At 70.4% G+C, this 57,671-nt stretch carries 47 protein-coding genes and 4 pseudogenes (1 of these 51 running past the window's edge); 33 read left to right on the forward strand and 18 right to left on the reverse strand.

Annotated features, from left to right (window positions below):
• Positions 1–100: 100 nt before the first annotated feature.
• Together QMK30_RS04515 and QMK30_RS04520 are read right to left on the reverse strand one after the other, a co-directional pair.
• On the reverse strand, positions 101–1,480 hold the full coding sequence (locus tag QMK30_RS04515) for an aspartate aminotransferase family protein (protein WP_283515814.1): 1,380 nt from the start codon (positions 1,478–1,480) through the stop codon (positions 101–103).
• A complete protein-coding gene (locus QMK30_RS04520; protein WP_283515815.1) occupies positions 1,465–1,971 on the reverse strand; it encodes an Lrp/AsnC family transcriptional regulator in 507 nt (168 codons plus the stop codon). The genes QMK30_RS04515 and QMK30_RS04520 overlap by 16 nt, the downstream gene beginning before the upstream one ends.
• 163 nt (positions 1,972–2,134) lie before the next feature.
• Between QMK30_RS04520 and QMK30_RS04525 the strand changes: the two genes are divergently transcribed.
• The 3 genes from QMK30_RS04525 to QMK30_RS04535 all read left to right on the forward strand — a co-directional run bounded on the left by QMK30_RS04525 (position 2,135) and on the right by QMK30_RS04535 (position 5,654).
• Positions 2,135–3,574 (forward strand): gamma-aminobutyraldehyde dehydrogenase, encoded by a 1,440-nt coding sequence (locus QMK30_RS04525; protein WP_283515816.1) that lies wholly within the window; start codon positions 2,135–2,137, stop codon positions 3,572–3,574.
• A 136-nt stretch (positions 3,575–3,710) separates the two neighbouring features.
• Positions 3,711–4,874: an ABC transporter substrate-binding protein gene (locus tag QMK30_RS04530; protein ID WP_283515885.1), complete on the forward strand. Its 1,164-nt coding sequence runs from the start codon at positions 3,711–3,713 to the stop codon at positions 4,872–4,874.
• A gap of 237 nt (positions 4,875–5,111) precedes the next feature.
• A complete protein-coding gene (locus QMK30_RS04535) occupies positions 5,112–5,654 on the forward strand; it encodes a hypothetical protein (protein WP_283515817.1) in 543 nt (180 codons plus the stop codon).
• 44 nt (positions 5,655–5,698) lie between these two features.
• Here the strand turns inward: QMK30_RS04535 and QMK30_RS04540 are convergent.
• The 3 genes and pseudogenes from QMK30_RS04540 to QMK30_RS04550 form a co-directional block, all read right to left on the reverse strand.
• A pseudogene (locus QMK30_RS04540) lies at positions 5,699–6,289 on the reverse strand (serine hydrolase domain-containing protein); the annotation flags it as partial.
• A gap of 85 nt (positions 6,290–6,374) precedes the next feature.
• Positions 6,375–7,479: pseudogene (locus QMK30_RS04545) on the reverse strand (sensor histidine kinase); the annotation flags it as partial.
• A complete protein-coding gene (locus QMK30_RS04550; protein ID WP_283515886.1) occupies positions 7,479–7,862 on the reverse strand; it encodes a winged helix-turn-helix transcriptional regulator in 384 nt (127 codons plus the stop codon). The pseudogene QMK30_RS04545 and the gene QMK30_RS04550, both read right to left, overlap by 1 nt.
• Before the next feature lie 120 nt (positions 7,863–7,982).
• Here QMK30_RS04550 and QMK30_RS04555 point away from each other — a divergent pair, with 120 nt between their 5' ends.
• Positions 7,983–8,636, forward strand: a complete 654-nt coding sequence (locus tag QMK30_RS04555; protein ID WP_502963058.1) for an NADPH-dependent F420 reductase — start codon at positions 7,983–7,985, stop codon at positions 8,634–8,636.
• 156 nt (positions 8,637–8,792) lie between these two features.
• On the opposite strand, the pseudogene QMK30_RS04560 reads toward QMK30_RS04555, so the two are convergent.
• Together QMK30_RS04560 and QMK30_RS04565 are read right to left on the reverse strand one after the other, a co-directional pair.
• Positions 8,793–8,894: pseudogene (locus tag QMK30_RS04560) on the reverse strand (glycerophosphodiester phosphodiesterase family protein); the annotation flags it as partial.
• A gap of 47 nt (positions 8,895–8,941) precedes the next feature.
• Positions 8,942–9,973: an adenosine deaminase gene (locus QMK30_RS04565; RefSeq protein WP_283515819.1), complete on the reverse strand. Its 1,032-nt coding sequence runs from the start codon at positions 9,971–9,973 to the stop codon at positions 8,942–8,944.
• A gap of 127 nt (positions 9,974–10,100) precedes the next feature.
• On the opposite strand from QMK30_RS04565, the gene QMK30_RS04570 reads away from it, so the two are divergent.
• The 8 genes from QMK30_RS04570 (at position 10,101) to QMK30_RS04605 (ending at position 19,166) form a co-directional block, all read left to right on the forward strand.
• Entirely contained in the window at positions 10,101–10,832 is a 732-nt protein-coding gene (locus tag QMK30_RS04570; RefSeq protein WP_283515820.1) for a DUF4190 domain-containing protein, read from the forward strand.
• 304 nt (positions 10,833–11,136) lie between these two features.
• Complete coding sequence (locus QMK30_RS04575; RefSeq protein ID WP_283515821.1) at positions 11,137–12,651, forward strand: gamma-aminobutyraldehyde dehydrogenase; 1,515 nt, start codon at positions 11,137–11,139, stop codon at positions 12,649–12,651.
• 69 nt (positions 12,652–12,720) lie between these two features.
• Complete coding sequence (locus QMK30_RS04580; protein ID WP_283515822.1) at positions 12,721–13,968, forward strand: polyamine ABC transporter substrate-binding protein; 1,248 nt, start codon at positions 12,721–12,723, stop codon at positions 13,966–13,968.
• Between the two features lie 236 nt (positions 13,969–14,204).
• The gene (locus tag QMK30_RS04585) at positions 14,205–15,359 is read left to right on the forward strand and encodes an ABC transporter ATP-binding protein (protein ID WP_283515823.1); all 1,155 of its coding nucleotides are present in this window, start codon (positions 14,205–14,207) and stop codon (positions 15,357–15,359) included.
• Positions 15,356–16,285, forward strand: a complete 930-nt coding sequence (locus tag QMK30_RS04590; protein WP_283515824.1) for an ABC transporter permease — start codon at positions 15,356–15,358, stop codon at positions 16,283–16,285. Before QMK30_RS04585 ends, QMK30_RS04590 begins: the two co-directional genes overlap by 4 nt.
• Positions 16,286–16,341: 56 nt before the next feature.
• The gene (locus QMK30_RS04595) at positions 16,342–17,082 is read left to right on the forward strand and encodes an ABC transporter permease (RefSeq protein WP_283515888.1); all 741 of its coding nucleotides are present in this window, start codon (positions 16,342–16,344) and stop codon (positions 17,080–17,082) included.
• A gap of 22 nt (positions 17,083–17,104) precedes the next feature.
• Positions 17,105–18,538 (forward strand): NAD(P)/FAD-dependent oxidoreductase, encoded by a 1,434-nt coding sequence (locus tag QMK30_RS04600; protein WP_283515825.1) that lies wholly within the window; start codon positions 17,105–17,107, stop codon positions 18,536–18,538.
• 169 nt (positions 18,539–18,707) lie between these two features.
• The gene (locus QMK30_RS04605; protein WP_283515826.1) at positions 18,708–19,166 is read left to right on the forward strand and encodes a hypothetical protein; all 459 of its coding nucleotides are present in this window, start codon (positions 18,708–18,710) and stop codon (positions 19,164–19,166) included.
• Here QMK30_RS04605 and QMK30_RS04610 read toward each other — a convergent pair.
• Together QMK30_RS04610 and gabT are read right to left on the reverse strand one after the other, a co-directional pair.
• A complete protein-coding gene (locus tag QMK30_RS04610) occupies positions 19,093–19,650 on the reverse strand; it encodes a phosphatase PAP2 family protein (protein WP_349362041.1) in 558 nt (185 codons plus the stop codon). The genes QMK30_RS04605 and QMK30_RS04610 overlap by 74 nt on opposite strands.
• Positions 19,651–20,033: 383 nt before the next feature.
• Entirely contained in the window at positions 20,034–21,365 is a 1,332-nt protein-coding gene (gene gabT, locus QMK30_RS04615; RefSeq protein ID WP_283515829.1) for a 4-aminobutyrate--2-oxoglutarate transaminase, read from the reverse strand.
• Positions 21,366–21,636: 271 nt separating this feature from the next.
• Here gabT and QMK30_RS04620 point away from each other — a divergent pair, with 271 nt between their 5' ends.
• The 4 genes from QMK30_RS04620 (at position 21,637) to QMK30_RS04635 (ending at position 29,360) form a co-directional block, all read left to right on the forward strand.
• Positions 21,637–23,748 carry a type IV secretory system conjugative DNA transfer family protein gene (locus QMK30_RS04620; RefSeq protein ID WP_283515830.1) on the forward strand — a complete coding sequence of 704 codons (2,112 nt, stop codon included), beginning with the start codon at positions 21,637–21,639 and terminating at the stop codon, positions 23,746–23,748.
• A 114-nt stretch (positions 23,749–23,862) separates the two neighbouring features.
• Positions 23,863–25,479, forward strand: a complete 1,617-nt coding sequence (locus QMK30_RS04625) for a PucR family transcriptional regulator (RefSeq protein WP_283515831.1) — start codon at positions 23,863–23,865, stop codon at positions 25,477–25,479.
• Positions 25,480–25,805: 326 nt separating this feature from the next.
• Positions 25,806–27,251, forward strand: a complete 1,446-nt coding sequence (locus QMK30_RS04630) for an aldehyde dehydrogenase family protein (protein ID WP_283515832.1) — start codon at positions 25,806–25,808, stop codon at positions 27,249–27,251.
• Between the two features lie 162 nt (positions 27,252–27,413).
• Positions 27,414–29,360, forward strand: coding sequence for an acyl-CoA dehydrogenase family protein (locus QMK30_RS04635; protein ID WP_283515833.1), 1,947 nt, complete (start codon positions 27,414–27,416; stop codon positions 29,358–29,360).
• A 44-nt stretch (positions 29,361–29,404) separates the two neighbouring features.
• Here the strand turns inward: QMK30_RS04635 and QMK30_RS04640 are convergent, their stop codons facing one another.
• A complete protein-coding gene (locus QMK30_RS04640) occupies positions 29,405–29,689 on the reverse strand; it encodes a putative quinol monooxygenase (RefSeq protein ID WP_283515834.1) in 285 nt (94 codons plus the stop codon).
• Between the two features lie 220 nt (positions 29,690–29,909).
• Here QMK30_RS04640 and QMK30_RS04645 point away from each other — a divergent pair, with 220 nt between their 5' ends.
• From QMK30_RS04645 to QMK30_RS04675, 7 genes are all read left to right on the forward strand, one after another.
• On the forward strand, positions 29,910–30,665 hold the full coding sequence (locus tag QMK30_RS04645) for a hypothetical protein (protein WP_283515835.1): 756 nt from the start codon (positions 29,910–29,912) through the stop codon (positions 30,663–30,665).
• Positions 30,666–30,718: 53 nt separating this feature from the next.
• Positions 30,719–31,981: a 1-deoxy-D-xylulose-5-phosphate reductoisomerase gene (gene dxr / locus QMK30_RS04650; RefSeq protein ID WP_283515836.1), complete on the forward strand. Its 1,263-nt coding sequence runs from the start codon at positions 30,719–30,721 to the stop codon at positions 31,979–31,981.
• Positions 31,978–33,279, forward strand: coding sequence for a M50 family metallopeptidase (locus tag QMK30_RS04655; RefSeq protein ID WP_283515837.1), 1,302 nt, complete (start codon positions 31,978–31,980; stop codon positions 33,277–33,279). The genes dxr and QMK30_RS04655 overlap by 4 nt, the downstream gene beginning before the upstream one ends.
• 128 nt (positions 33,280–33,407) lie before the next feature.
• On the forward strand, positions 33,408–34,565 hold the full coding sequence (gene ispG / locus QMK30_RS04660) for a flavodoxin-dependent (E)-4-hydroxy-3-methylbut-2-enyl-diphosphate synthase (protein WP_283515838.1): 1,158 nt from the start codon (positions 33,408–33,410) through the stop codon (positions 34,563–34,565).
• A 128-nt stretch (positions 34,566–34,693) separates the two neighbouring features.
• A complete protein-coding gene (locus QMK30_RS04665; RefSeq protein ID WP_283515839.1) occupies positions 34,694–35,536 on the forward strand; it encodes a GNAT family N-acetyltransferase in 843 nt (280 codons plus the stop codon).
• Positions 35,537–35,562: 26 nt separating this feature from the next.
• Positions 35,563–36,132: a GNAT family N-acetyltransferase gene (locus QMK30_RS04670; protein ID WP_283515840.1), complete on the forward strand. Its 570-nt coding sequence runs from the start codon at positions 35,563–35,565 to the stop codon at positions 36,130–36,132.
• A 69-nt stretch (positions 36,133–36,201) separates the two neighbouring features.
• Positions 36,202–37,896 (forward strand): proline--tRNA ligase, encoded by a 1,695-nt coding sequence (locus tag QMK30_RS04675; protein ID WP_283515841.1) that lies wholly within the window; start codon positions 36,202–36,204, stop codon positions 37,894–37,896.
• A 216-nt stretch (positions 37,897–38,112) separates the two neighbouring features.
• On the opposite strand, the gene QMK30_RS04680 is transcribed toward QMK30_RS04675, so the two are convergent.
• The 3 genes and pseudogenes from QMK30_RS04680 to QMK30_RS04690 all read right to left on the reverse strand — a co-directional run bounded on the left by QMK30_RS04680 (position 38,113) and on the right by QMK30_RS04690 (position 40,106).
• Positions 38,113–39,009 carry an aminoglycoside phosphotransferase family protein gene (locus tag QMK30_RS04680; protein ID WP_283515842.1) on the reverse strand — a complete coding sequence of 299 codons (897 nt, stop codon included), beginning with the start codon at positions 39,007–39,009 and terminating at the stop codon, positions 38,113–38,115.
• A 71-nt stretch (positions 39,010–39,080) separates the two neighbouring features.
• Positions 39,081–39,537 (reverse strand): annotated as a pseudogene (locus QMK30_RS04685) (ferritin-like domain-containing protein).
• Positions 39,534–40,106 (reverse strand): hypothetical protein, encoded by a 573-nt coding sequence (locus QMK30_RS04690; RefSeq protein ID WP_283515843.1) that lies wholly within the window; start codon positions 40,104–40,106, stop codon positions 39,534–39,536. Before QMK30_RS04690 ends, QMK30_RS04685 begins: the two are co-directional and overlap by 4 nt.
• A 154-nt stretch (positions 40,107–40,260) precedes the next feature.
• Here QMK30_RS04690 and rimP point away from each other — a divergent pair, with 154 nt between their 5' ends.
• The 9 genes from rimP (at position 40,261) to QMK30_RS04735 (ending at position 52,239) form a co-directional block, all read left to right on the forward strand.
• Positions 40,261–40,776, forward strand: coding sequence for a ribosome maturation factor RimP (gene rimP, locus QMK30_RS04695; RefSeq protein ID WP_283515844.1), 516 nt, complete (start codon positions 40,261–40,263; stop codon positions 40,774–40,776).
• 2 nt (positions 40,777–40,778) lie between these two features.
• Complete coding sequence (nusA, locus tag QMK30_RS04700) at positions 40,779–41,771, forward strand: transcription termination factor NusA (RefSeq protein ID WP_283515845.1); 993 nt, start codon at positions 40,779–40,781, stop codon at positions 41,769–41,771.
• A gap of 75 nt (positions 41,772–41,846) precedes the next feature.
• A complete protein-coding gene (locus QMK30_RS04705) occupies positions 41,847–42,125 on the forward strand; it encodes a YlxR family protein (RefSeq protein WP_283515846.1) in 279 nt (92 codons plus the stop codon).
• 156 nt (positions 42,126–42,281) lie between these two features.
• On the forward strand, positions 42,282–45,413 hold the full coding sequence (infB, locus tag QMK30_RS04710; RefSeq protein ID WP_283515847.1) for a translation initiation factor IF-2: 3,132 nt from the start codon (positions 42,282–42,284) through the stop codon (positions 45,411–45,413).
• A 152-nt stretch (positions 45,414–45,565) separates the two neighbouring features.
• On the forward strand, positions 45,566–45,859 hold the full coding sequence (locus QMK30_RS04715) for a DUF503 domain-containing protein (RefSeq protein WP_283515848.1): 294 nt from the start codon (positions 45,566–45,568) through the stop codon (positions 45,857–45,859).
• A gap of 27 nt (positions 45,860–45,886) precedes the next feature.
• Complete coding sequence (gene rbfA, locus QMK30_RS04720) at positions 45,887–46,339, forward strand: 30S ribosome-binding factor RbfA (RefSeq protein WP_283515849.1); 453 nt, start codon at positions 45,887–45,889, stop codon at positions 46,337–46,339.
• The gene (gene truB / locus QMK30_RS04725; protein WP_283515850.1) at positions 46,336–47,235 is read left to right on the forward strand and encodes a tRNA pseudouridine(55) synthase TruB; all 900 of its coding nucleotides are present in this window, start codon (positions 46,336–46,338) and stop codon (positions 47,233–47,235) included. The genes rbfA and truB overlap by 4 nt, the downstream gene beginning before the upstream one ends.
• A gap of 230 nt (positions 47,236–47,465) precedes the next feature.
• Positions 47,466–51,245: a trypsin-like peptidase domain-containing protein gene (locus QMK30_RS04730; protein ID WP_283515851.1), complete on the forward strand. Its 3,780-nt coding sequence runs from the start codon at positions 47,466–47,468 to the stop codon at positions 51,243–51,245.
• A 43-nt stretch (positions 51,246–51,288) separates the two neighbouring features.
• Positions 51,289–52,239 (forward strand): bifunctional riboflavin kinase/FAD synthetase, encoded by a 951-nt coding sequence (locus tag QMK30_RS04735; protein WP_283515852.1) that lies wholly within the window; start codon positions 51,289–51,291, stop codon positions 52,237–52,239.
• A gap of 30 nt (positions 52,240–52,269) precedes the next feature.
• Here the strand turns inward: QMK30_RS04735 and QMK30_RS04740 are convergent, their stop codons facing one another.
• Positions 52,270–52,677 carry a VOC family protein gene (locus QMK30_RS04740; protein ID WP_283515853.1) on the reverse strand — a complete coding sequence of 136 codons (408 nt, stop codon included), beginning with the start codon at positions 52,675–52,677 and terminating at the stop codon, positions 52,270–52,272.
• Between the two features lie 80 nt (positions 52,678–52,757).
• Here QMK30_RS04740 and QMK30_RS04745 point away from each other — a divergent pair, with 80 nt between their 5' ends.
• The gene (locus QMK30_RS04745) at positions 52,758–53,351 is read left to right on the forward strand and encodes a TetR/AcrR family transcriptional regulator (protein WP_283515855.1); all 594 of its coding nucleotides are present in this window, start codon (positions 52,758–52,760) and stop codon (positions 53,349–53,351) included.
• 74 nt (positions 53,352–53,425) lie between these two features.
• Here QMK30_RS04745 and QMK30_RS04750 read toward each other — a convergent pair whose 3' ends face one another.
• From QMK30_RS04750 to QMK30_RS04765, 4 genes are all read right to left on the reverse strand, one after another.
• Complete coding sequence (locus tag QMK30_RS04750; RefSeq protein WP_283515856.1) at positions 53,426–54,424, reverse strand: ABC transporter ATP-binding protein; 999 nt, start codon at positions 54,422–54,424, stop codon at positions 53,426–53,428.
• A gap of 274 nt (positions 54,425–54,698) precedes the next feature.
• Complete coding sequence (locus tag QMK30_RS04755; protein WP_502963059.1) at positions 54,699–55,700, reverse strand: ABC transporter ATP-binding protein; 1,002 nt, start codon at positions 55,698–55,700, stop codon at positions 54,699–54,701.
• Positions 55,697–56,635, reverse strand: a complete 939-nt coding sequence (locus tag QMK30_RS04760; RefSeq protein ID WP_283515859.1) for an ABC transporter permease — start codon at positions 56,633–56,635, stop codon at positions 55,697–55,699. Before QMK30_RS04760 ends, QMK30_RS04755 begins: the two co-directional genes overlap by 4 nt.
• Positions 56,632–57,671, reverse strand: partial view of an ABC transporter permease gene (locus QMK30_RS04765; RefSeq protein ID WP_283515860.1) — the 3' portion only. It continues 31 nt past the right edge of the window; only the last 1,040 of its 1,071 coding nucleotides appear in the window; its start codon lies beyond the right edge, outside the window; the stop codon is at positions 56,632–56,634. Before QMK30_RS04765 ends, QMK30_RS04760 begins: the two co-directional genes overlap by 4 nt.

Consider the following 57,671-nt stretch of genomic DNA (forward strand, 5'->3'; position numbering starts at 1 on the left):
TAGGGATTCGGACCATGGCTGTGTGGCAAGCGCGCGGCCCGGACACCCCCGTTCTCACTCGAACGGGCGTATCCGGGCCGCGACAGGACGGACCTTACGATCAGAGCTTGGTCCAGGCCTCCGTCAGCACCTGGCGCAGGATGCCCTCGATCTCGTCGAACGTCTCCTGCGTGGAGATGAGCGGCGGGGCGAGCTGGACGACCGGGTCCCCGCGGTCGTCGGCTCGGCAGTACAGGCCGTTCTCGTACAAGGCCTTGGAGAGGAAGCCGTAGAGCACGCGCTCCGTCTCCTCGTCGGTGAAGGTCTCCTTGGTGACCTTGTCCTTCACCAGCTCGATGCCGTAGAAGAAGCCGTTGCCGCGGACGTCGCCGACTATCGGCAGGTCGTGCAGCTTCTTGAGCGTCGTGAAGAACGCGTCCTCGTTGTCGAGGACGTGCTGGCTGAGGCCCTCGCGCTCGAAGATGTCGAGGTTCGCGTTGGCGACGGCCGAGGAGACCGGGTGGCCGCCGAAGGTGTAGCCGTGCAGGAAGGTGTTGCCACCCTGGTAGAACGGCTCGGCGAGCTTGTCGGAGATGATGCAGGCGCCGATCGGGGAGTAACCCGACGTCATGCCCTTGGCGCAGGTGATCATGTCCGGTACGTAGTCGAACTTGTCGCACGCGAACATCGTGCCGAGGCGGCCGAAGGCGCAGATGACCTCGTCCGAGACAAGCAGCACATTGTACTTGTCGCAGATCTCGCGGACCCGCTGGAAGTACCCGGGCGGCGGCGGGAAACAGCCGCCCGCGTTCTGTACGGGCTCCAGGAAGACGGCCGCGACCGTCTCGGGGCCCTCGAAGAGGATCTCCTGCTCGATCTGGTCGGCGGCCCAGCGGCCGAAGGCCACCGGGTCGTCGCCGTGGATCGAGGCGCGGTAGATGTTGGTGTTCGGCACCTTGTGGGCGCCGGGCACCAGCGGCTCGAACGGCGCCTTGAGGGCCGGCAGGCCGGTGATCGACAGGGCGCCCTGCGGGGTGCCGTGGTAGGCGACGGCGCGGGAGATGACCTTGTACTTGGTCGGCTCGCCGGTGAGCTTGAAGTACTGCTTCGCCAGCTTCCACGCGGTCTCGACGGCCTCGCCGCCACCCGTGGTGAAGAAGACCTTGTTCAGGTCGCCCGGCGCGTAGTCCGCGAGCCGCTCGGCCAGCTTGACGGCCTGCGGGTGTGCGTACGACCAGATCGGGAAGAAGGCCAGCTCCTGCGCCTGCTTGTACGCCGCCTCGGCGAGCTCGTGACGGCCGTGGCCCGCGTTGACCACGAACAGGCCGGAGAGGCCGTCGAGGTAGCGCTTGCCCTGGTCGTCGAAGATGTAGGTGCCCTCACCACGCACGATGGTGGGCACGGGTGCGTTCTCGTAGTCCGACATGCGGGTGAAGTGCATCCACAGGTGGTCGTACGCGGTTTTGGAGAGGTCCTGGCTCACGACTATCGGGTTCCCCACATATAGGTCTGCTTCTTCAGCTTGAGGTAGACGAAGCTCTCGGTGGAGCGCACACCGGGGAGCGTGCGAATCCGTTTGTTGATCACTTCGAGCAAGTGGTCGTCGTCCTCGCAGACGACCTCCACCATGAGGTCGAAGGAGCCCGCGGTCATCACCACGTACTCGCACTCGGCCATGGCCGTCAGTGCCTCGGCGACAGGGTCGAGGTCGCCCTCGACATTGATGCCGACCATCGCCTGACGCCGGAAACCCACGGTGAGCGGGTCGGTGACGGCGACGATCTGCATCACGCCCTGGTCCTGCAGCTTCTGCACGCGCTGGCGCACGGCCGCCTCGGAGAGACCGACCGCCTTGCCTATCGCGGCGTACGGACGGCGTCCGTCCTCCTGGAGCTGCTGGATGATCGCCAGGGAGACGGCATCCACCGTAGGGGAGGTGCCGTGCCCGTTCCTGGAGTCTGCGCTTCGACTGGCCACGGCTTCACTGTGCACGACGTCTCGTCTGTCCCGCAACCCCAAACCGATGAAATTCGTTGTTCGGGAGCCCAGATCTCGCGAAATCCGAAGTTCTTGCCAGTCGGGTATGTCGAAAGCGTTACCTCAGCGACTAGGGTGGGTGTCTCATCCATTGGACGTCCGAGAGGGAGGGGTGGCAGTGACCACCGAACTGCGTCGCCTGCGCAATTACATCGACGGAGAGTTCCGGGACGCCGCTGACGGGCGGACCATCGAGGTGGTCAACCCGGCTACCGGAGATGCGTACGCCTCCTCGCCGCTGTCCGGCCAGGACGACGTCGACGCGGCCATGGCCGCCGCCGCGGCCGCCTTCCCGGGCTGGCGCGACAGCACGCCCGCGGAGCGCCAGCGGGCGCTGCTCAAGATCGCGGACGCCTTCGAGGAGCGCGCCGAGGACCTGATCGCGGCCGAGTCGGAGAACTGCGGCAAGCCGATCGGGCTCACCCGTACCGAAGAGCTCCCGCCGATGGTGGACCAGATCCGCTTCTTCGCGGGCGCGGCCCGGATGCTCGAAGGCCGCTCGGCCGGCGAGTACATGGAGGGTCTGACCTCCATCGTGCGGCGCGAGCCGGTCGGTGTCTGCGCGCAGGTCGCACCGTGGAACTACCCGATGATGATGGCCGTGTGGAAGTTCGCACCGGCGCTCGCCGCGGGCAACACGGTCGTCCTGAAACCGTCGGACACCACGCCCGCATCGACCGTCCTGATGGCCGAGATCATCGGCGCGATCGTCCCCAAGGGCGTCTTCAACGTCGTCTGCGGCGACCGTGACACGGGCCGCGCGATGGTCGAGCACAAGACCCCCGCGATGGCCTCGATCACCGGTTCCGTACGGGCCGGCATGCAGGTCGCGGAGTCCGCCGCCAAGGACCTCAAGCGCGTTCACCTGGAGCTGGGCGGCAAGGCGCCGGTCGTCGTCTTCGAGGACACCGACATCGCCAAGGCCGTCGAGGACATCTCGGTCGCGGGCTTCTTCAACGCGGGCCAGGACTGTACGGCCGCGACGCGTGTGCTCGTCCAGGAGTCGATCCACGACGAGTTCGTGACGGCGCTGGCGAAGGCCGCCGCGGATACCAAGACCGGGCAGCCGGACGACGAGGACGTGCTGTACGGCCCGCTCAACAACGCCAACCAGCTGAAGCAGGTCAGCGGCTTCATCGAGCGGCTGCCCGCCCACGCCAAGGTCGAGGCGGGTGGCCACCAGGTCGGCGAAAAGGGCTACTTCTACGCCCCGACCGTCGTCTCCGGCCTCAAGCAGGACGACGAGATCATCCAGAACGAGATCTTCGGTCCGGTCATCACCGTCCAGTCCTTCACGGACGAGGCGCAGGCTCTGGAGTGGGCCAACGGCGTCGAGTTCGCCCTCGCCTCCTCGGTGTGGACCAAGGACCACGGCCGCGCGATGCGGATGTCCAAGAACCTCGACTTCGGTTGCGTGTGGATCAACACCCACATCCCGCTGGTCGCCGAGATGCCGCACGGCGGATTCAAGAAGTCGGGGTACGGCAAGGACCTGTCGGCGTACGGCTTCGAGGACTACACGCGCATCAAGCACGTGATGACCTCGCTCGACGGCTGAGACCCGAGAGCCGAGCGCTGATCTCAACACCGTCCGGTCAGGACGCTGTTCGACGGGGGCGGGCAATAGACAGACTGTCTATTGCCCGCCCCCGCTCCGTGGGACCAGGGTGGGCACCATGGGTGATCTTGGTCATGTGTCGCGTCGTACGCTGCTCCGCGGATTCGGTACGGCAGGCGCGCTGGCCGCGCTCGTCGGATGCGGGGTGCCCGCCGCCTATGTGAAACCGGGCGACCGGGCCGGACGTGACATCTCGGGCCGGGACAAGAGCCTGCACTTCGCCAACTGGCCCCTCTACATCGACACCGACGACGAGGACGAGTCGCGGCGCCCCACCCTCGACAGCTTCGCGAAGCGCACCGGGATCTCCGTCAGGTACACCGAGGAGATCAACGACAACGACGAGTTCTTCGGGAAGATCGGCCCCGCGCTGATGAATCACCAGGAGACCGGTCGCGACCTGATCGTCATGAGCGACTGGATGGCCGCCAGGTTCGTACGCCTCGGGTGGGTGCAGGAGATGGACCGGGCCGGGCAGCCCAACATCGCCAAGTACCTCGATCCGCAGCTGCGCACCCCCGCCTTCGACGAGGGGCGGCTGCACTCCGTCCCGTGGCAGTCCGGGATCACCGGCATCGCGTACAACCGCAAGAAGCTCGGCCACGAGATCCGGCACACCTCCGAACTGTGGGCCGACGAGCTGCGTGGCAAGGTGACGCTCTTCTCCGGGCTCGACGAGAGCTTCGCGCTCCTCATGCAGGGCAACGGCGTGGACGTGACCCGCTGGGGCGCGGACGACTTCCACCGGATGTGCGAGCAGGTGGAGAAGCAGGTGCGGCGGGGGCACATCAGGCGCTTCACCGGCAACGACTACATCAAGGACCTGGCGAGCGGTGACGTACTGGCCTGCCAGGCGTACTCGGGCGACGTCATCCAGCTCCAGGCAGACAACCCCGACATCGAGTTCGTGGTGCCCGACGAGGGCGCGGAGCTCTGGGCGGAGAGCCTGATGATCCCCAACCTCGCCCGCCACAAGCGCAACGCCGAGAAGCTCATCGACCACTACTACGAGCCGGCGGTCGCCGCCGAGCTGGCGACCTGGGTCAATTACGTCTGCCCGGTGCCGGCCGCGCGTGACATCCTCGCCTCCTCCAAGGACGAGGAGACCGCCGCGCTCGCCGAGGACCCGCTGATCTTCCCCGACGACGCGATGCGGAAGCGGCTCGTCATCGCGCGCGACATCACGTCCGAGGAGCGGCTGGAGTTCGCGAAGAGGTGGAACTCGATCGTGGGCCTGTAACGACCTCGGGGGCAATGGAGTGTGGATCGGCGAGCGGCGTCCTGCGGCTTCGCGTCCTAGGCGGAGGAGGGAGGCGACGCGGAGCGTCGTCGACCGACGACAACGCCGGAGGCGGAGTCGCGGGGCGTCGGGAGCCCGCGCACTATTGCCCCCGAGGTCGTAAGGGGCCGGGACGGGGTGGAGCGGTTCTGTGGGGGCGGTGTAAAGAGTAGGTAAATACGGGCGTACGCTGCGGAGATGAGCGAGGCCAGCGTCCTCTTGCGGCGCATTCGGGTGTGGTTGATCTTCTTCATTGTCTGTCTGGTGCTGAGCGGGCTGACCGCCTTCCCGCTCGTCACCGAACTCCACTGGCTCGAAAGCCTGCTGAAGTCCTCCGGCTCCCCGGTGCCCGAGCACTTCCCGGCACTGATGGAGTGGGTCGAGCGGGTACGGGCCGGGCTGGACGCCACAGAGGCGAAGTACCCCTTCGTCCTGTATGGGACGGACTGGCTGGCCTTCGCGCACCTCGTCATCGCGGTCGCCTTCTACGGCCCTTACCGCGACCCCGTACGCAACATCTGGGTCATCGAGTTCGGCATGATCGCTTGCGTCGGCACCATTCCGCTGGCGCTCATCTGCGGGCCGATCCGCGGGATTCCCTTCTGGTGGTCCGTGATCGACATGTCGTTCGGTGTCCTCGGGGTGATTCCGCTGATGATCGTGCGGCGCAGGATCAAGCTCCTTGAGGCGCTGACCGCGCCGGTCTTCCCTCGCCCGCAGATGCCGGCCCTGACGGGCTGACGGACTGATGGGCCGACGGGTCGATGGGTCGACGGGGCGACCCGTCAGTCTCGGTTGAGGAAGGTGGCCTGCACGATGCGCTCGGCCACCGGCTTCATCCCCTCGGCCTTCGCGTCCGTCGCGTTGACCGAGTAGACGAGGGTCCGGGACTGGTCGGGGGTCGCGGCGATGAGGGTGTTGTAGCCGAAGCGGCCGCCCGAGTTGAGCCACAGCACCTGGCCCGTGCCCTTGTCCTCGTAGCGCTCCAGCCCCGCGCTCATGGTCGCGTCCGGCACGCCCGCGGGGACCGTGAACATCTCCTTGAGCTGCGGCTGGGGCACGACCTCGCCGCGGAACAGCGCGAACAGCAGCCGCTCCAGATCCGCGGTCGTGGAGATCATGTCGCCAGCGGCCCAGCGGTCGGCCTGGTTCCACACGGTGGCATCGCGCAGCACGGTCGAGCCGTCCGCCTGCTTGAGGATCTGGTAACCCCGGTTGTGCGGGCCGTGGATGCGCGGGTCGGTGCCGGGGAACGTGGTGTGGCGCATGCCGAGGGGCTTGAAGATGCGGCGGGTGGCCTCGCGCTCGTACGTCGCACCGGTGCCCCTCTCGGTGAGCATGCCGAGGATCGTGTAGTTGATGTTCAGGTACTCCTGCACCACCAGCGAAGCCGCGATTTCCGCGTTGGACAGCCCCCGGGCCAGATGCGGCAGCGTCTCGCGTTCGCGGGCCGTCAGCGTGTCCAGGCGGGCCGAGGGCGGTGCCGGTGCCGGGCGCGGATGCCGATATCAGGCCGTGGCCGCCCGAAGTCACACTGTGCCCCCGCCGCGTCCGTTGTCGGTGACGGTGATCTCCAAGGTGTTCGGTCCGTAAGTGAGTTGTACGTCGGCCCTGCTCGCGGCGGCGTGCTTGACCACATTCGTCAGCGCCTCCTGAACCACCCGGTAGACGGTCGCCTCGATGTCGAGGGGCAGCGGGCGTACCCGGCCGGTCGTCCCGTAATCGACATGCAGGCCGCTGCGCCTCAACCGCCCTACGAGCATCGCCTGTTCGGCGATGTCGGGCTGCGGCTCGCGCGGGGCGCCGCCGGGCGCACCGTCCTCGCGCAGTACACCCAGCATCCGGCGCAGCTGCGTCATCGCGTCCCTGCCGGTCTCCGAGATGGCGTCGAACGCGGCCTCCGCGCGCGCGGGCGCGGTGCGCACGGCGACCGGCCCGGCCTCCGCCCGGACAATCATGATGCTGACGGCATGCGACAGGATGTCGTGCATCTCCCGTGCGATGCGGGCCCGTTCGCGGCCGGTCGCCTGCTCCGCCTCGATCCGGTTCGCCCGCTCCAACTGCGCTGCCCGGTCCACCAGGGCCGCCAGGTAGGCCTGCCGGGTATGGGCGAGGCGCCCGAACGTGTAGGCCGCGACGAAGACGAACAGGGAGAAGAGCAGCCCCCTTGCCTCCCCGGTGTTGAGCGCGACGGAGGGGACGATCGCGGCGAAGGTCAGCACGGTCACGGCCATCCGCTTGCGCGGCGGCGACAGCGCCGCGACCGTGTAGACGGCGATCAGACCGGCGTACGGGAGGGGCTGGCCGGGCCCGTCCAGCGTCAGTTTGTTCAGGGCCGAGATCGTCAGGACGCTCAGCAGAACACGGGCGCCCGGTGGCGCCAGATCAGCGGCAGCACCGCCGAGGTCGTCATGCCGTACGACAACCAGGTCACGTCGGGCAGCCCGGGGGCGCGCGGTACGACGAACGGCATGGCCACCGCCGCCTGTACGAGCACGGTGATGCCGATGTCCACGGCCCAGGGGCCCGAGCCGCGCAGCCGCTCGCCGAGCTCACGTATCCGCATCAGCCTGTGGCCTGTGTCTCCGCACGGTCCTGCGCCGCCAGGACCTCGTCGCCGTACTGCTGCGACCAGACGCCGACCGCCTCGATGGGACCCAGCAACGACCGGCCCAACTCGGTGAGTTCATAGTCGACACGCGTCGGCGCCGACGCCGCTTTCCGGCGCAGCAGCCCGTTGAACTCCAGCCGTCGAAGCGTCTCGGTGAGCACCTTGGTGCGGATGCCGCCGATGCGCTCCTTCAACTCGCCGTGGCGCAGCGGGCCGTCACGCAGTGCCCACAGCGTCACCGAACTCCAGGTGTTCGCGAGCAGGTCGAAGCCGAGCCTGGCCCGGCAGTCCGCGAGGAAATCGACCTGCTGCGGACCTGGCCGGTCCGCTGGTTCCATGGCCACGAAGGCCCCCCCTTTTACCGCGTCCGTGGGCACCGGATGGTGCCTGCCGGACTTTCTAGTGTCGTTCTCATCAACCCAAGCAGATCTCATCAACCCAAGCAGAGGAGTGCCGCGATGCGGATCGGAATTCTGGGAGCGGGCAGCATGGCGGATGCCCTGGGCACCCGTTGGGCAGGTGCCGGCCACGACGTGATGGTGGGCGCGCGGGACGCCGCGAAGGCCGGAGCGCTCGCGGAGCGGATCGGCGCGGGGGCGAAATCCGGGAGCCTGAGAGACGCGGCCGACTTCGGTGGCGTGGTGCTGCTGGCACTGCCGACGGCGAGTGTGCCCGAAGCACTGGCGGCGGCGGGCGCGGCCGAAGGGGCGCTGCGCGGAAAGCCACTGATCGACTGCACCAATCCGCTGGCGCCGGGCACCCTGACGCCAGCGCCCCTCGGTGGGGCGTCGACGGCCGAGTACATCGCGAACGGCACGGGGGCCGGAGTCGTCAAGGCGTTCAATCTGTGCGCCGCGGAGGTCTGGCGGATGCCGTCACCCGTGTTCGGCGGCCGACCGCTCGCCGTACCGCTGTGCGGCGACGAGGAGGACGCGCTTGCCGTTGTACGCCGACTGGTCGATGACCTGGGCTGTACGCCGGTCGACGGGGGCGGCCTGGCGAAGGCCGGGCTCCTTGAGGGGACCGCGGTGTTCGTGATCGGGCTGTGGTTCGGCGGCGTGGACGCGCAGGCGATCGTGCCGCCGCTGGAGAGCGCGTTCGGGGCGGGCTGACGGGCGGTGGCCCGGCCCGGGGCGGCCTTCCGATTGACGGCCCGGGCGAGGGGAAGCCCACCCAGGGCGGCCCGTCATGCGGCGGCCCATCGCGCGGCCGGCCCATCGCGCGGCCGGCCCATCGCGCGGCCGGTCCCTCGCGCGGCCTGCCCCTCGCGCGTCCGCGCCCCGCTCCACCGCCGAGCGGAGCGAGGCGAGGGTGTTCTCGCGGAAGCGGTACGGGTCTCCGCGGTGCCCTACGGCGGTGACAGTGAGCATGGGGCCATTGTCATCATCTGTGATCAATTGGCGGTGATCATTCGTCGTCAGGAACGGCGAGCGAGCCAGTCCGTCGTGTACGTGTCGATCTCGCCCGCGATCCGCGCTTTGCCCGCCTCGTCGAGGAAGGAGGCCTGGACGGCGTTCTTGGCGAGGTCCGCGACGCCGCGCTCGTCGAGGTCCAGCAGATGGGCCGCCACCCCGTACTCGCTGTTCAGATCGGTGCCGAACATCGGCGGGTCGTCGCTGTTGATGGTGACCAGCACCCCGGCCTCGACCATCTGCCGCAGCGGGTGCTCGTCCATCGTGGCGACGGCGCGCGTCGCGATGTTGGAGGTGGGGCACACCTCCAGCGCGATGCGGTGCTCGGCGAGATGGGCCAGCAGGCGGGCGTCCTGGACCGAGCTGGTGCCGTGGCCGATGCGCTCGGCGCGCAGATCGGTCAGCGCGTCCCAGACGGTCTCGGGCCCTGTCGTCTCACCGGCGTGCGGGACGGAATGCAGACCGGCTGCGATCGCCCGGTCGAAGTACGGCTTGAACTGCGGACGCGGTACGCCGATCTCCGGACCGCCGAGGCCGAACGACACCAGGCCGTCGGGGCGCAGGTCCACGGCCAGCCTGGCGGTCTCCGCCGCCGCTTCAAGACCGGCCTCGCCGGGGATGTCGAAGCACCAGCGCAGGACGGTGCCCAGCTCGGCCTCCGCGGCCTTGCGGGCGTCCTCGATCGCCTCCATGAAGGCAACCTCGTTGATGCCGCGTCGGGTCGAGCTGAAGGGTGTGAGGGTCAGCTCGGCGTACCGGATGTTCTGCCGTGCCATGTCACGGGCGATCTCGAACGTCAGCAGCCGGACGTCCTCCGGGGTGCGGATCAGATCCACGACGGAGAGATAGACGTCGACGAAGTGCGCGAAGTCGGTGAACGTGAAGTAGTCCGCGAGCGCCTCGGGGTCGGTGGGGACCTTCGAGTCCGGGTGGCGGGCGGCCAGTTCGGCGACGATGCGGGGGGAGGCGGATCCGACGTGGTGCACGTGCAATTCGGCCTTGGGCAGCCCCGCGATGAAGGGGTGCAGGTCGGTCATCGGGTCCTCCGGGGTGCGGGTGGCGTGGGCCCCGGCGCGGCGATGCGGGGTCGGGGATCATCGTAGGCGGGGCAGTCCGGCCGGGAACGCAGGCCTTAGCATGACAGGACCACGATGGGGGACGCAGATGTCAGACAACGCAGACAACGCACAACAGCCCTCGGGCCCGCCGCCCGAGCAGCCCAGGGATCCGTGGGCGCCGCCGGAGCACAAGGTGCCGCTGGACAAGCCGCAGCCCACGACGCCTCCGACGTACGGTCCGCCGCAGGTCCACGACCAGCAGACGGTCACGTCGATGCCGATATCGGGTGGTGACACAGGACCGACCGCGGCGCCGGGCGGCCCGTACGACCCGGGGGCCGTGCCCCCGCCGCCCGCCGCCCCGAACGGCCAGTACGGCTACCCGTCGTACCCGTCCGCAGGCCCGAGCACGCCGCCGCCCTACGGCCAGTCGGCCGCGCCGTCCTACGGCTACCCCGGCTACCCTTCGGCGCCGCAGAGCGGCTGGACCGGAATGCAGGCACAGCCGCAGAACGGCATGGGCACCACCGCGATGGTGCTCGGCATCCTCGCCGTGTGCCTCTTCTGCGTATACGGCGTGCTGAGCATCATCCTCGGCGTCCTCGCCCTGATCTTCGGCATCCTCGGCCGCAAGCGGGTCGAGCGCGGCGAGGCGACCAACAGCGGCATGGCGCTCGCCGGGATCATCCTGGGCGGCATCGGAATCGCCATCGGCGCGGTTGTGGTGGCCTTCGTCGTCTGGGGCATCACCATGGCGGTCGAGGACAGCAACAACGACGACGGCTACTCCTCCTCCGCCCCTTACTCCCCCTCCCAGGTCGTGGACGCGAGGCGCTAGTCCGTTTCACGGCCGCGCGGCCCGTCCGCTCCTTGATCCAGCCCGTCACCTGGTGTTTCCCTCCCGGTGGCGGGCTGGAGCCGTCTGCACGCCCCATGACACGCCGGTCCCCCATCCGCCACGGACACTCCGTACGGTATTTGCCTGGCGACGCGACACATGGTCGACCGATTCCGTCGCGTAACCAAAAGGCAACAACGGAATCACTTGTTGACGGTGGACTGCTCTGTCAGGATCGGCACTCAAATCGAGCTGGAGCTACGCCGACACCCGCTGGGCGGGGAGGGCGGCGGAGGAGAGCGTCATGGGCAACCGCATCCAGGTGCAGGACCGATTCGCGGCCGGCGCGCAGTACATCGCCGGTCAGCTGCGGGCCGGCACCTCGGGCCGTACGCACGCCGTCGCGAACCCCGCGACCGGCGAAGAGATCTATCAGTACGAGCTGGCGGGGGCGGCCGACGTCGACGCCGCGGTGGCCGCCGCGCTCGCCGCGTTCCCCGGCTGGGCGGGGGCCACTCCGGCCACCCGGTCCGAGGCGATGCACCGGTTCGCGCTGGTGCTGGACGAGCAGGCGGAGGACTTCGCGTACGTCGAATCGCTCCAGTGCGGCAAGCCGATCAAGCTGTCCACCGAGTTCGACGTGCCGGGCAGCGTCGACAACACGGCCTTCTTCGCGGGCGCCGCCCGCCACCTGGAGGGCAAGTCGGCCGGCGAGTACTCCGGGGACCACACCTCGTACGTACGCCGGGAGCCGATCGGGGTCGTCGGCTCCATCGCACCCTGGAACTATCCGCTCCAGATGGCGGCCTGGAAGATCCTGCCCGCCATCGCCGCGGGCAACACGATCGTCCTCAAGCCCGCCGAGATCACCCCGCTGACCTCGCTGATGTTCGCGCAGGCCGCGAAGGTTGCGGGCATCCCGGACGGCGTCATCAACATCGTCTCCGGCGCGGGCAAGGACGCGGGCGAGCACCTCGTCGGCCACCCCGACGTGGTGATGACCTCCTTCACCGGCTCCACCACGGTCGGCAAGCGCGTCGCGGAGATCGCCACCTCCACCGTCAAGCGCCTCCACCTCGAACTCGGCGGCAAGGCCCCCTTCGTGGTCTTCGACGACGCCGACCTGCGGGCGGCGGTCCACGGCGCGGTCGCCGGCTCACTCATCAACACCGGTCAGGACTGCACGGCCGCCACCCGCGCGTACGTCCAGCGCCCGCTCTACGACGCCTTCGTCAGCGGCGTCGCCGAGCTGATGGAGACCGTCAGGCTCGGCGACCCCTTCGACCCGTCGACCGACCTCGGCCCGCTGATCAGCCACGCCCAGCGCGACCGGGTCGCGGGCATGGTCGAGCGGGCACGCGCGTACGCACGCGTGGTCACCGGTGGCGAAGCGCCGGGAGGCGACCTGGCCAAGGGCGCGTACTACCGGCCGACGCTGATCGCCGACGCCGCCCAGGACAGCGAGATCGTCCAGGAGGAGATCTTCGGCCCGGTCCTGGTCGTGCTGCCCTTCGACACCGACGACGAGGGCATCGCGCTGGCCAACGACACCCCGTACGGCCTCGCGGCGTCCGCCTGGACCCACGACCTGTTCCGCGCGAACCGCGCCACCCGCGAGATCAAAGCGGGCTGCGTGTGGGTCAACGACCACATCCCGATCCTCAGCGAGATGCCGCACGGCGGCTACAAGGCCAGCGGCTTCGGCAAGGACATGTCGGCGTACTCCTTCGAGGAGTACACACAGGTGAAGCACGTGATGTTCGACAACACCGCGGTGGCCGAGAAGGACTGGCACCGCACCGTCTTCGGGGACCGATAAATACTAATATGCGGCTACCGCCGTGCGGCGCCTGACCAGCGGCCGAACAACCCGAAAGGGCATTCGCGCATGGAGCAGTACGAGCCCGACCTCCTCTCCCCGGCCCAAGTGGCCGCCGTGCGACGCAGCACGACCAGCGGCCGGGGCGCCCTCACCCGCCGCTCCCTGCTGCGCGCCTCCAGTGCCGGCGCACTCGTGGTCGGCGGTCTGGGCGTGCTGGGCGCCTGTGGCATCCCGCCCGCGAAACGCGAGGGCGAAGCAGCGGTGTCGGACGACGACTCGGCCAAGGAGAAGCGGATCACCTTCTCCAACTGGACCGAGTACATGGACGTCAGCGAGGACAGCAAGAGCCGCCCCACGCTGGAGGCCTTCACCAAGCGCACCGGCATCAAGGTCAAGTACACCGAGGACATCAACGACAACGTCGAGTTCTTCGGCAAGATCAAACCGCAGCTCGCGGCCGGTCAGGACACCGGGCGCGACCTCATCTGCGTCACCGACTGGCTGGCCGCCCGGTTCATCCGGCTCGGCTGGGCGCAGAAGCTCGACCCGGCGCACCTGCCGCACGCCTACGCCAACCTCTCCGCCCAGTTCCGCTCGCCGGACTGGGACCCGGGCCGCTCGTACTCGTACCCTTGGACCGGCATCTCGACGGTCGTCGCCTACAACTCCAAGGCGACGAACGGGCGCAAGATCGAATCCGTCGGGCAACTGCTCGACGATCCGGCGCTCAAGGGCCGGGTCGGATTCCTCTCCGAGATGCGTGACTCCGTCGGGATGGCACTCCTCGACCTGGGCAAGGACCCGGGGAATTTCACCGACGACGACTACGACGCGGCGATCGCCCGGATGCAGAAGGCCGTCGACAAGAAGCAGATCCGCCGCTTCACCGGCAACGACTACACCTCGGACCTCGACAAGGGCGACCTCGCAGCCTGCCTCGCCTGGGCCGGCGACATCATCCAGCTGCAGGCCGGCAACCCGGACATCAAGTACGTGATCCCCGAGGCCGGATACATCACCTCCAGCGACAACCTGCTGGTCCCGGCCAAGGCACGGCACAAGGCCAACGCGGAAAAGCTCATCGACTACTACTACGAGCCGCCCGTCGCCGCCCAGCTCGCCGCGTACATCAACTACGTGTGCCCGGTCGACGGCGTGCGCGAGGAGCTGGCGAAGATCGACGAGTCGATGGCCGCCAACACGTTGATCCTCCCCGACAAGGCGATGGCCGCGAAGTCCCACGCCTTCCGCTCGCTCACCAGCGAGGAAGAGACGGCGTACGAAGAGAAGTTCGCCAAGCTCATCGGCGCCTAGGAGGTGTGGTTCGGGTCAGGCTGGGCTCGCGGGGCTTGGCACCGCGCCTCGCCGCGTTGTCGCGGTCGACGACGCTCCTTACCCAAGCTCTCGGCTTCGCCCGAGCAGGGGAGGCCCCATCCGACTCCCTCCTCAGCCTTGCGACGCAGCACCAAGCCCCGCTCCCTGATCCAGCCCGCCCCGAACGCACCCCCGCGCCCGCCCGCCCCCCTCTCACGACCCTGGGACCACACCCCATGACGCAGAAGACAGCAGAAGGCGGCGACGTCCGCCTCTCCGGGATCAGCAAGACCTACGGCTCCTTCACGGCCGTGCATCCCCTCGAACTGACCGTCCCGCAGGGCTCCTTCTTCGCCCTGCTCGGCGCCTCGGGCTGCGGCAAGACGACCACCCTGCGGATGATCGCGGGCCTTGAGGAACCGACGACCGGCACCGTTTTCCTCGGCGACAAGGACGTCACCGACCTCCAGCCGTACAAGCGCCCGGTCAACACCGTCTTCCAGAGCTACGCGCTCTTCCCGCACCTCGACGTCAGCGAGAACATCGCCTTCGGGCTGCGCCGGCGCGGCATCAAGTCCGTGAAGAAGCAGGTCGACGACATGCTCGGCCTCGTCGAACTCGGCCCGTTCGCCAAGCGCAAGCCGCATCAGCTCTCCGGCGGCCAGCAGCAGCGCGTCGCCGTGGCCCGCGCGCTCATCAACCACCCTCAGGTGCTGCTCCTCGACGAGCCGCTCGGCGCCCTCGACCTCAAGCTGCGCCGCCAGATGCAGCTGGAGCTCAAGCGCATCCAGACAGAGGTCGGCATCACCTTCGTCCATGTCACCCACGACCAGGAGGAGGCCATGACCATGGCCGACCAGGTCGCGGTGATGAACGGCGGTCGCGTCGAGCAGCTCGGCGCACCCGCCGACCTCTACGAGAACCCGAGGACGACGTTCGTCGCCAACTTCCTCGGCACGTCCAACCTCATCGAGGCCGAGGTCGTCGAGACCGCGGGCGACACCGTAGTGGTCACCTGCGGCGGCTCCAAGCTGCGGCTGCCCGACGAGCGATGTTCGGCGGGCACCCGCAGCGGCGGAAAGCTGCTCGTCGGCGTACGCCCGGAGAAGGTTTCCCTCGCGCACGCCGACGACGCGGGGGCTGTCCCCGAAGGGCGCAACCGGATCACCGGCCGGATCGTCGCCTCCAGCTTCATCGGCGTCTCCACCCAGTACGTCGTCGACAGCCCGGCCTGCGCGGAGTTCGAGGTGTACGCGCAGAACATCGAGCGCGACGCCCGCCTCGCCCCCGGCGCCGAAGTGGTCATGCACTGGAATCCGGCGCACACCTTCGGGCTGGACGCGGACCAGGACATCGACGCCGGCGTGGAGACGGTGGAGGAGGGCGCGTGACCCTCACCGACGCGCCCCCCGAGGCGCCCGCGCCGCAGGACCTCCCGCTGCGGAAGATCCCCGCCCGCAAGCGGCTCGTCCCGTACTGGCTGCTGCTGCCCGGCATCCTGTGGCTGCTGGTCTTCTTCGCGCTGCCGATGGTCTATCAGGCCTCGACGTCCGTGCAGACCGGGTCCCTGGAGAAGGGCTTCGAGGTCACCTGGCACTTCCAGACGTACTGGGACGCGCTGACGGACTACTACCCGCAGTTCGTACGGTCGCTGCTGTACGCCGGCACCGCCACTCTGCTGTGCCTGCTCCTCGGTTATCCGCTCGCGTACATGATCGCCTTCAAGGCGGGCCGCTGGCGCAACCTCGTCCTGGTCCTGGTCATCGCGCCGTTCTTCACCAGCTTCCTCATCCGCACGCTCGCCTGGAAGACGATCCTCGCGGACGGCGGCCCGGTGGTGGACGTGCTGAACACCCTGCACGTCCTGGACGTCACGAGCTGGCTCGGCTGGACCGAGGGCAGCCGGGTGCTGGCCACGCCGATGGCCGTGGTCTGCGGTCTGACGTACAACTTCCTGCCCTTCATGATCCTGCCGCTCTACACCTCGCTGGAGCGCATCGACGGCCGCCTGCACGAGGCGGCGGGCGACCTGTACGCCACCCCGGCCACCACCTTCCGCAAGGTGACCTTCCCGCTGTCCATGCCCGGCGTCGTCTCGGGCACGCTGCTGACGTTCATTCCGGCGAGCGGCGACTACGTCAACGCGGAACTGCTCGGGTCGACCGACACGAAAATGGTCGGCAGCGTCATCCAGTCGCAATTCCTACGGGTCCTCGACTATCCGACGGCAGCCGCACTGTCCTTCATTCTCATGGCGATCGTGCTGGTCATGGTCACCGTATACATCCGTAAATCCGGTACGGAGGATCTGGTCTAGTGAAGTGGATCCGACGCAACCTCATTGTCATCGCGGGCCTGCTGACGCTCGCCTACATGCTCCTGCCCAACGTCGTCGTGATGGTGTTCTCGTTCAACAAGCCGAACGGGCGCTTCAATTACGCGTGGCAGAAATTCTCCCTGGAAGCCTGGAAGGACCCGTGCGGCGTCGCCGACCTGTGCGGCTCCCTCTCCCTCTCGCTCCAGATCGCCGTCTGGGCGACGGTCGGCGCGACCGTCCTCGGCACGATGATCGCCTTCGCGCTGGTCCGCTACCGCTTCCGGGCGCGCGGCGCGATCAACTCGCTGATCTTCCTGCCGATGGCCATGCCCGAGGTCGTGATGGCCGCCTCGCTGCTGACGCTCTTCCTCAACATGGGCGCCCAGCTGGGCTTCTGGACCGTCCTCATCGCGCACATCATGTTCTGCCTGAGCTTCGTGGTGACGGCGGTCAAGGCACGCGTGATGTCCATGGACCCCCGCCTCGAAGAGGCCGCGCGTGATCTCTACGCCGGTCCCGTGCAGACCTTCCTGCGGGTCACCCTGCCGATCGCCGCACCCGGAATCGCCGCCGGAGCGCTGCTCGCCTTCGCTTTGTCCTTCGACGATTTCATCATCACCAATTTTAATGCGGGCTCGACCGTGACGTTCCCCATGTTCGTCTGGGGATCCGCCCAGCGCGGCACGCCCGTACAAATCAATGTCATCGGTACGGCTATGTTCGTCATTGCGGTACTGATGGTTCTCGGCGGCCAGATCGTGGCCGGTCGGCGAAAGAAAAGCGCATCACCCCGGTAAGTCCCTGAAGGAGTTGGAAACCATGGCTCCCGTTGCCATGCGTACTGCCGCACAATCCCTTTCCGACGCACAGTCTCTTGCCGACGTACAGCCGGTCTCCTTCTGGCTGGACGATCCGAAGAAGCCCGCGCCACAACCGGCCCTCACCGGTGACGAGCGATGCGACCTCCTTGTCATCGGCGGCGGTTACAGCGGACTGTGGACCGCGCTCATCGCCAAGGAGCGCGACCCCTCGCGCGACGTCGTACTCATCGAGGGGCACGAGGTGGGCTGGGCCGCCTCGGGCCGCAACGGTGGCTTCTGCGCCGCCTCGCTCACCCATGGCTTCGGCAACGGGCTCGCCCGCTGGCCGCAGGAGCTGGCGAAGCTGGAGGAGCTCGGCGAGCGCAACCTCGACGCCATCGGGGCGGCGGTCAAGACGTACGGCATCGACTGCGACTTCGAGCGCACCGGCGAGATCGACGTCGCGACCGAACCGCACCAGGTCGAAGAGCTGCACGAGGCGTACGAGGAGGCGCGGCGCCTGGGCTTCGAAGGGCTCGAACTCCTCGACCGGGACGCCGTGCGCGCCCAGGTCGACTCGCCGACCTTCCTCGGCGGGCTGTGGGACCGGCGCGGCGTCGCGATGCTCAACCCGGCCGCTCTCGCCTGGGGCCTCAAGAAGGCCTGCCTCGGGCTCGGCGTGCGGGTCTACGAGCACACCCGGGGCCTGGAGCTGTCCTCCGCCGGCGCGGGCACGGCCGTGCGCACCCCGTACGGCCGGGTCTTCGCCCACCGCGTCGCACTCGGCACCAACATCTTCCCGTCGCTGGTCAAGCGCGTCCGCCCCTACACCGTCCCGGTGTACGACTACGCGCTGATGACCGAGCCGCTCACCGACGAGCAGCTCGCCTCGATCGGCTGGCAGGGCAGGCAAGGACTCGGTGACAGCGCCAACCAGTTCCACTACTTCCGGCTCAGCGCCGACAACCGGATCCTCTGGGGCGGCTACGACGCCATCTATCCCTTCGGCGGCAAACTGAGCGCCGAAATGGACCACCGTCCGGAGACCTACCTCAAGCTCGCCGGCCATTTCTTCCGCTGTTTCCCGCAGTTGGAGGGCGTGCGCTTCAGCCATGCCTGGGGCGGCGCGATCGACACCTGTTCGCGCTTCTCGGCCTTCTTCGGCACGGCCCACGCGGGCAAGGTCGCGTACGCCGCCGGATACACCGGCCTCGGAGTGGGGGCCACCCGCTTCGGCGCGGACGTGATGCTCGACCTGCTGGCGGGGGAGCGCACCGAGCGCACCGAGCTGGACATGGTGCGCAGCAAGCCGATGCCCTTCCCGCCCGAGCCGCTGGCCTGGGCGGGGATCGGCCTCACCAAGTGGTCGCTGGCCCGCTCCGACGACAACGGTGGACACCGCAACCTGTGGCTGAAGACGATGGACCGGATCGGCCTCGGCTTCGACAGCTGAGCCCCGGGGTGTCCGCTCGCGCCGGGTACGCCGGGGGCGCAGGATTGCCTGTTCCGGTGTGACGCGGTTCACCACCATGAGGTGCCCGAACCCGCGTAATGATCCTGCCCCGCCCCTCTCTCTCCTGTGAACGTACTACCCGTGCACAGGCAGGAATGGAGGCCGAGCGATGACTGGCTCGGGTGCTAAGGCCGCGGTGGAGTGGCTCGCATCGGTGGCACCGGATCCCGACGCCTGCCGGTGGGAATGGGAGCGAAACCCCCTGGGGGTCGCTCTCCTTCCCGCCGGCAGGCGCTGGGACGTCCTGATCCTGCCGGGGGAACTCGGCTATCCCACGCTCGACATCCTCGCGCGTCTCGTCGACCGGCCGGGCCCCGTCCTCGCCGATTTCGGCGACTCCCGCATGGGCTTCTTCGTGCCGCCGGGCACGACCGCGCGCTGGATCGGTACCGGCGTACGGGGCGCGGGTCACGGCACCAGGATCGTCGTGCCCTATCCGGGCCGGGCGTCGGGCGGCGTCCGCTGGCTGGTTCTGCCGGACGGCTCCGGGACCCTCACCGATCCGGCGCTGCTGGAGCTCGCGATGCACGAGGCGGCGGCGAGTATCGCGCGGCAGGGCGATGGCTGAGCACAAGGAGCAGGAGCAGCAGGGCGCACAGGCACCAGCTGCCGAGTACGTCGAGCGGCCAGTGGTAGCCGCGCAGCACCAGGCCGGCGCCGGTCGCCGCCGTGAGGACGAGGGCGGCCGGCAGCACGAGGCGCGCCCGTACATACGCACAGAGCAGCAAGGCCGCGCCGCAGTAGGCCACCATCGACGTGGCGGCGTGGCCCGACGGGTAGTAGCCGGTCTCCGCGGTGAGCGGGCCGGGGCGGGCGATCCAGGACTTGAGCGGGACCACCAGGGCCGGCACGGCCGCCATGGCGAGGACGGCGCCGAGCGCACGGGCGCGGCTGCCGCGCCACAGGGCGTACGCGACCGCCGCGGCCAAGGCGGGCAGCGCGACGGACATATTGCCGAGATCGGCGAGGAATTCGGTGAGGGAGGTGGGGCCGCGGCCCTCGACGGCCCGGCTCAAACGCTCGTCCGCGCGCAGCGAGGGCCCCTCGGTCACTACCTGCCAGGTGATCAGCGCGAAGAGCAGGCCGAAGAGCCCGAAGAGGGTGAGGAAGGCGCGGGGCGCCGGGAAGAGGAAAGCCGGCTGCCCCGGAACAGGGGGGGTAGTTCCGAGGCAGCCGCCAGGACCGGGCTGCCGCGCGCCCCGGGGGGTGTGGGGCGGACGGCCATCCGATCGGTGAGGAGTTCCGGAGCCAGAGGCTCCAGTGGCGTGCGCGAAGGCACGACCAGGGCGGGGCTGGGGACGCTCCGACCTGGGTCCGTCCGCAGTCCCCTGCGAGCGGGGTGTTTCTCTCATCTACAGAAACCGTACGGCAGCGAATGGGGGACCGACAGGCGCAACTCCATCCCGCCATTGGCCCCCCACAGCTTCTTCACAGCTCACACTCGGGCGAAAGCCGCCTCGATGATGTCCATGCCCTCGTTCAGCAGGTCCTCGCCGATCACCAGCGGCGGCAGGAAGCGCAGCACATTGCCGTAGGTGCCACAGGTGAGGACCAGCAGGCCCTCCGCGTGGCACGCCTTGGCGAGGGTGCCGGTGGCCTCCGGGTTGGGGTCCTTCGTGCCGGACTTCACCAGCTCGATCGCGATCATGGCGCCGCGGCCACGGATGTCGCCGACGATGTCGTACTTCTCCTGGATCGCCGCGAGACGGGCCTTCATGACCTCCTCGATGCGCTTGGCCTTCGCGTTGAGGTCGAGCTCCCTCATCGTCTCGATGGCACCCAGTGCGGCGGCGCAGGCCACCGGGTTTCCGCCGTACGTGCCGCCCAGGCCGCCGCTGTGCGGCGCGTCCATCATCTCGGCGCGGCCGGTGACTGCGGCGAGCGGCAGGCCGCCCGCGATGCCCTTGGCGGTGGTGATCAGGTCGGGGACGACGTTCTCGTCCTCGCACGCGAACCACTGGCCGGTGCGGCAGAAGCCGGACTGGATCTCGTCCGCGACGAACACGATCCCGTTGTCCGTGGCGAACTTCGAGATCGCGGGCAGGAAGCCCTTGGCCGGCTCGATGAAACCGCCCTCGCCGAGCACCGGCTCGATGATGATCGCCGCGACGTTCTCCGCGCCGATCTGCTTGACGATCATGTCGATGGCCTGGGCGGACGCCTCGGCGCCGGCGTTCTCCGCACCCGTCGGCCAGCGGTAGCCGTACGCGACCGGGACGCGGTAGATCTCCGGGGCGAACGGACCGAAGCCGTTCTTGTACGGCATGTTCTTGGCGGTCAGCGCCATCGTCAGGTTGGTGCGTCCGTGGTACCCGTGGTCGAACACCACGACGGCCTGGCGCTTGGTGTACGCACGGGCGATCTTGACGGCGTTCTCGACGGCCTCGGCACCGGAGTTGAACAGCGCCGACTTCTTGGCGTGGTCGCCCGGGGTCAGCTCGGCGAGCTGCTCGCAGACCTCCACATAGCCCTCGTACGGCGTCACCATGAAACAGGTGTGGGTGAACTCGGCGAGCTGCGCGGACGCGCGGCGCACGACGGCCTCGGCGGACGAGCCGACCGACGTCACGGCGATGCCGGAACCGAAGTCGATCAGACGGTTGCCGTCGACGTCCTCGATGATCCCGCCGTTCGCGCGCGCGGCGAAGACGGGCAGCACGGAGCCCACGCCGCCGGCGACCGCGCCGAGACGGCGGGCCTGCAGCTCCTGGGACTTGGGGCCGGGGATGGCGGTGACGATGCGGCGCTCCTGCGGGATTGCGCTCATGCGGGGCTCCTGGGGGTATTCCGGACGCTTCCTTACTTTTGCAGGCTAGGGGCGGGGGAGCGGCCGGGGCATGTTCCGTTCGGGAGAAGTGGAAGCGCGTCGTTGTCCGTGACGGACATAGCGACCGCCGTGTCGACATCCGGCGCGGCGGATGTGCGTGCCGGACCCCCGGACGCCACGGAGAGCGGCCGCGCATCGCCTAGATTGAGGCTCTGCGCGCGGCGACACGGGCAGAGACGTAGTGAGCTGGTCAGGGGACGAGGGGCAGCACATGGACACCGAGGGCACACCCGACGCACGCGGCACCCGGGACTCCGCACCCGTGCCGCGCCCGGCCGGTCCACCGCCCTCGACGCCGCCCGCGGTCCCGCCCGCCCCCGCCCACGCGCCGGACGCCGGCCCTTCCCTCGGCGAGTGGCTGCGCACCCCCCGGCCCACTGGGGAACCGGGGGTCTGGTCCTACGGGCATGTGCCGCGGCCCGCCGAGGAGCCGGAGGTCGTCCCCGGGCGCCAGCTCGTCAGCGGCGCGCTGATCTCCCTCCTCACCGCTCTGCTGATCTGGTCGCTCTGCTGGAACGGCTACATCTCCTTCTGGCTGTGGCCCCTCTTCTGGTTCACCCCCGGATCCTGGCGCGAGGACGGCGGCAACATGGCCTACGTCTGGGTGTCGTACTTCTATTACGGGCTGTTCGCCCTGCTCCTCGCCGTCGCCTTCGGGCGGCTCGGGCGCTGGGCCGAGGTCGTCCGCCGCTATCTGCTGACCAAGGCGCCCGCCGCCGGGCCGCCCTCCGATCCCCGCACCGAGGCCGGGTCGGCCGCCGATCCCGCCGAGTGGCCCGAGCTCGCCGGCGCGGGACAGGCCGAGGCCGCCGGGCGGCTCGCGGGGGAGATCCGCTCCGGGCGGATGAACGACGTCGACTACACCCGCATCCGCCGCGCCTGGCAGTCCGTCCAGGCCGACCCGTCCCGGCTGACGTCCTTCACCGAAACCGTGCTGCGCAAGGGCGCCGCCGCGTGCGTCCACCCCTCGGGGGCGCGCGACCTGCCCATGCGCGCCGCCGCGCACGACCTGCGCGCCCGCCAGGTCAGGCTCGGCACCGTCCACCCCGGCGAACGTAATCCGTACTCCCGGCGCGGCACCGGGCTCGCCCTCGACCCGTCCCTGCTCGGCACCTCACTGGTCGCCGTCGGCCCGCCGGGCTCGGGCAAGACCCGCCACCTCGTAAGGCCCGTCGTTGAATCGCTGGCCCTCCAGGCGCTCGCCGGGCAGGCCGCCGTCATCGCCGTAGGGGCGGCCGGAGCGCAGCTCGGACCCGACGAGGCGTACGACGTCGTCGTCAAGCTCGGCGACGCCGCGTCCGTCTACGACCTCGACCTGTACGGCGGGACCACCGACCCCGACGAGGCCGCCGCCGTACTCGCCGAGGGCTTCGTCGGGGACCTGCCCGACGTCGACGGCCGCCGCGCCGCCACCGTCCTGGCCCAGCTCCTGGGCCCGTACCGCGCGGCCCACGGGCGCTTCCCCTCCGTACCCGAACTGCGGGAACTCCTCGACGGCGTTCCGACCGCGCTCGCCGCCCTGCGCGAGGCACTCGACGGCGGCGCGCACTACGCCCTCCAGCGTGAACTCGACGCCCGCGCCCGGCAGTCGGGCACCCCCGGCGACCCCGGCCTCGCCCTCGCCGACCGCGTCGCCCTCCTCGACCGGCCCGCCTTCGCGTCCTTCTTCGACACCAGCGGCCGGGCCCGGCCCTTCTCGCTGCGCTCCCTGGAACACCCGCTGCGCGTCCGCATCGACCTGCCCGAACGCGGCCACGCCGAGGCCTCCCGGATGCTCGCCCGCATCGTCCTCACCCAGTTCACGGCGAGCGCCGCGCACCGCGCCGACCGGTCCCTCTTCGCCTGCCTCGTCCTCGACGACGCCACCCGCACCGTCACCACCGAGACGGTGCGCGGCATCCAGCGGCTGCGGTCCGTGAACGCCGGTGCGGTGCTCACCCTGCGCACTCTCGACGACGTACCGGAGAAGCTGCACTCCGCGCTGCTCGGCGCGATCGGCTGCCGCATGGCCTTCTCCGGGGTGACCACCTGGGACGGCAAACGGTTCGCCGAGTCGTGGGGCACCGAGTGGGTCGAGACGCGCGACGTCACGAGCCGCACGGTCTTCGCCGACCAGCCGCTCACCCGCGCCTTCCACATCTTCCGGCGGATCGTCACCGGCAAGGCCGTGACCACGGACGCGGTGACCGTGCGCAAGGTGGAGCGGGAACGCTGGTCCGCGTCCGACCTCGCCCACTCCGTGCCCGCCGGGCACGCCGTCCTCTCACTCACCACGGTGCGCGGCGAGCACGCTCCGCCACTGCTCGTGGACCTGCGGAGCTGACGGCGGCGCCGGTGGCTCGGCGCCGGGGACCCGGACGTCCTGGCAGAATCGGTAGTAGTCGTTCATACGGGGCGGCGAAATCGCCCCGCTCCCTCTGCCGAAGGTCCCCGGTCCATGCCGCCCACGCTCGCCTCGCTCGTTCACCACCCGGCGCTCAAGCTCACCGTGCGCGCCGGGGAGGACCGGCTGGAGACGCACGTGCGCTGGGCCCACGCCAGCGAGCTCGCCGACCCCGTCCCCTATATGGAAGGCGGCGAGCTCCTTCTCGTCACCGCCATGAAGCTCGACGCCGAGGATCCGGAAGCGATGCGCCGGTACGTACGGCGGCTGGCGGGCGCAGGCGTTGTCGGGCTCGGCTTCGCCGTCGGCGTCAACTACGACGATATTCCGGACGCACTCGTACAGGCGGCGAAGGACGAGAATCTGCCGCTGCTCGCCGTGCCGCGACGCACCCCCTTCATCGCCATCAGCAAGGCCGTCTCCGCGGCGATCGCCGCCGATCAGTACCGGGCCGTGACCGCCGGATACGAGGCGCAGCGCGATCTGACGAAGGCGGCGCTCGCCGGGGACGGGCCCGCGGAACTGCTGGCCAGGCTCGCCGCGCACGTCAAGGGATGGGCCGCGCTGTACGACGTGTCGGGCGCGGTGGTCGTTGCCGCGCCCGAGTGGGCCGCGCGCCGCGCCGCCCGGCTCACCGCGGACATCGAACGCCTCCAGGAGCGGCCCGCGCCCGCGAGCTCCGTTGTGGGCGGCGGCGGGGCGGACTCCGACCCCGAGGCGGACGACCGGGTCGAGCTCCAGTCGCTGGGCGCGGGGCGGCGGGTGCGGGGCGTTCTGGCGGTCGGCACGGGGGCTCCTCTGGGGATCGCGGAGCGGTACGCGGTCCACTCGGCGATCGCCCTGCTGACGCTGACCACGGAGCGGTCGCGGTCCCTCCAGGCGGCGGAGCAGCGGCTCGGCGCTGCGGTGCTGCGGATGCTGCTCGCGGGGGAGCCCGATCATGCGCGGGCTGTGGCGGGGGATCTTTACGGCGGGCTGCTCGACGCGCCGTTCCGTCTGCTGATCGCCGAGACTGCGGTCTCGGAGACGGAGGGCGAGCCTTTGGGGGCCGACCCCTTGCAGGGCCTCGCCGACGCGATGGAGTCCGCGGCGTCCCGGGCGGGGGAGGCGGTGCTCGTGGTGCCGGACGGGGAGCGGCTCGTTGTCCTCGCGGCGGACGGCGGTGAGGCGGTGGCGGCGTGCACGGCCCACACGGAGGTGCGGCGCGGTACGTCGGCTCGGCCGCTCGAACCGGCCGACGGCGACGAGCTGGTGGTGGGGCTCTCGGCGCCCGCCGGGCCGATCGCGGCGGTGTCCGCGTACAAGCAGGCGGAGCAGGCGCTGTCGGTCGCGAAGCGGCGTGGGCGCTCGCTGGTGGAGCACGAGGAGCTGGCGGCGGGGTCCGTCATGCAGCTGCTCGCGGACGACGCGGTGCGGTCCTTCGCGGACAGCATGCTGCGGCCGCTCCAGGAGCACGATGCGACGGGGCGCGGCGATCTGGTGGCCTCGCTGCGGGCGTGGCTGTCGCGGCACGGGCAGTGGGACGCGGCTGCGGCGGATCTGGGCGTGCACCGGCACACGCTGCGGTACCGGATGCGGCGGGTGGAGGAGATCCTGGGGCGGTCGCTGGACGACGCGGATGTGCGGATGGAGCTTTGGCTTGCGCTGAAGGCGACTTCTGCGGGGGCGTGAGTGGTGGGTGCGGGTGCGGGTGTGCGCCTGGGGCCGGGAGCCGGGGCCTCCGGGAGCGGCGTCCGGGACTGCGCCCGCACCCCGCGCCCCCGCACCGGCCCGCACCCCGCGCCCCCGCACCGGCCCGCACCCCGCGCCCCCGCACCGGCCCGCACCCCCGCACCCGCACCGGCCCGCACCCCCGCCCCCGCACCGGCCCGCACCCCCGCACCCGCCAATCCGGCGTCTCCCGGGAGGGCCGTACTCCACGTCGGACAAACGACCCGATGGGTTCGCGCCCCTACGGTGGGACGCAGCACCCACCCCACCGAAGGGCCGGATCCACCATGACTTCCACCCACGCCTTCTGGCTCGCCGGCCGCCAGGCCACCGGCGAGGACACCTTCGAGGTGACGTCCCCGTGGGACGGCCGCGTCGTCGGGACCGTGAGCGTTCCCACCGACGCCCAGGTCGAAGAGGCACTCGCCGCCGCGTACGCCGTGGAGAGCGAGTTCGCGGCGACCCCGGCGCATGTCCGGGCCGCCGCCCTCGATCACGTCAGCCGGCGTCTCGACGAGCGCACCGAGGAGATCGCCCAGCTGATCTCCGCCGAGAACGGCAAGCCCATCAAGTGGGCCCGCGGTGAAGTCGGCCGCGCCGTCTCCGTGTTCCGGTTCGCCGCCGAGGAAGCGCGCCGATTCAACGGCGGCGAGGCCCAGCGCCTCGACACCGACGCGGGCGGCGTCGGACGGCTCGCCCTGACGCGCCGCTTCCCCCGCGGCACCGTCCTGGGCATCGCGCCGTTCAACTTCCCGCTGAACCTGTGCGCCCACAAGATCGCTCCGGCGATCGCCGTCGGCGCTCCCATCATTCTGAAGCCGGCTCCCGCGACACCGCTGTCCGGGCTGATTCTGGGTGAGCTGCTGGCCGAGACCGATCTGCCGGTCGGGTCGTGGTCCGTGCTCCCGGTTGCGAACGAGCGGATGCCCGCTTTGGTGCAGGACGAGCGGCTGCCGGTTATTTCCTTTACCGGGTCCGACAAGGTCGGTTACGCGATCATGGACTCGGTGCCGCGCAAGCACTGCACCCTGGAGCTCGGCGGCAACGGCGCGGCCGTGGTGCTGGGTGACTGGGCCTCCGAGAAGGACCTGGACTGGGCGGCGACCCGTATCGCCACCTTCTCCAACTACCAGGGCGGTCAGTCCTGCATTTCGGTGCAGCGGGTGATCGCGGATGGGTCGGTGTACGAGCGGCTTCTGCCGAAGATCGTCGCGGCTGTTGGGAAGCAGGTCGCCGGTGATCCTTCCGACGCCGCCACCGACGTCGGCCCGCTGGTCAGCGAGGACGCCGCCAAGCGCGTCGAGACCTGGGTCGACGAGGCCGTCGAGGCCGGCGCGACCCTGCTCGCGGGTGGCAAGCGCGACGGCGCTTCGTACGCCCCGACCGTGCTCGCCGATGTGCCGGGCGGCGTAACGCTTGCGGAGGAAGAGGTCTTCGGCCCGGTTCTGACCGTGCGCAAGGTCGACGGTGAGGCCGAGGCGTTCGCCGCGGTCAACGACTCCAAGTACGGGCTCCAGGCCGGCGTCTTCACGCACGACCTGCAGACCGCCTTCCGCGCCCACCGCGCACTGGAGGTCGGCGGCGTGATCATCGGCGACGTCCCCTCGTACCGCGCGGACCAGATGCCGTACGGCGGTGTCAAGCAGTCCGGCGTCGGCCGTGAGGGCGTGCGCTACGCGATGGACGACTACACGTACGAGCGGGTCATGGTCTTCACCGGCCTCGACCTCTGAGTCACCCCCTGAACCGGCGGTCGGAGCCCTCTGTGCGGGGGCTCCGGCCGTCGTAGGTCTGGTGGGAACGTCGGACATCGGGTAGTACGGACGAGTAGAACCGGCCGGTAGTACGCAGTCGGCCGGGCCCTTTCTCCGACTCCGCGGCGAGGTGAGCTCCTCATGTCCGCACCACTCGACAAGCCCCAGCAGCCCAAGGTCTCCGAGCGCGAAGCGCGCCGAGTGGCCGAGGCCGCACGAGAACAGGACTGGCGAAAGCCGAGTTTCGCCAAGGAACTCTTCCTCGGCCGCCTCCGCCTCGACCTCATCCACCCCCACCCGATGCCGCCTCCGGAAGACGCCCGGCGTGGCGAGGAATTCCTCGCCACCCTGCGCGACTTCTGCGAGACGAAGATCGACAGCGCGCAGATCGAGCGCGAGGCGAAGATCCCCGACGAGGTCATCAACGGCCTCAAGGAGCTCGGCGCGCTCGGCATGAAGATCGACATCGAGTACGGCGGCCTGGGCCTCACCCAGGTGTACTACAACAAGGCCCTGGCCCTCATCGGCTCGGCCAGCCCCGCCCTGGGTGCGCTGCTCTCCGCCCATCAGTCGATCGGCGTACCGCAGCCCCTCAAGATCTTCGGCACCCAGGAGCAGAAGGCCGCGTTCCTGCCGCGGCTGGCCCGTACCGACATCTCCGCGTTCCTGCTCACCGAGCCCGACGTGGGCTCGGACCCGGCCCGTCTCGCGACCACGGCCGTGCCGGACGGCGACGCGTATGTCATGGACGGCGTGAAGCTGTGGACGACCAACGGCGTCGTCGCTGATCTGCTGGTCGTCATGGCGCGCGTGCCGAAGTCCGAGGGCCACAAGGGCGGCATCACCGCTTTTGTCGTGGAGGCGGACGCCCCCGGTGTGACCGTCGAGAAGCGCAACGCCTTCATGGGCCTGCGCGGCCTGGAGAACGGTGTCACCCGCTTCCACCAGGTTCGGGTCCCGGCCGCGAACCGCATCGGCGCGGAGGGCGCGGGTCTCAAGATCGCCCTCACCACGCTCAACACGGGCCGGCTCTCGCTGCCCGCGATGTGCGTGGGCGCGGGAAAGTGGTGCCTGAAAATCGCCCGCGAATGGTCCTCGGTACGCGAGCAGTGGGGCAAGCCGGTGGCGATGCACGAGGCGGTGGGCTCGAAGATCTCGTTCATCGCGGCCACGACCTTCGCGCTCGAAGCCGTCCTGGACCTGTCGTCGCAGATGGCCGACGAGGACCGCAACGACATCCGCATCGAGGCGGCCCTGGCCAAGCTGTACGGCAGCGAAATGGCCTGGCTGATGGCCGACGAGCTCGTCCAGATCCGTGGCGGGCGAGGGTTCGAGACGGCCGAGTCGCTGGCTGCGCGCGGCGAGCGGGCGGTCCCCGCCGAGCAGATCCTGCGCGACCTGCGCATCAACCGCATCTTCGAGGGCTCGACGGAGATCATGCACCTGCTGATCGCCCGCGAGGCGGTCGACGCCCACCTGAAGGTGGCGGGCGACATCATCGACCCCGACAAGCCGTTCTCGGCGAAGGCGAAGGCGGGCGCGAACGCGGTGGGTTTCTACGCCAAGTGGCTTCCGAAGCTGGTGACCGGCCCCGGCCAGCTCCCGCGCGCGTACGCCGAGTTCCACCCGGACGGCCACCCGGACCTCTCGGTGCATTTGCGTTATGCCGAGCGCACCGCCCGTAAGCTCGCCCGCTCCACCTTCTACGCGATGTCGCGCTGGCAGGGCCGGATGGAGACCAAGCAGGGCTTCCTCGGCCGGATCGTCGACATCGGCGCCGAGCTGTTCGCGATGAGCGCGGCGTGCGTACGCGCCGAGCTGCTGCGGACCACGGAGGACTACGGTCGCGAGGCCTATCAGCTGGCCGACGTCTTCTGCCGTCAGTCCCGCATCCGGGTCGAGGAGCTCTTCACCCGGCTGTGGTCCAACACCGACGACCTGGACAGCAAGATCGTCAAGGGCGTCCTGTCCGGTACGTACACCTGGCTGGAGCAGGGCATCGTCGACCCGAGCGGCGAAGGCCCCTGGATCGCCGAAGCCGCCCCCGGCCCCTCCCAGCACGAGAACGTCCACCGTCCGATCCGCTGACACCCCGCCGGGCCACGGCCGCACAGCCGTGGCCCGGACATCCCCTACGCGTCCTCGACCGCCGAGATGCGGTACCGCTTGACGTCGGCGTCGCGAATCGCTGCCGCCTGCTCGGGTTCCGGTCCGGCGCCGCGGAAGGCGGCGAGTTCGCCGTCGGACTCCCACAGCTCGAACACATTGACGCGATCCGGTTCGATCGGATCCGCCGCGAGTACGAAGTCCAGACAGCCCGGCGCGGCTCTCGCCTGCTCGGCCACGCCGGTACATCCGCTCAGGTAGGTGTCGCGGGTGGCGGGGTCCACGTACAGCTTGCCGGACACGATGATCATGATCGTCCTCCCTGGAGACGTGGAGACGTGGAGACGTGGAGACGTGGAGACGTGCAGACGTGCAGACCTGCGGGCCTCCCGGAAATCATCGCTCGGACTGGTTTTGGCGATGCGTGTGCCGAGCCGTGACCAGTGACGGCAGCTTCGTCTTTGCAGCACAATCGAGCCCTCACGCACGGGGCGGGAGAAATGTCAGAGCCGACGGAACCAGGGGTCACAGATGTTCGGGGAGGCAAGGCGGCAGGCCGTGGGCGTCGCGGTGGCCGGGCTCGTGTGGGTGGGCGCCGTCGCGTGCGGAGCCAGCGGCGGCGGCTCCGGTGAGCAGGACGGCAAGGCCCCCGCCGAAGCCGCTGAGGCGGGTAAGCGCACGGCCGGACCCGCGGCGCTGACCGAGGCGCAGCTCAAGGCCGCCGCATTCACCGACGGCGAGAGCGTCGGCACGTACACCGCGTCCGATTACACCCTCGGCGGCCCGCACAGCGACGACTACACCGCCGCCCCCGCGGTCTGCCAGCCGCTCGTCAGCCTCGCCTCGGACGTCACCGCGTATCGGCCGAAGGCCGCGGTCAGCCGTCGGGTCGAGATCCCGGGCGAGACGCCCGGCCCCACCATCGCCGTCCAGCTCCGGTCGTACGCGGGCGGCGACGCGGCCCGCGTGATGAAGGCCGTCGGCAAGGCGGGCAAGGAGTGCGCCGGTGGCTTCACCGAGGAGCGGGCCGTCGCCGAGGGCGAGTACCTCAAGGTCGAGCCGGTGCAGCCGCCCGCCTTCGGGGACGAGGCCAGGGCGTACCACTTCACGATCCTCGATGTGAAGGGCAAGCTCACGCTTCACGAGTACCTGACGGTCGTACGCTCCGGCTCGGCCACCCTTTCCTTCCGCGGCGAGATCACCGACACCAAGGACATCGGGGGAGTGCCGAGGGAGATCCTCGACGCCCAGTGGGAGAAGTTCGAGACGGCGGTCGGTGGCCGATGATCCGGACAACCCACAGGGACGGGATGTCCACCCGGTGAGACATTGCGGCAACAATGGGGGGCATGAGCGACAGCCCAGCCCCCCTCGCCGATCCGCACATCGCCTTCGACGCGTCCGAAGGCCGCCGGGACCTCGTCGTCCTCGGCTCCACCGGGTCCATCGGCACCCAGGCCATCGACCTGGTCCTGCGCAACCCCGACCGCTTCCGCGTCACCGCGCTCTCCGCGGCGGGTGGCCGGGTCGGGCTGCTCGCCGAACAGGCGCGGCAGCTGCGGGTGAATACCGTGGCCGTCGCCCGTGCGGACGCGGTGCCCGCGCTGCGCGAGGCGCTGAGCGCGCAGTACGGCGCGGGGGAGCGGGTGCCCGAGATCCTCGCGGGGCCCGAGGCCGCGAGCGAGCTCGCCGCCTCCGACTGCCACACCGTCCTCAACGGCATCACCGGCTCCATCGGCCTCGCGCCGACCCTCGCCGCCCTCGAAGCGGGCCGCACCCTGGCCCTCGCGAACAAGGAGTCGCTGATCGTCGGCGGCCCCCTGGTGAAGGCGCTCGCCAAGCCCGGCCAGATCATCCCGGTCGACTCCGAGCACGCCGCGCTCTTCCAGGCCCTGGCGGGCGGCACCCGCGCCGATGTGCGCAAGCTCGTCGTCACGGCGTCCGGCGGCCCCTTCCGCGGCCGTACGAAGGCCGAGCTGGCCACGGTCACCCCCGAGGCGGCCCTCGCGCACCCCACCTGGGCCATGGGCCCGGTCATCACCATCAACTCCGCCACGCTGGTCAACAAGGGTCTTGAGGTCATCGAGGCGCATCTTCTGTACGACATCCCCTTCGAGCGCATCGAGGTCGTCGTCCACCCGCAGTCCTATGTGCACTCCATGGTCGAGTTCACCGACGGGTCCACGCTCGCCCAGGCCACCCCGCCCGACATGCGCGGTCCGATCGCGATCGGCATCGGCTGGCCCGAACGGGTCCCGGACGCCGCGCCCGCGTTCGACTGGTCGAAGGCGTCGACCTGGGAGTTCTACCCGCTGGACCAGGACGCGTTCCCGGCCGTGGGACTCGCCCGTCATGTCGGTACGCTCGGGGGTACGGCCCCCGCGGTGTTCAATGCCGCGAACGAGGAGTGCGTCGACGCGTTTCTCGCCGGCAGGCTTCCGTTCAACGGAATCGTGGATACGGTCGCCGAAGTCGTGGCAGAGCATGGCACCCCCGAATCGGGAACCTCGCTCACGGTCGCGGACGTCCTGGAAGCGGAGACCTGGGCACGAGCCCGGGCACGTGAACTTGCGGTACAGGCAACAGCGGAGGCTCGCGCATGACGACGATCCTGTTGACGGTCCTCGGGATAGTCATCTTCTTTGCGGGGCTGCTCTTCTCCATCGGCTGGCACGAGCTGGGGCACCTCTCGACCGCCAAGCTCTTCGGCGTCCGGGTCCCGCAGTACATGGTCGGCTTCGGCCCGACCATCTGGTCGCGGAAGAAGGGCGACACGGAGTACGGCATCAAGGCGATCCCGCTCGGCGGCTACATCCGCATGATCGGGATGTTCCCGCCCGGCGCGGACGGCCGCATCGAGGCGCGGTCGACGTCACCCTGGCGCGGCATGATCGAGGACGCCCGTTCGGCGGCGTACGAAGAACTGCGGCCCGGCGACGAGACCCGTCTCTTCTACACGCGCAAGCCGTGGAAGCGCGTGATCGTGATGTTCGCCGGTCCCTTCATGAACCTCATCCTCGCCGTGGCGATCTTCGGCGGCGTAATGATGACGATCGGCCTCAACCGGCAGACGACCACGGTCGACCAGGTTGTGCCCTGTGTCGTCGCGCAGAGCGAGAACCGCGGCTGTCGCAAGAGTGACCCCGCATCGCCCGCCAAGGCGGCCGGCCTGCAGAAGGGCGACAAGATCGTCGCCTTCAACGGCAAGGCCGTCGACGACTGGGCCACGCTGTCGGACCGTATCCGCGACACCGTCGGGCCCGCCACGATCACGGTCGAGCGTGCCGGTGCGCAGCAGGTGCTGCAGGCGAAGCTGATCGCCAACAAGGTCGCCGAGAAGGACGACCAGGGCCAGCCGATCGCCGACCAGTACGTCAACGCCGGCTACCTCGGCTTCGGCCCCGGCTCGGCCGTAGTGCCGCTGTCCTTCGTCGACTCGGTGGACCAGATGGGCGTCTTCATCGAGTCCGGTGTGGACTCGCTCATCGCCCTGCCGTCCAAGGTCCCTGACCTGTGGAACGCGGCGTTCAGCGGTGAGGAGCGCAAGGCGGACTCCCCGATGGGCGTGGTCGGTGCGGCCCGCGTCGGCGGCGAGACCTTCGGGCTCGGACTGCCCCTGGAGAGCATGGTGGGGATGATGCTGTTCCTCATCGCCGGCTTCAACCTCTCGCTGTTCCTCTTCAATATGCTGCCGCTGCTGCCGCTCGACGGCGGACACATCGCGGGAGCCCTGTGGGAGTCGCTGCGGCGCAACCTGGCGAAGGTCTTCCGGCGCCCCGACCCGGGCCCCTTCGACGTCGCCAAGCTGATGCCGCTCGCCTATGTCGTCGCCGGGATCTTCATCTGCTTCACCGCGCTCGTTCTGGTGGCCGACGTGGTGAATCCCGTACGTATCTCCTGAGAACCGCCGACCACCATCGGGTGGATTTGTCGACGTGGTGTGCTCCGGCCTTTTGAGGTGACGTAACCTCGAAGACTGGAGCCCGCCGATCTCGGGACCATGATCCACACCTTGGGGTTGCACAGCAGATGACTGCAATTTCTCTCGGAATGCCTGACGTTCCGACGAAGCTCGCCGACCGGAGGGTCAGCCGCAAGATCCAGGTTGGCACCGTGGCGGTTGGCGGGGATGCGCCTGTTTCGGTGCAGTCGATGACGACGACGCGGACGTCCGACATTGGGGCGACGCTGCAGCAGATCGCGGAGTTGACGGCTTCGGGTTGTCAGATTGTGCGGGTGGCGTGTCCGACGCAGGATGATGCGGATGCGTTGGCGACGATCGCGGGCAAATCGCAGATTCCGGTGATCGCGGACATTCATTTCCAGCCGAAGTATGTGTTCGCGGCGATTGATGCCGGGTGTGCGGCGGTGCGGGTGAACCCGGGCAATATCAAGCAGTTCGACGACAAGGTCAAGGAGATCGCGAGGGCGGCCTCGGCGACGGGCACCCCGATCCGGATCGGTGTCAACGCGGGTTCGTTGGACGCGCGGTTGATGGCGAAGTACGGCAAGGCGACGCCGGAGGCTCTGGTGGAGTCGGCGTTGTGGGAGGCGTCGCTGTTCGAGGAGCACGGGTTCGGTGACATCAAGATCTCGGTGAAGCACAGCGACCCGGTTGTGATGGTCAATGCTTATCGGCTGCTGGCCGCGAGGTCGGACTATCCGCTGCATTTGGGTGTGACGGAGGCGGGTCCGGCGTTCCAGGGGACGATCAAGTCGGCGGTGGCTTTTGGCGCGCTGCTGAGTGAGGGGATCGGGGACACGATCCGGGTGTCGTTGTCGGCGCCGCCGGTGGAAGAGGTCAAGGTCGGGCTGCAGATTCTGGAGTCGTTGAATCTGAAGCAGCGGCGTCTTGAGATTGTGTCGTGCCCGTCGTGCGGGCGGGCGCAGGTGGATGTGTACAAGCTGGCGGATCAGGTCGCGGCGGGTCTGGACGGCCTGGAGGTGCCGTTGCGTGTGGCGGTGATGGGCTGTGTGGTGAATGGTCCCGGTGAGGCCCGTGAGGCCGATCTGGGGGTGGCTTCGGGTAATGGCAAGGGGCAGATCTTCGTCAAGGGCGAGATCATCAAGACGGTCCCGGAGTCGAAGATCGTCGAGACCCTCATCGAGGAAGCCATGAAGATCGCCGAACAGATGGAGAAGGACGGCGTCATGTCCGGCGAGCCCGCGGTCTCCGTCAGCGGCTGACCCCCTCCCCGCAGCATCGACCAACCCCGGAGCCCCGCCCATGGCGGGGCTCCGGGCCGTTTGAGGCACTCCGCGGAAGTGCCAGGTACAGTGCGGAGATCAGCAGACCGTACGGTGAGGCCCCTCACGTGTTGACTCAGACCGCAACCCGGGTCCTCGACCCCGGCGAACTCGGCGCAGCGCTTGCCATCCTTGAGGGCGAGCCCGTCGTCAATGCCTTCGTGACCTCCCGCGTCCAGGTCGCCGGCCTCGACCCGTGGCGGCTCGGCGGCGAGATGTGGGGCTGGTACGCCGACGGCCACCTGCGCTCGCTGTGCTACTCCGGCGCCAACCTCGTCCCGATCTGCGCCACCCCCGAAGCGGTACGCGCCTTCGCCGAGCGGGCCCGCAGGGCCGGCCGCCGCTGCTCGTCCATCGTCGGCCCCGCCGAGCCGACCGCCGAGCTGTGGCGGCTGCTCGAACCGAACTGGGGACCCGCCCGCGACGTACGCGCGAACCAGCCACTCATGGTCACCGAGCAGCTGCCCGCCGTCGAGCCCGACCCCGGCGTCCTGCGCATCCACCAGGACCAGCTGGACGTCATCATGCCCGCGTGCGTGGCGATGTTCACCGAGGAGGTCGGCGTCTCGCCGCTGGCCGGCGACGGCGGGCTGCTGTACCAGGCCCGGGTGGCCGAACTGGTCGCCGCCGGGCGGTCCTTCGCCCGTATCGACGACGGCAAGGTCGTCTTCAAGGCCGAGATCGGCGCCGCGACCACCCAGGCCTGCCAGATCCAGGGCGTCTGGGTGGCCCCCGAATACCGCGGCCGGGGCCTCTCGGAGACCGGCATGGCCGCGGTGCTGCGCTACGCGCTGGCCGATGTCGCGCCCGTCGTCAGCCTCTACGTCAACGACTTCAACACCGCGGCCCGCGCGTCGTACCGGAGGGTCGGCTTCCGCGAGGTGGGCGCGTTCATGAGCGTGTTGTTCTGACCCGGCGGCCCAGTAGGGTGCGCTGCATGGCACCCCTCCCCGGCGGCGATCCCCGGACCCCCGACATCGTGGTCGGCCCCGTCGATCTCGCCGCGCGGGTGGACGAGGCACTCGCCGTGCAGGCCGTCGCCTTCGGGCTCAGTGACGACGAGATCGGCGTACGCCGTCACATCGTCCTGCGGCACCTTCTCAACCCCGGCGCGCTCGCCCTCGGCGCGACGACGCCCGACGGGCGGCTCGTCGGATTCGTGTACGGGATGCCCAACGACCGTACGCACTGGTGGTCGACGGTCGTGCAGCCCTATCTGCGCGACACCGGCTGCGACGGCTGGCTCGACGACTCCTTCGTCATCACCGAGCTGCACGTCCACCCCGGCCACCAGGCGCGCGGCGTCGGCCGGCGACTGATCACCACGCTCACGGACGCCGCCGGCCAGCCGCGCTCCATCCTCTCGGCCATCGACACCGAGAGCCCGGCCCGCGGGCTGTACCGGACGCTGGGGTACGCGGACCTCGCCCGGCAGGTCCTTTTTCCCAGCGCGCCCAAACCGTACGCCGTCATGGGAGCGTCCCTTCCGCTGCCCCGTCGCGCCTAACCGATTTCCCGGCGCCCCCACGGCACGGCTAACCTCCTGCCCATCACACTTTCTTCGCAGGAGTTCACCATGACCCAGGTCCAGCGCATGTCCCGTCTCATGGTCAAGACACTGCGCGACGACCCGGCGGACGCCGAGACACGCAGCCACAAGCTGCTGGTGCGCGCCGGGTACGTTCGCCGGAACGCGGCGGGGATCTGGTCCTGGCTGCCGCTGGGCAAGCGGGTCCTCGACAACATCTCGCGCGTCGTGCGCGAGGAGATGGACGACATCGGCGCACAGGAGGTCCTGCTGCCGGCGCTGCTGCCCAAGGAGCCGTACGAGGCGAGCGGCCGCTGGCAGGAGTACGGCGACCTGCTGTTCCGCCTCAAGGACCGCAAGGGCGGCGACTACCTCCTCGGCCCGACGCACGAGGAGATCTTCACCCAGATCGTCAAGGACCAGTGCACGTCCTACAAGGACCTGCCGGTGATGCTCTACCAGATCCAGACGAAGTACCGCGACGAGGCGCGTCCGCGCTCCGGCGTCCTGCGCGGCCGTGAGTTCCAGATGAAGGACTCGTACTCCTTCGACACCACGGACGAGGGTCTCGCCGAGTCGTACGCCCTGCACCGCGCGGCCTACCAGAAGATCTTCGCGCGGCTCGGCCTCGACTACCGCATCGTGTCCGCGGTCTCCGGCGCGATGGGCGGCTCGGCGTCCGAGGAGTTCCTCGCCCCGGCCGCGGCCGGCGAGGACACCTTCGTGGACTGCCCGGCCTGCGACTACGCGGCCAACACCGAGGCCGTCACGTTCAGCACCCCTGCGGTCGACGGATCCGCGCACGCACCCGTCGAGGAGCTGGACACCCCGGACACCCCGACGATCGAGACCCTCGCCGCACACCTGGGCGTACCCGCGTCGGCGACCTTGAAGAACCTGCTGGTCAAGGTCGACGGCGAGATCGTAGCCGTCGGCGTCCCCGGTGACCGCGAGGTCGACCTGGGCAAGCTGGGCGAGCACCTGACGCCCGCCGTCGTCGAGCTGGTGACGGCCGAGGACTTCGAGGGCCGCGACGATCTCGTACGGGGTTACGTCGGCCCGCAGGGTCTCGGCAAGATCCGCTACATCGCCGACCCGCGCGTCGCCCCAGGCACCGCCTGGATCACCGGCGCGAACAAGGACGGCAAGCACGCGAAGAACGTCGTCGCCGGCCGGGACTTCGAGGTCGACGACTACCTCGACGTCGTGGTCGTCGAAGAGGGCGACCCCTGCCCGTCCTGCGGCACCGGCCTCAAGCTGGACCGCGCGATCGAGATCGGCCACATCTTCCAGCTCGGCCGCAAGTACGCCGACACCTTCCAGCTCGATGTCCTCGGCCAGCAGGGCAAGCCGGTCCGGGTCACCATGGGCTCGTACGGCATCGGCGTCTCCCGCGCGGTCGCGGCGCTCGCCGAGCAGACCGCCGACGGACAGGGCCTGTGCTGGCCCGCCGAGATCGCCCCGGCCGACGTGCATGTCGTGGCGGCCGGCAAGGCGCTCCAGACCGAGCTGGCCGTCGAGGTCGCGGAGAAGCTGGCCGCCGCCGGTCTGCGCGTGCTGGTCGACGAGCGGGCGGGTGTCTCGCCGGGTGTGAAGTTCACCGACGCGGAGCTCATCGGCGTACCGAAGATCCTGGTGGCGGGCCGCCGCAGCGCCGAGGGCGTCGTGGAGCTGAAGGACCGCAGGACGGGGGAGCGCGAGGAACTGACGGTGGACGAGGCGATTGCCCGACTCACCGCCTGACGCTTGCTGGACACGGTACGAGGGCCCTGCGCGACTGCGTGGGGCCCTCGTTGGGTGCCGCGACGTGGATGCCGTGTGTGGGGGCGCCTGCGGCGGGCTGTTCCCCTACCCGCCCCTCCTGAAGCCGGGGCGGAGTCCCACCACACGGCGGCAACCGCGAAATGTGACAGCGGGAAGGGGCGGGTAGGGGAAAAGCCCCGCGCAGCGGCACCCTCCCTACAGCCAGCCCGCGAACTCCAGCAGCAGCTCGCCGTCCTGGTCGCGGCCCGCCGCCATCGCCCGTACGCCCGACTCCACCGCCCGGAACAGCGTCCAGCCGTGCAGCCGGGCCCGGTCGATCTCCAGTGAGTCGGCGAGCTTGTTCACCCGTCGGCGGGTGGCCGAAGGGCCGCCGGACGCGGCGACCAGGTCCTCGACCCGGTCGCGGACGAGGCGGGCCAGGTCGTACGCCCGCTCGCCAACCAGCGGCTCGGGCCCGACCGCGAGCCATGGCGCCCGGTCGCCGCCGAGCACCTTGCCCTGCCGGAAGTTGCCGTGCAGCAGCAGCAGCTCGGCGGAGGACGCGGTCAGCTCGTCGCGAACCGCGAGCGCCGCGTCCACCAACGGAGCGAAGGCCGGGTCGGCGCCGCGCATCGGCTCGGCCTGGCGTGCGGTGCGCTCGGCGACGGTCTCGAAGGAGTGATTCGGGGGCGGCTCGATCCATAGCCGCCGCACCGTACCGGCCGCCTCCAGCAAGGCCTTCGCCTCGGGCAGCGACCGCAGCGAGACCTCCGGGTGCAGCCGCTCAAGGAGCAGCTGACCGTCGTTCGCCTCGTCGTCGAGGAGCTTCACCACGCCCCAGCCGTTCCAGTGCGCCAGGGCCGCCCGCTCCAGGTCGACCCCGGCCTGCTCAGGGGTGATCTTCAGCGCCGCGGGGCTGCCGTCCTGCTGCCGTACGAGAACGATCAGGCTGCTCCGGCCGCCCGGCGCCTGCACCCGCTCGACGTTCAGCTTCCGCCGCGACAGCGCCTCATCGGCGATCCCGGGCAGCCGCCCGAGCCAGTCTGCGGCGACACTGTCCCCGTGCGCCTCGCCGAGCGCCCGTACAAGCCGCTGCGGCGGTTCGAAAGCCATACGTGTGGTGTCCCCTTCAAAAGGCGATTCATGAGCCGATCAGCGGCGCCGGCCCGAAACGGGGCCCGACCTCAGTGCGTGCGGCTCACGGCCGAGGTGGTCAGCTCGGCGAGCCCAGGAAAGGCTACGCCGCGTCCCCGCCAACGCACGGCCCGCACTGCCGCCTCCCGCAGCGCCCCCGCCGCCTCGCGCCGCAAGGGGCCCCCGGCGGCCCGTACGAGGTCGGAGTAGACGCCGGCCACCCGGTCCTCCAGCTCCGCGGCGAGCCGTACGGCGGCCGCCGTACGGCACTGGAAACGGCAGCGCGTACGCCGCGGCCGCGGCCACCGGCGTCGCGCCCAGGTCCCGCACGGTCCGCTCCAGCGCGTCACGCCGGGCGCGGTGGGCGTCGTACGCCTCCCGTGCCTCGCCCGTGCGGTCGTCGCCGACCCGGCCGCCGACGACTCCGTACCCGTACACGGCGGCGTGCTCGGCGGCGAGCGCGGCCTGCACGGCCTGCGTCGGGTCCGGGGCTGCGCTGCTGCTCACTTGGGGTCCCCCTCGGCCAGCAGATACGCGTGGGCGGCGCCGGCCGCCGCGACGGAGGCCAGCAGCCTGGCCAGCTCGGGAGGGGCGTCGACGAGCGCCACTCCGTGCGTGTCGGCGCTGCGGCGCTCCGCCGCGGCCAGCTCCTTGAGCGCCGCCCTGCGGTCGGGGGCGACGGGCGGCGCCGACGGGGAGGCGGGCATGGCCGCCGACGGCGTCGGCGAAGGGGATGAGGACGCGGGGGCGGACGGGGACGGGCCGGCGGCCGGGCCTCGCAGCGCGTCCGCCTGTTCGGCCACCGCTTCGCGCAGCGGCTTCAGGCGGTCAGCGGCGGTGGGATGCGCGGCGATGACGGCGTCGTAGTGCGCCAGCAGCTCGCGACGGGTTCGTGCGGTCTTCCGGCGCAGCGCGCCCTCCGCCAAGGCCGATTCCGCGGCGCTGCGGGCGTCCGGGGCCGAGCCCTCCCTGCCGCGCGGACCGGAGTCCTCCGCGCAAGCGGAGGTCAGCAGTCCGGCCGCCGCGGCCCCGGTCCAGCCAAGCGCACGCCTGCGTGTCGTTCCCGTGCGCCGCACGTGTGTCTCCCTCTGGGCTCTGCGGTGATCACCGCAGGCGAGCGTACCTGTGGGTCCGCGGGAGGCGGACGGCAACACCCCCCGGGACCGGATACCCTTTGATCTGACACGCGACGATCCACACAACAGCACACGCGGCCGAGGAGTCACCCGGATGAGCACCACCCAGAGCGACAGGCTGCGCGGACTTCTGGAACCACTGGTCAGCGCAGAGGGCCTCGATCTGGAAGACATCGAGGTGTCCCGGGCAGGCAAGCGCCGCATGCTGCGTATCACTGTGGACTCCGACGACGGCGTGGAGCTGGACACCTGTGCCGAGCTGAGCCGCGCCATCTCCGAGAAGCTCGACGAGACGGACGCGATGGGCGAGGACGAGTACGTCCTCGAAGTCGGCTCGCCGGGTGCGGACCGCCCGCTGACGGAGCACCGCCATTACGTACGCGCCACAGGTCGCCTGGTGAAGCTGCAGTTCAACGATACCGACGATACCGACGCGGCCGAAGAGCTGATCGCGCGCATTCTGACCGTGGACGACGAGGGACTCGACCTCGAAGTGCCGGGCGTCAAGGGGCGCAAGCCCAAGGCCCGCCGGGTCGCCTTCGCCGAGATCGCCAAGGCCCGCGTGGAGATCGAGTTCAACCGCAAGGACAAGAAGGAAGAGGAGGCGTAGCCATGGACATCGACGTAAAGCTCCTGAAGGGCTTGGCGAAAGAAAAGGAGATCTCCTTCGACCTGCTGGTCGAGGCGATCGAGTCGGCCCTCCTCATCGCCTATCACCGCACCGACGGAAGCCGCCGCCACGCGCGCGTGCGGCTCGACCGGGAGAACGGTCATGTGACGGTCTGGGCGAAGGAAGACCCGGCCGACCTCGAAGAGGGCCAGGAGCCCAAGGACTTCGACGACACCCCGTCCGACTTCGGCCGGATCGCCGCGAGCACCGCCAAGCAGGTCATTCTCCAGCGTCTGCGTGACGCCGCGGACGACCTCACCTTCGGCGAGTACGCGGGCCGTGAGGGCGACGTCGTCGCCGGTGTGGTGCAGCAGGGCAGGGACCCCAAGAACGTCCTGGTCGACATCGGCAAGCTGGAAGCCATCCTGCCGATCCAGGAGCAGGTCCCCGGTGAGGACTACAAGCACGGCCTGCGGCTGCGTACGTACGTCGTACGGGTGGCGAAGGGCGTGCGTGGCCCGTCAGTGACGCTGTCACGCACCCACCCCAACCTGGTGCGTCAGCTCTTCGCGCTGGAGGTCCCGGAGATCGCGGACGGCTCGGTCGTCATCGAGGCGATCGCCCGCGAGGCCGGTCACCGCAGCAAGATCGCCGTACGGTCGACGCGGTCGGGCCTGAACGCCAAGGGCGCCTGCATCGGCCCGATGGGCGCTCGTGTGCGCAACGTCATGGCCGAGCTGCTCGGCGAGAAGATCGACATCGTGGACTGGTCGGACGACCCGGCTGAGATGGTCGCCAACGCACTGTCGCCCGCCCGGGTCAGCAAGGTCGAGGTCGTGGACATGTCGGCCCGCTCGGCCCGCGTCATCGTCCCCGACTACCAGCTGTCACTGGCGATCGGCAAGGAGGGGCAGAACGCCCGCCTGGCCGCCCGGCTGACCGGCTGGCGCATCGACATCCGTTCTGACACCGAGCAGCCCTCGGACCAGGACTGAGGAAAAGTTCACGACAACAACCGTTCGATTTTTACCCCATTGGGGTGAGGTCGCTACGGGGAGGTAGACTTCATAGTGTCTGGCCGGACGCATGGTCGCGCGTGCCCTGAGCGAACCTGTGTGGGGTGCCGGGAGCGAGCGGCCAAGAGCGACCTGCTGCGCATCGTGGTGATCGAGGGCGAATGTGTCCCCGATCAACGCGGTACGCTGCCCGGCCGGGGTGCGTACGTTCACCCCGCCTCTGTCTGTATCGCCCTGGCGGTCCGCCGCCGGGCGTTCGCCCGGGCCTTTCGGGGCCGGGCACCGCTCGACACCTCGGCGCTGAGCCGTTTTGTCGAGCAGGCGACACAGTAAGAACCGTAAGAAACGAACGGCACGGGTCTCCGTGCGGTCAGGTACCTCGCGAGTTGGAAGTAGGTCGAGATTGCGATGAGCACTCGATGAGTACGCGATGAGTACGCCCATGAAGTAGCGACGGTCCGGCGGTAACCCGGACCTAAAAGGAGCGAAGTGGCTAAGGTCCGGGTATACGAACTCGCCAAGGAGTTCGGTGTTGAGAGCAAGGTCGTCATGGCCAAGCTCCAAGAACTTGGTGAATTCGTCCGTTCGGCTTCCTCGACCATCGAGGCGCCGGTAGTACGTAAGTTGACTGACGCTTTGCAGGGCCCCGGCGGCAACGCCGCGAAGCCCGCCGCGAAGCCTGGCGCGCCCCGTAAGGCAGCGCCCGCCAAGCCGTCCCCGACGGCTTCCTCGTCCGAGGCCCCGGCGGCAGCACGTCCCGCTGCTCCCAAGCCCGGCGTCCCGGCCCCCAAGCCGGCCGTTGCCGAGGCCCCGCAGAGCAGCGCCCCCGAGACGTCCGCGCCGGCCGCCGGCCCGCGTCCGGGTCCCAAGCCCGCGCCGGTCAAGCCCACCCCGGCGCCGGTGCCCGTAGCCGAGTTCTCGGCTCCGGAGCCGGCCCAGCCCGCTGCGCCCGCGCAGCAGGCCCCGCGTCCCGCCGGTGCCACTCCCGGCCCGCGTCCCGCCGCGTCCCCTGCCCGTCCGGCTCCGGCCGCCGGTCAGCGTGACGGTGGCCGTGACGGCGGCGCCCCGCGTGACGACCGCCGCGGTGGCGAGCGTCCGGCCCGTCCCGCGGGCCAGCAGGCCCCGCGACCGGGTGGTGCCCGTCCCGCGGGTCCCCGCCCCGGAAACAACCCGTTCACGTCCGGTGGTTCCACCGGCATGGCGCGTCCCGGGGCTCCCCGTCCCGGTGGCGCCCCGCGCCCCGGCGCTCCGGCGGCTCCCGGTGGCGCTCCGCGTCCCCAGGGTGGTCCCGGCGGCGCTCCGCGTCCGCAGGGCCAGGGCGGCGCTCGTCCGTCCCCCGGCGGCATGCCCCGTCCGCAGGGCGGCGCCCCGCGTCCGGGTGGTGCCCCCGCGGGCAACCGTCCGAACCCGGGCATGATGCCGACGCGCCCCGCGGCCGGTACTCCCCGTCCCGGTGGCGGCCCCGGCGGTGGCCGTGGTCCCGGTACCGGTGGCGCTGGTCGTCCCGGTGGCGGCGCTGGTGCGGGTCGCCCCGCAGGCGGCGGCTTCGCAGGTCGTCCGGCTGGTCCCGGTGGCGGTCGACCCGGTGGTGGCGGCGGTTTCGCCGGCCGTCCCGGTGGCGGTGCCGGTGGTGGCGGCGGTTTCGCCGGTCGCCCCGGTGGCGGTCGTCCCGGTGGTCCCAACGCACGTGGTGGAACGCAGGGCGCCTTCGGCCGTCCCGGTGGGCCCGCGCGTCGTGGCCGCAAGTCGAAGCGTCAGAGGCGCCAGGAGTACGAGGCCATGCAGGCCCCGTCCGTGGGCGGCGTCATGCTGCCGCGTGGCCAGGGCCAGACGGTCCGGCTGTCGCGCGGTGCCTCCCTCACCGACTTCGCGGAGAAGATCAACGCCAACCCGGCGTCGCTCGTCGCCGTGATGATGAACGTCGGCGAGATGGTGACGGCAACGCAGTCCGTCTCCGACGACACGCTGCAGCTCCTCGCGAACGAGATGAACTACGTTCTCGAGATCGTCAGCCCGGAGGAAGAGGACCGCGAGCTTCTCGAGTCCTTCTCCATCGAGTTCGGTGAGAACGAGGGCGGCGAGGAAATGCTCGTCTCCCGTCCGCCGGTCGTGACCGTCATGGGTCACGTCGACCACGGAAAGACCCGACTGCTGGACGCGATCCGCAAGACGAACGTCGTTGCGGGCGAGGCCGGCGGTATCACGCAGCACATCGGTGCGTACCAGGTCGCCACCGAGGTCAACGGTGAAGAGCGCGCCATCACCTTCATCGACACCCCCGGCCACGAGGCGTTCACCGCCATGCGTGCCCGTGGTGCGAAGTCCACCGACATCGCGATCCTCGTGGTCGCGGCGAACGACGGTGTGATGCCGCAGACGATCGAGGCGCTGAACCACGCCAAGGCGGCCAACGTGCCGATCGTGGTCGCGGTCAACAAGATCGACGTCGAAGGTGCCGACCCGGTCAAGGTGCGCGGTCAGCTCACCGAGTTCGGTCTGGTGGCGGAGGAGTACGGCGGCGACACGATGTTCGTCGACATCTCCGCACGGCAGGGCCTCAACATCGAGAGCCTGCTGGAGGCCGTGGTCCTCACCGCGGACGCCTCGCTCGACCTCCGTGCGAACGCGGAGATGGACGCGCAGGGTATTGCCATCGAGGCTCACCTCGACAAGGGCCGCGGCGCGGTCGCCACCGTCCTCGTCCAGCGCGGCACGCTCCGCGTCGGTGACACGATGGTCGCCGGTGACGCGTACGGCCGCGTCAGGGCGATGCTCGACGACAACGGCAACAACGTCGAGGAAGCGGGTCCTTCGACCCCCGTCCTGGTCCTGGGTCTCACCAACGTCCCCGGCGCAGGCGACAACTTCCTCGTCGTCGAAGAGGACCGTACGGCGCGTCAGATCGCCGAGAAGCGTGCGGCGCGTGAGCGCAACGCGGCCTTCGCCAAGCGCACCCGCCGGGTGTCCCTCGAGGACCTCGACTCGGTGCTCAAGGCCGGTCTCATTCAGGACCTCAACATCATCATCAAGGGCGACGCGTCCGGTTCGGTGGAGGCTCTTGAGGCTTCGCTGCTCCAGCTCGACGTCGGCGAAGAGGTCGAGATCCGGGTCCTACACCGCGGTGTGGGTGCGGTCACCGAGTCCGACATCGACCTGGCGATGGGCTCCGACGCCATCGTCATCGGCTTCAACGTCCGTGCGGCCGGTCGCGCCGCGCAGATGGCGGAGCGCGAGGGCGTCGACGTCCGCTACTACTCGGTGATCTACCAGGCCATCGAGGAGATCGAGGCAGCCCTCAAGGGGATGCTCAAGCCGGAGTACGAAGAGGTCGAGCTCGGTACGGCGGAGATCCGAGAGGTCTTCCGCTCGTCCAAGCTGGGCAACATCGCCGGTGTCCTCATCCGCTCGGGCGAGGTCAAGCGCAACACGAAGGCGCGACTCGTCCGCGACGGCAAGGTCGTGGCGGAGGACCTCAACATCCAGGGTCTGCGCCGCTTCAAGGACGACGTCACCGAGATCCGCGAAGGGTTCGAGGGCGGTATCAACCTCGGCAACTTCAACGACATCAAGATCGACGACGTCATCGCGACGTACGAGATGCGGGAGAAGCCGCGCGGCTAAGCCGTGCAGCTGATCCGTACAGCGTCGGTCGGGGCCGGTCGCCGGAGCGTTATTTCCGTCGATCGGCCCCGGCCGTTGCGTGTACGGTTCTTGTGTCCCTGCCAAGCCCTGGCGGGGACACGAACCCGCACCGGCGGGACATCCGGACACACATGTATGTGGGGACACTGTCCTTCGATCTGCTCCTCGGCGACGTACGGTCGTTGAAGGAGAAGCGCTCCATCGTCCGCCCGATCGTCGCCGAGCTGCAGCGCAAATTCGCAGTGAGCGCGGCGGAAGTCGGGGACCAGGACCTTCACCGCAGGGCCGAGATCGGCCTGGCGGTGGTGTCCGGGGAGACGGGGCATCTCACAGACGTACTGGACCGGTGCGAGCGAATGATCGCCGCCCGGCCCGAGGTGGAGCTGCTGTCGGTTCGACGGCGGCTGCACGGCGACGAAGACTGAAATGAAAGCGAAAGAGGAGACGGACCGGTGACCGACAAAGCGCGGGCCCGCAAGCTGGCCGATCGCATCCAGGTCGTGGTCGCGGAGACCCTGGACCGGCGTATCAAGGATCCGCGGCTGGGCTTCGTGACCATCACGGACGCCCGGGTCACCGGTGACCTGCGGGAGGCCACGGTCTTCTACACGGTCTACGGCGACGAAGAGGAGCGCGCCGCATCGGCGGCCGCGCTGGAGAGCGCCAAGGGCGTCCTGCGCTCCGAGGTCGGCCGGCAGACCGGGGTGCGGCACACGCCTTCCCTGGCCTTCGTCCTGGACGCCCTGCCGGACAACGCGCGCACCATGGAGGACCTCCTCGACAAGGCGCGTGCCAAGGACGCCGAGGTGCGCGAGGTGTCGACCGGCAAGACGTACGCCGGGGACGCCGACCCGTACCGCAAGGACGAAGAGGACGACGAGACCGAGGACGAAACCGCGGAATGAAGCGTTCCACCACGACGCCGGACGGCCTTGTCATTGTCGACAAGCCGTCCGGCTTCACTTCGCACGACGTAGTCGCCAAGATGCGCGGGATCGCCAAGACCCGGCGCGTCGGCCACGCGGGCACCCTGGACCCGATGGCCACGGGGGTGCTCGTCCTCGGCATCGAGAAGGCCACCAAGCTGCTCGGCCATCTCGCACTGACCGAGAAGGAGTACCTCGGTACGATCCGGCTCGGCCAGTCCACCATCACGGACGACGCGGAGGGCGAGATCATCGCCTCCGTCGACGCCTCCGGGGTGCGCCGGGAAGGCATCGAGGCGGGGGTCGCCGCACTGAGCGGCGCGATCATGCAGGTGCCTTCCAAGGTCAGTGCCATCAAGATCGACGGCAAGCGGTCGTACTCGCGGGTGCGCGAGGGCGAGGAGTTCGAGATCCCGGCCAGGCCGGTCACCGTCTCGTCCTTCCAGGTGCATGACGTGCGCGAGGCGGTGGCCGAGGACGGGACTCCCGTCGTCGACCTGATCGTCTCGGTGGTCTGCTCCTCCGGTACGTACATCCGCGCCCTCGCCCGTGACCTCGGCGCCGGGCTCGGCGTCGGCGGACACCTGGCCGCGCTGCGGCGCACCAGGGTCGGCCCGTACGGGCTCGACGCGGCGAAGACGCTGGAGCAGCTCCAGGCGGACTTCGCGGTCATGCCGATCGCGGACGCCGCCGCGGCCGCCTTCCCGCGCTGGGACGTGGACGAGAAGCGCGCGGGCCTGCTGACGAACGGCGTACGGCTCGACATGCCGTCGTACGAGACCAGCCCGGTCGCCGTCTTCGACCCCGAGGGGCGCTTCCTCGCCCTGGTCGAGGAGAGCCGCGGCAAGGCGAAGAGCCTCGCGGTCTTCGGCTGACCCCAGTACGACACGCGGCGGGCCCCATCGTGGAGCGGACAGCCCCCCGGCTGTCCGCTCCACGATCCCCCTCGCAAGGGGTCTGTCCACCCAGCCCCGCGAATTCACCCCAATGGGCAGGCGCTCGGAGTGAATAGAGGGTGCACTGGGGGGCGCTTTCGCTGTGCGTCCTTCTCCTGCTGATCACTCGCGACCTACCGTCGGGAAGTACGGGCGGCGGGAGGTCGGCGATGGCGGTACGGGATGTGCCGGTGTCGCCGGTCACGCTGGTGCGGATCTGCGACCTGGCAGGACGCCCGCGCGGGACCGGATTCGTCGCGGACGACCGGGGCACCGTCATCACCAGCCACGAGGCCGTCGACGGCCTGACCCGCGTCGTGCTGCACGCGCCCGGCGAGCGGACCTGCCTCGCCGAGGCCGACGCGATCACCGCGCTCCCCGAGATGGATCTCGCGCTGGTGCGCACCGAGGGGCTCGGAGTGCGGCCGGTACCGGTCACCGCCCGGGACGGGGTCGAGACGGGGACGTACGTACGACTGGTGGCGCACGGCTGGCGTGACGCACGGGTCCTCGGCCCGGCCTCGGTCACCTACACGGCCACCGATCGTTTCCATCTGGTGGACTGCGCAGTGGAGTTGGCGATCGGGACGGCCGGCAGCGATGCGCTGCGGCTCGGCGGGGAAGCCACCGGCGGGCCCGTCGTCGACGCCGCGACCGGTGCGGTGCTCGCCGTGCTCGGCACCGCGCTGCAGTCGGGGCGCAGGGGAGCGGGCTTCGCCGTGCCACTGCGGGAAGCCGCCGCCACCGACCCGCACGGCCCGCTGGCCGAGCTGCTGCGGCGCAACGCGGCGACCGTCCCCGGTTACGGGCGCGACCTCAACCTCGCGGGCGCGCTCCAGCTCACCGCGACCTGCGTCGGATCCGTCGGCGGGCCGAGCAGCCGCCAGGACCCGGTCGAACGACCCGACATCACCCGGGAGTTCGTGTCCTTCGAGGCGTCCGCCGGTTCCCTGGTGCTCGGCCTGGTCGGCGATCCGGGGACCGGCCGCACGACGGAGCTGGCCGCGCTGGCCGCCCGGCGGGCCCAGGGCGCCGAACCGGCCCCGACGCTGTGGCTGCGCGGCGCCGATCTGCGGGCAGGTGACCGGTCGGTCGCGGACGCGATGGCGCGCGCCCTGCGGCAGGCCGGGCGGATCGTCGCCGCCTCGGGGGAGGGGGACGACCCGGCCCCGGCGACCCCCGAGCGTGTCGCACGGCTGGCTCTCGACGCCGGCCGGCCCCTGCTCGTGCTCCTCGACGGCCCCGAGGAGATGCCGCCCGTGCTCGCGCACCGACTGCCCGAATGGGCTGCGGGGACGGCGAGTTGGCTGCGGACCGCCGGGGTGCGGCTGGTCGTCGCCTGTCGGCCCGAGCACTGGGAGCAGGCCGGGGAGTTGTTCCCGCGCGGAGCGCTGCACCGGCCCGGACGCCCGGCGCGCAGGCTGCCCGCGGCCGTCCGCGTCGGTGACCTGTCCGCGCGCCAGGCGCAGCGGGCGCGCAAGCGGTACGGCATCGGGGACACGGTGCTCACGCAGCGCGACGCCCGGCATCCGCTGACGCTGCGGCTGCTGGCGGAGGTGCGGGAGGCGCTGCCGGAGGACGTCGAGGGGCGGCCGGGCCGCGACGAGGTGTTCGCCGCGCACCTGGACCTGATGTGCCTGCGGGTCGCGGTGCGGCTGGCGGCGGCGGCCCGGCCCTCGCTGCGGGGCTCGGCGGTCGGGCGGCTGGCGGCGAAGGTCTCGGGGCAGGTGCACGAGGCGGCGCGGCGGTGCCTGGGGCCTGGTCAGGGCGAGCTGGACCGCGAATCCTTCGAGGAGATCTTCCCGTGGCGTACGGGGTGGGCGTCCGCGGTGCTGACAGAGGGGCTGCTGGTGCCCGCGGGCGGTGGATACCGGTTCGCCCACGAGGAGTTCGCGGACTGGGTGCAGGGCGCGCATCTGGACCTCGACGCCGCGCTGCACGCCCTGGTCCATCGCGAGCGCGAGGACGTGCCCGGCTCCCCCGACGCATCGGATCCGGGCGCGGGTTCCGCGTCGGGCAGCGCGCGGGCGCCGGTCCGCCTCCCCTCGCGACGGGCCGCGAGCCCGCGTCCTGGCCCGCCGTACGTCCCGCCCCCGCCGGGCTCGCACGCCGACGCGGGTACTGCGGACGAGGCCGGCACCCGTCGTTCCCTGCCCGTGCCGCGGCACCGCATCGGGCCGGTCGTGCAGGCGCTGTTGCTCCTGGGCCGCGACCACGGCCCGGCTGCGTTGGCCCGCAGGCTGGAGGGCCTGATCGACGCGCTGGACAGCCTGAAGTCCCGGCCGGATCCGGCGACGAAGAGCGGCGGACCGGCGGCTGCGGGCCTGGCGGATACCGGCGCCCCAGCGGCTGTCGGAGCTGCCGAGACCCGCGATCCGGCGGCTGCCGGACCGGTCGTCACGCGCGCGGGCGACGCCAGTTGGTGGGCCGCCCATCTGCTCGGGGAGGCCCTGCTGCGCGTGGTCGACATCGAGCCGTATCTGCCCGTCCTGCGCCATCTCGCCGACCGTGTCACCGGCCGCTCCGTCCGTGAGGGCGGGCCCGAACACCTTGGCGGCTTCGCCGAGTTCGGACCCTGGTTCTGGGATGCGCTGTGGGTGGACGAGGCGGAGCGCATCGATCTGCTGCGCCGACTGGTGCCCGCCGACGGGGCGCCGGGCGGTCCCGCCCCGCAGGAGCGGTACCTGGACGCCGTCGCGCGGCTGCTCGCCGACGGGCCCGGGAACGTACAACCGTTGCTGTGCCGCTGGTTCGACGACGAGCGGCCGCTGCCAGCGGCGGACGGCGCGGCCGTACGGCCCACCGTCGCAGGGGCCGCCCAGGCACTGCTGTACGCGCGCCGCGAGCCGGCCATCGACGATCTGACCGAGACTCTCGTCGGCTGCGCGCACCCCCGCGCCGACGAGCTGCTCGCCGCCCTCGCCGAGGAGGAGCCCTCCGCGCTCTGCCGGGCCGTCGACCGCTGGGCCCACGACGCCGAACGGCCGGGCCGGCGGGTCGCGGCCGCGGCCTACGGGCTGGCCACCGCCCCGCACGTGACGTCCGACGCCGACTGCGAGCTGCTGCGGTACGCCGCGCTCTCGCTGCTCGCGCGGCCGGCCGACGCCACCCTGCACGGCCCGGCGCTCGCCCTGCTCGTACGCGATCCGCACACCAGGTCCCGGTATCTGCCCGACGCACTCGTGGCGTTTGCCGCCGGCCAACCGCAGCTGCCCGCAAGTGCCCTCACCACGGCGCTCCTCACCCACCCCGAGCCCGTGCTCGCCGCCTTCCAGGCTCGCCTCGCGCGAGGAGGCGAGGCGGCGGGGGAAGTGCTGCGCGCCCTCGCCGACGTCAACACGCCCGCGCTGGCCCGCCGCGCCGCCGCGCTCGTCCGGGAGTACGTCGACCGCAGCCCCGAGGGCGCCGCGCACGCCGCCGCGTACGTGGACCGGCGCATGGAGCACGGCCCCGCCTGCCGGGCCGTGCTCTTCCCTCTGGTCACCAGCCTGCTGCGGGGCCGTCCCGTCCAGGTGCGGCGCGCCCTGGCCCCCGTGCTCGCCGCACCTGGCAGCCGCGCCTCGCGTCCGCTGCGGGCCGAGCTGCTCGACGTACTGATGGAGTACGAGCAGTACGAGGCCAGGGACCTGGCCGTGCTCGACGCCCTGCTGCGCGCCGCTGCGCTCGGCGCCGGGAGCAGGGCCGAGGCCCGGACCCGGGACCTGGTGCACCGCACCGGGCTGCTCCTCGTCCGTACGCCCGAGGGCGCGACCTGCTTCGACCGGCGGCTGGTCGAGCTGGCCCGCGAGGTACCCGGATTCGCCGCGCTGGTCGCCGGATGGCTGGCCGCCGCGCCGCAGGAATGGGCGGTGGTGATCGGACCGAGTGCCCGCCGGACGGTCGAGACCCTCAGCACCCCCATGCCGATGCGAGCCGCAGGCCTCGGGCATGGCAGTCTTAGACCTGCGTAAGAGTCAATCCCACGTACACAGGTTCGGGCGAGGAGCGGTCACAGTGCAGCGCTGGCGTGGCTTGGAGGACATCCCCCAGGACTGGGGACGCAGCGTCGTCACCATCGGCTCCTACGACGGTGTGCACCGCGGACACCAGTTGATCATCGGCCGGGCGGTGCACCGCGCCCGTGAGCTCGGCCTCCCGTCGGTCGTCGTCACCTTCGACCCGCACCCCAGCGAGGTGGTACGCCCCGGCAGCCATCCGCCGCTGCTGGCCCCGCACCACCGCCGCGCCGAACTGATGGCCGAGCTGGGCGTGGACGCGCTGCTGATCCTCCCGTTCACCACCGAGTTCTCGAAGCTGTCACCGGCCGAGTTCATCGCGAAGGTCCTGGTCGACAAGTTGCACGCGCGCGCCGTCATAGAGGGTCCCAACTTCCGCTTCGGGCACCGGGCGGCGGGCAATGTGGCGCTGCTGGCCGAGCTCGGGCCGAGTTACGACTACGAGGTCGAGGTCGTCGACCTGTATGTGCGCGGCGAGGCGGGCGGCGGCGAGCCGTTCTCCTCCACACTGACCCGTCGGCTCGTCGCCGAGGGCGATGTCGCGGGCGCCATGGAGATCCTGGGCCGCCCGCACCGCGTCGAGGGCATCGTGGTGCGCGGTGCGCAGCGCGGCCGCGAGCTCGGTTACCCGACCGCCAACGTCGAGACGCTGCCGCACACCGCGATCCCCGCGGACGGCGTGTACGCGGGCTGGCTGACCGCCGACGGCGAGACGATGCCCGCCGCGATCTCGGTCGGCACGAACCCGCAGTTCGACGGCACGGAGCGGACGGTCGAGGCGTACGCCATCGACCGCGTGGGCCTTGATCTGTACGGACTGCATGTCGCCGTCGACTTCCTCGCGTACGTACGCGGTATGGAGAAGTTCGAGTCGATCGACGCGCTCCTGGTGGCCATCGGGGCCGACGTGAAGCGCGCGAGCGAGCTCATCGGGGCGTACACCGGCTGATCGGGGCGCGACGCCATGTGTCGTGATCCGTTACGTGTACTGCTCGGTGAAGGCCGTGCCGGGAGCGATGGGGGTGATGACATCGATCAACACCCCGCTCGGATCGGCCACGATGAAGTGCCGCTGACCGAAGTCCTCGCTGCGCAGCTCCAGTTCGGGCTTCAGGCCCGCGCGCACGACCAGCCGCTCCCACTCCGCGTCCACGTCCTCCACCTCGAAGTTGAGCAGCAGCCCCTGGACCTGGAGGCGGTACGCCGAGGGCAGCGTCGGGTGGGTGTGGTCGAGCAGGGCGAGCTCGTACGGCAGCGGTCCGGTGCGCCGCAGGCTCACGTACCAGTCGGCCTCGAAAGTCGTCTCGAATCCCAGCAGGCCTGTGTAGAAGTCCCGGGATTCCTGCAGCGTCGGCGTGCAGATCACCGGATAGAAGCTGGTCAGCATAGGGACCTCCCCTTCGCATGCCATCGGTATGTGAATTGAATGTATTGACGTACCGGCGGTATGTCAACGGATGGAGTGCGATGACCGAGGGCGGCAGGGCGCAGCAGCGCGAGCAGACCAGGCGGGCTCTGCTGCGCGAGAGCAGAAGGCTGTTCGCGACCCGGGGGTACGGCGCGGTGGGCCTCTCGGAGATCGTGCGCGCCGTGGGAGTCACCAAGGGCGCGCTCTACCACCAGTTCGACAGCAAGGCCGATCTGTTCCGCGCGGTGCTCGAACAGGTCCAGCAGGAGGTGGCGCGGCGGGTGGCCGCCGTCGCCGACGAGCAGCAGGATCCGTGGGCGCAACTGACCGCCGGATGCCAGGAGTTCCTCACCGCGAGCACCGACCCGGACATTCAGCGCATCATGCTGGTCGACGGGCCGGCGGTACTGGGCTGGCGGGAGTGGCGCGAACTGGACGAGGCCGCGTCGGCCCGCCACCTGGCCGAAGAGCTCGGCGCGCTGATCGAGGACGGGACGATCACCCCGCAGCCGGTCGCGCCGCTGACCCATCTGCTGTCGGGTGCGATGAACGAGGCCGCCCTGTGGCTGGCCACCTCGGAGAACCCCGCGGACCTGACCGACACCAGGGCCGCACTCGCGCAGATGCTGGAGGCGCTGCGCGTGCGGCCGTAGGGCGGGGGCGCCTGGGGCTGCGCCGGGGTGCGGGCGGCGGCGAAGAACCCCGCGCCGCTGTGTGGTCGGAGGCGCTAGGAGGCCGGCGCCGGTGCGTGGGCCGCCGCCGCCCAGTGGCACGCGACCTGTGCCTCCTCGGCGCCGGTCAGCACGGGCAGCGGCGTCGTGCGGCACGCGGAGTTGACGCCGGCCCGCGCGGCCTCGCCGGACGCGAGGATCTGGCACCGGGCGTGGAAGCGGCAGCCGCCGGGGATGCGGGACGGGTCCGGCGGTTCACCGGTGAGGATGACCGGCTGCTCGCCGGATTCCGGCAGGACGGACAACAATGCCTGGGTGTATGGGTGCTGAGGAGTCGTCAGCACCTGCTCGGCGGGGCCGGTCTCCACGATCCGGCCCAGATACATCACCGCCACGCGGTCGGCGATGTTCCAGGCCAGACCGAGGTCGTGGGTGACCACCAGCGCGGAGAGGCCCAGTTCGTCGCGCAGCGACAGCAGGAGCGCCAGGATCTCACCCCGTACGGATGCGTCCAGCGAGGCCACCGGCTCGTCGGCGACGATGAGTTCGGGATCGAGGACGAGTGCGCCCGCGATGACGACGCGCTGACGCTGGCCGCCGGAGAGCTCGTGCGGATACCGAAGGAAGAACCGCTCGGGCGGTCGCAGCCCGGCGCGCGACAGGGCCCCGGCGACCGCTTCCCGCTCGTCGCCCGCGTACCCGTGGATGCGCAGCCCCTCGGACACGGCGTCGTACACGGTGTGGCGGGGGTTGAGCGAGCCGCTCGGGTCCTGAAGCACCAGCTGTACGCGCTTGCGGTACGCCTTCAGGGCCCGTGAACGGTAGTCCAGTGGCCGGCCGCCGAAGGTGACGGCGCCCGAGGTGGGCGGTACCAGGCCGAGCAGGCTCCGGGCGAGGGTGGTCTTGCCGCACCCGGACTCGCCGACCAGCGCGACGATTTCGCCGGGGCGGATGTCGAGGTCGACGCCGTCGACGGCGCGGGCGGCGGGGGCGCCGCGGCGGCCGGGAAAGGTGACGTGCAGGCCGGCGGCGGAGAGGAGAGGCGTGGCGCTCATGTCTGGCGACTCCGGATGGGGTGGGGGTGGGCGGGCGAGGGGGTTGAGTGCGGGTGCGTGGGCGGGGTGCGGTTGCTTGCGGCGCTGTTCCCCTACCTTCCCCTTCCCGAAGCTGGGGGCAAGCCCCCAGACCCCCGGACGCCCTGCGGGCGTGTCCTCAAACGCCGGACGGGCTGAAAACCCTGCCCATTTCAGCCCGTCCGGCGCTTGAGGACCGAGGTCTGGGCGGAGCCCCAGATGTGGGAAGGGGGCGGGTAGGGGAAAGCCCCCCGGTTCACGACGACCGCGCCGCCGCATCAACCCGCACGCACGCCGCCCGCCGCCCCGCCCCGGCCACCCGCAACACCTGGTCCTCCGTCGTGCACACATCCAGCGCGACCGGGCACCGCGGATGGAACGTACAGCCGCCCGGCAGGGCGGACGGATCCGGCGGATCACCCGGCAGCCCCCGCGGCGCCCGCCGCGAAGCCGGGTCGCCGATCCGGGGGAACGCCGCAGACAGGGCCACGCCGTAGGGATGCCGCGCCTCGGCGAACACCTGCTGAGCCGGGCCCTCCTCGACGATCCGCCCCGCGTACATGACCGCGAGCCGGTCGCACGTGTCGGCCAGCACCGACAGATCGTGGCTGATCATCAGCAGGCTGATGTCCTGGTCGGCCACCAACTGCTCGATCAGCCGCAGAATCTGAGCCTGGATCATGACATCGAGCGCGGTGGTCGGTTCGTCGGCGATGATCAGCCGTGGCGCGCAGGCCAGCGCCATCGCGATCATCACCCGCTGTCGCTGGCCGCCAGACAGCTCGTGCGGGTAGGCCTCGGCGCGCGAGCCCGGCAGCCCCACCTGCTCCAGAAGCCCGGCGACCCGCTTGCGCGCGGCTGCCGGAGTGGACTTCCGGTGCAGCAGGATCGGCTCCGCGATCTGGTCCCCGACCCGATGGACCGCGTTGAGGGAGTGCATCGCACCTTGGAAGATGATCGAAGCCCCCGCCCACCGAACGGCCCGCAGCCTGCCCCACTTCATGGTGAGAACGTCCTCACCGTCGAGCAGGATCTCGCCGCTGACCCGGGCGGAGGCGGGCAGCAGCCGCAGCAGCGCGAGTGCCAGCGTCGACTTTCCGCAGCCGGACTCGCCCGCGATGCCCAGCTTCTGCCCGGTGTCGACGCTCAGGTCCACACCGCGTACGGCCCGGGTCCCGACGCCGTACGTGACGTGCAGGCCCTTCACTTCGAGCAGCGGCACTCCGAGTTGTGGACTCCGCGTGATCGGCGCGCTCAACGGGTGGCCCCCAGCTTCGGATTGAGTACGGACTCGACGGCGCGCCCGCAGAGCGTGAAGGCGAGCGCGACGATGGCGATGGCGATGCCGGGCGGCGCCAGGTACCACCAGTGGCCCGAGCTGACCGCACCCGCCTCCCGCGCGTCCTGGAGCATGCCGCCCCACGAGACGACGTTCGGGTCGCCGAGGCCGAGGAAGGCCAGCGTCGCCTCGGTGAGAATGGCGTTGGAGATGCCGAGCGTCGTCTGGGCGAGGACCAGCGGCATGACATTGGGCAGCACGTGGCGGGTCATGATGTGGCTGTGGCCGCCGCCGAGCGCCGTCGCCCGCTCGATGTAGGGACGCGACTCGACGGCGAGAGTCTGCGCCCGCACCAGACGGGCCGTCGTCGGCCAGCTGGTGACGCCGATCGCCAGGATCACCGTCCACACGCTGCGTGACATCACGGTGGCCAGCACGATCGCGAGCACCAGGGTCGGCATCACCAGGAACCAGTCGGTGATCCGCATGAGCACGGTCGAGAACCAGCCCCCGAAGTGCCCGGAGATGATGCCGACGAGCGAGCCGATGGCCACCGACAGCGCGGCGGCCAGCAGGCCCACGGTCAGCGAGATCCGCGCGCCCCAGATCAGCAGCCCGAGCAGGGAGCGCCCGAACTGGTCGGTACCGAGCGGGAATTCACCGCTCGGCGACTCCAGCGCCGTGCCGGGCGCGTTCGTCACACTCTGTACGTCGCCGCCGACGAGCAGCGGCGCGGCGAGCGCGATCAGGGCGATCAGGATCAGGGCGCAGAGGCCGAGCAGCCCGGCCCGCTGCTTGCGGTACGAGCGCCAGAACCGGGCCACGGAGTGGCGGCGCCGTACCCAGGCCAGGGAGCGGCCCGTGGCGGCGGTCTTCTCCGCGGTGCCTTCGGCAGGTTTCTTCGCGGTCGTCATCGGCCCACCCGGGGATCGAGCAGCGGATAGAGCAGGTCGGCGAGGAGATTCATCACGATCATCGCTCCGGCGAACACCACGAAAAGCCCCTGCACCAGCGGCAGATCGGGCACGCTCAGCGCCTGGTAGAAGAGCCCTCCGAGCCCGGGCCAGGAGAAGACCGTCTCGACGAGGATCGAACCGGCCGCCACATGCCCCAGGTTGATGAAGACCATGGTGACGGTGGGCAGCAGGGCATTGGGTACGGCGTGCCGGCGCCGCACCGCGTCGTCGCGCAAGCCCTTGGCGCGCGCGGTCGTCAGATAGTCGCTGCCCATTTCGTCCAGCAGTGACGACCGCATGACCAGCAGCGTCTGCGCGTACCCGACGGCGACCAGCGTCAGCACCGGGAGCACCAGATGGTGCGCGACATCGGCGACGTACGCGAAACCGGTCTCGTCGCCGGACTCCATGCCACCGGTCGGGAACATCCCGGGGATCGGCCCGATGCCCACCGAGAACGTGATGATCAGCAGCAGTCCGAGCCAGAAGGACGGCACGGACCACAGGGTCAGAGCCACCCCTGTGCTGACCTTGTCGCCGAGCCCGCCGTGCCGCCACGCCGAGCGCGTGCCGAGCCACAGACCGAGCGTCGAGTAGATGACGACGGCCACCCCGGTCAGCAGCAGCGTCGCGGGCAGCTTCTCGATGATCAGATCGCTGACGGGCGCGTGGAACTGGTACGAAGTGCCGAGGTCGCCGGTGAGCGCCTTGCCGCAGTAGTCGGTGAACTGTTGCCACACGGGCAGATCGAGCCCGAACTGGGCCCGCAGTGCGGCGAGTTGTTCGGCGGACACCTGGCGGCCCTGGGTCATGGTGCGCACCGGGTCGCCCGGCAGGATCCGGAACAGGAAGAAGCTGGTGACGAGGACGGCGAAGAGCGAGACGGCCGCGCCGCCCAGTTTCCCGGCGACGTACACCAGGTAGGCACCCGCATTGCGGGCGCGGGGGCCGGAGGGGCCGGTCCTCACCTGGACCGGTCCCTCGGCCGTCCCCT

Origin of the sequence: Streptomyces sp. H27-C3, from assembly GCF_030063415.1 — a bacterium.
GTDB lineage: Bacteria > Actinomycetota > Actinomycetes > Streptomycetales > Streptomycetaceae > Streptomyces.

Bases quoted from the DNA above. Each gene is read 5' to 3' on its own strand.
- QMK30_RS04555 (WP_502963058.1), top strand. From the start codon at position 7,983: ATGCGGATCGGAATTCTGGGAGCGGGCAGCATGGCGGATGCCCTGGGC.
- QMK30_RS04600 (WP_283515825.1), top strand. From the start codon at position 17,105: ATGGCTCCCGTTGCCATGCGTACTGCCGCACAATCCCTTTCCGACGCA.
- rimP (WP_283515844.1), top strand. From the start codon at position 40,261: ATGAGCACCACCCAGAGCGACAGGCTGCGCGGACTTCTGGAACCACTG.
- QMK30_RS04655 (WP_283515837.1), top strand. From the start codon at position 31,978: ATGACGACGATCCTGTTGACGGTCCTCGGGATAGTCATCTTCTTTGCG.
- QMK30_RS04605 (WP_283515826.1), top strand. From the start codon at position 18,708: ATGACTGGCTCGGGTGCTAAGGCCGCGGTGGAGTGGCTCGCATCGGTG.
- QMK30_RS04750 (WP_283515856.1), bottom strand. From the start codon at position 54,424: ATGAGCGCCACGCCTCTCCTCTCCGCCGCCGGCCTGCACGTCACCTTT.
- QMK30_RS04595 (WP_283515888.1), top strand. From the start codon at position 16,342: ATGCTCCTGCCCAACGTCGTCGTGATGGTGTTCTCGTTCAACAAGCCG.
- truB (WP_283515850.1), top strand. From the start codon at position 46,336: ATGAAGCGTTCCACCACGACGCCGGACGGCCTTGTCATTGTCGACAAG.
- QMK30_RS04575 (WP_283515821.1), top strand. From the start codon at position 11,137: ATGGGCAACCGCATCCAGGTGCAGGACCGATTCGCGGCCGGCGCGCAG.
- QMK30_RS04570 (WP_283515820.1), top strand. From the start codon at position 10,101: ATGTCAGACAACGCAGACAACGCACAACAGCCCTCGGGCCCGCCGCCC.
- dxr (WP_283515836.1), top strand. From the start codon at position 30,719: ATGGGGGGCATGAGCGACAGCCCAGCCCCCCTCGCCGATCCGCACATC.
- nusA (WP_283515845.1), top strand. From the start codon at position 40,779: ATGGACATCGACGTAAAGCTCCTGAAGGGCTTGGCGAAAGAAAAGGAG.
- QMK30_RS04745 (WP_283515855.1), top strand. From the start codon at position 52,758: ATGACCGAGGGCGGCAGGGCGCAGCAGCGCGAGCAGACCAGGCGGGCT.
- QMK30_RS04675 (WP_283515841.1), top strand. From the start codon at position 36,202: ATGACCCAGGTCCAGCGCATGTCCCGTCTCATGGTCAAGACACTGCGC.
- ispG (WP_283515838.1), top strand. From the start codon at position 33,408: ATGACTGCAATTTCTCTCGGAATGCCTGACGTTCCGACGAAGCTCGCC.
- QMK30_RS04565 (WP_283515819.1), bottom strand. From the start codon at position 9,973: ATGACCGACCTGCACCCCTTCATCGCGGGGCTGCCCAAGGCCGAATTG.
- QMK30_RS04620 (WP_283515830.1), top strand. From the start codon at position 21,637: ATGGACACCGAGGGCACACCCGACGCACGCGGCACCCGGGACTCCGCA.
- gabT (WP_283515829.1), bottom strand. From the start codon at position 21,365: ATGAGCGCAATCCCGCAGGAGCGCCGCATCGTCACCGCCATCCCCGGC.
- QMK30_RS04680 (WP_283515842.1), bottom strand. From the start codon at position 39,009: ATGGCTTTCGAACCGCCGCAGCGGCTTGTACGGGCGCTCGGCGAGGCG.
- QMK30_RS04535 (WP_283515817.1), top strand. From the start codon at position 5,112: ATGAGCGAGGCCAGCGTCCTCTTGCGGCGCATTCGGGTGTGGTTGATC.
- QMK30_RS04635 (WP_283515833.1), top strand. From the start codon at position 27,414: ATGTCCGCACCACTCGACAAGCCCCAGCAGCCCAAGGTCTCCGAGCGC.
- QMK30_RS04550 (WP_283515886.1), bottom strand. From the start codon at position 7,862: ATGGAACCAGCGGACCGGCCAGGTCCGCAGCAGGTCGATTTCCTCGCG.
- QMK30_RS04625 (WP_283515831.1), top strand. From the start codon at position 23,863: ATGCCGCCCACGCTCGCCTCGCTCGTTCACCACCCGGCGCTCAAGCTC.
- QMK30_RS04715 (WP_283515848.1), top strand. From the start codon at position 45,566: ATGTATGTGGGGACACTGTCCTTCGATCTGCTCCTCGGCGACGTACGG.
- QMK30_RS04630 (WP_283515832.1), top strand. From the start codon at position 25,806: ATGACTTCCACCCACGCCTTCTGGCTCGCCGGCCGCCAGGCCACCGGC.
- QMK30_RS04740 (WP_283515853.1), bottom strand. From the start codon at position 52,677: ATGCTGACCAGCTTCTATCCGGTGATCTGCACGCCGACGCTGCAGGAA.
- QMK30_RS04580 (WP_283515822.1), top strand. From the start codon at position 12,721: ATGGAGCAGTACGAGCCCGACCTCCTCTCCCCGGCCCAAGTGGCCGCC.
- QMK30_RS04670 (WP_283515840.1), top strand. From the start codon at position 35,563: ATGGCACCCCTCCCCGGCGGCGATCCCCGGACCCCCGACATCGTGGTC.
- QMK30_RS04640 (WP_283515834.1), bottom strand. From the start codon at position 29,689: ATGATCATCGTGTCCGGCAAGCTGTACGTGGACCCCGCCACCCGCGAC.
- QMK30_RS04760 (WP_283515859.1), bottom strand. From the start codon at position 56,635: ATGACGACCGCGAAGAAACCTGCCGAAGGCACCGCGGAGAAGACCGCC.
- QMK30_RS04645 (WP_283515835.1), top strand. From the start codon at position 29,910: ATGTTCGGGGAGGCAAGGCGGCAGGCCGTGGGCGTCGCGGTGGCCGGG.
- QMK30_RS04730 (WP_283515851.1), top strand. From the start codon at position 47,466: ATGGCGGTACGGGATGTGCCGGTGTCGCCGGTCACGCTGGTGCGGATC.
- QMK30_RS04585 (WP_283515823.1), top strand. From the start codon at position 14,205: ATGACGCAGAAGACAGCAGAAGGCGGCGACGTCCGCCTCTCCGGGATC.